Below are 57,671 nucleotides of genomic sequence, written 5' to 3' on the forward strand. Positions count from 1 at the left end.
GATCCCTTCAGAGGCACTCTCGGCAGCAAATCGTAACAGAATAGGCGCAATTTGTGACCTCTGGGACATAAGGCTGCTGGACGCACGCCCCGGGTGCCTACGGTGGCGAAAAATCTCCGCGCCCGGCACTCAGCTTCTCCGGCCGGCGCTCAGCTGCCGCGGTAGGTCGAGAAGCCGAACGGTGCGAACACCAGCGGCACGTGGTGATGCCGCGCCGGATCGGTGACAACAAAAGTGATCACGACCTCCGGGAAAAACGTCGAGCGGGACGCGGTGTCGAACACCAGACGCCATGCTCCAGGCCCGTCCAGAGGGAGATCCCGCACCCGTCCGTCCTCGTCAGTCACCGCGGATGTGACCAGCCGCCACCCGCGGGCGTCGCCGTCGAAGCCGACAATCATCCGTTCCAGTCCAACTGGCACGCCGCCGGCCGGGACCCCGGCGGCGGCGTCGAGCACATGCGTGGAAAGGCTCACCCAGGCATCATGCCCGGGCACGGGGCAACCGGACGGTTACGAACCGCTGATCAGCCGTTGTAGCCGCAACGCGGTGATCTCGGCCTGCTGGCCGGCGGCGACCTGTAGCTCGGTAGCCGGGTCGTTGCCCAGCCGCTCACGCAGCAGGCCCAGGATCTCCTCGGCGCTGCGTCCCGCCGCACGCACCAGGAAGATGTAGCCGAAGCGGTCCTCATACTCCTGGTTGCCCGCGACCAGGGCCGCCTTCAGGTCGAGGCTGGCGTTGTCCACCGCGGCCTGCTCCCGGCGGGGGGCGTCCAGGCCAGCCACCACGGCCCGGCTGGACGTGGTCGGCGCCGGCAGCAGGGCACCGCGTTCACCGATGCGTGGGTGCGCGGTGAACGCCTCCAGCCAGTCGGCCTCGGTGAGCCGCTGCCAGTGATCGCGGGCCGCGTTGAGGAGCGCCTCGAGGGTCGGGTACGGCCGGTTGTCGGTGACCGCGGCCGCCCACTCCTCCGAGCCGCAGCAACCCAGCAGCTCGGCATGGAGCGCCCCCGGGGACAGCGCGTTGAACCAGCGCATGGCCAGCTCCTGGCGTCCCGCCGGAGTCGGGGTGCCGATGAGGCGCAGCCGGGCCAGCCCCCCGTCGGGGATGGCGTCCACCCGCACATGGGTGGCCTCCACCGGCACCTCCAGGTCGAACAGGTGCTGCGTGTTCGGCTGCACCCGCACCTGTGGCAACAGCGGCTGCCACTCGGTGATCGAGGAGATGTCGTCGCTCTGGAACAGCTCCGGGGCGGACGCGGCCCACAGCGCCACGGCCCGGGGCGCGTTGCCGTGGAAGTGGCGGGTGTCGACTTCCGCCCTGATCATCTGGCCTGTGGTGGCGAGCCGGACGACGGCCCAGTCGTGGCCCATTCCCCGTCGGCGGCGGGTCTCCCAGCCCTCCCCCATCACCCGCGCGTCTCCGGACGCGTTGAGGTTGTGCCGGTCGCCGTAATGCATGTCGCTGCACGCCACCACCACCCCGCCGAGGTACGCCGCGGCCAGGTCGGAGGTGACCCGGTCCAGCAGACGGGGGTCCGCGATCACTGTTCCGTGCACGCGGAGCCGCGCCACCCCGCCATCCGGGTGGATGGTGAGCCGCACGTGGGTGACACGGGTGTGGCCAGCCCGTTCGACCGGCAGAACGTTGACCGCGTCCGATCGGACCGGTGTCCGGCGCACCAGCGGCACCCAGCTGACCGACGCCTGGGCGACCTCGGCCGCGGAGGGGTAACCGCCCAGCGTGGCGCCGTGGAGCTCGACCGACTCCGGTGCGTTCCCGGTGAAATGGGTGGTGTCGACGGTCACCGCCCGGACCACACCAGGCGCGCCGAGCCGGACGATCGCCCAGTCCGCGCCGTACGGCTCACGGCGGCGGCGGGTCTCCCAGCCGTCCGTCCACGCGCCCCGCTCGGTGAAGACGCCCGGCCGGGCGGTCGGCGGCTCGGGCAGCAGCATCCGTTCGGCGAGTGCGAAGAACTCGTCGTTGACAACCACCACCGATCCGCCGAACCTGGCGGCGGCAAGGTCGACAAGGTTCGTAAGATCGGGTGCGTCGCTCACTGCTCCTCTTCTCCTGCGGGTCGGGTCCGCTTCTCCTGCGGGTCGGGTCCGCCGCCGGGTGCGCGGGCCGCCGATATTCGGGATGGGCGTACGGAACGCGGGGGTGCGGAACGCGGGTGCGCGATGTGGCTCATCTCGACAGCAGGCGACCGCGCGGCGACCGGTCGCCGTCGGCACGTTCACCGCGCAGGTAGGTTGCACACACCACGCCGTGCAGCGTCCGCCCAGCGTAGGGGGTGAGCGGATGGCGATGGGCCAGCTTCGCGGGATCGACGACAAAGGACCTGTCCGGGTCGATCACGACGAGGTCGGCGTCCGCGCCCGGGACGATCCGGCCCTTGTGCCCCAGGCCGATGAGATCGGCTGGTCCGGTGCACATCCAGCGGGCCAGCTCGGCCAGGTCATGACCGCGGCCGCGGGCCTGGGTCCACACCGCGGCGAGGCCGAGCTGCACCGACGCGATCCCGCCCCACGCCTGCGCGAAGTCGCCTGACGTGATCGCCCTACGCTGTGGCGTGGCGGGTGAGTGGTCGGTCACCACCCCGGCGAACAGGCCCGCGGCGAGGCCCTGCCACAGCGCCTCCCGGTTGCGCTCCCCCCGGATCGGCGGCGCGCACTTGTACAGAGTCGCGCCGTCGGGGATCTCCTCGGCGGTGAACGCCAGATAATGCGGGCAGGTCTCCGCCGTCAGCGCGAGCCCGGCGTCGCGGGCGGCGAGCACGTCATCCAGGGCCGCCGCCGCGGACAGGTGCAGGACGTGCAGGCGGGCCCCGCTCGCGGCCGACAGCGCGGCGAGCCCGGCCACCGCCTCGGTCTCCGCGGCCGGCGGGCGCGAGGCCAACCAGCTCGCGAACGCCCGGCCCGCCACCGGTGGCGCCGCGGCCAGGACCGACGGTGACTCGGCATGGACGACGGTCAACGCGTCGAGCTGGGCGGCACGAGCCACCGCGACGGCGAGGACCTCCATGGGCACATGCGGGAACTCCGCCACCCCCGACGGCGCGAGGAACGCCTTGAAGCCGAACACCCCGGCGTCGTGCAGGGCCGCGATCTCGGTGCGGTCCCGCACGTCAGCGCCGACGATCCCGCCCCAGAAGCCGACGTCGACCGCTATCCGCCCGGCCGCCGCGGCCCGCTTCACCGCGAGTGCCGCGACCGACGTCGTCGGCGGGATGGCGTTCAGCGGCATGTCCACGATCGTGGTAACGCCGCCAGCGGCTGCGGCCCGCGTGGCGCTGGCGAACCCCTCCCACTCGGTGCGCCCGGGTTCGTTGACGTGGACGTGGGTGTCCACGGCCCCGGGCAGCAGGGCGAGGTCTCCAAGATCGGTGACACCCGGTCTGGCCTGGACGGCCTCCAGCCGGGTGACCGCGGTGATCCGGCCGTCGGCGATATGGACGGCGGCTGGGCCGACTCCGTCGGGAGTCACGACCCGTGACGAACAGAGTATCTCGGGACGTTCGGGAAACTCGGGAAGCCCGGGGAGCCCGGGGAGCCCGGCCGGGGGGATGGTCATCCGCCGCCGCCGGCATCCGGGCGGACGAGATCCGCCGGGTGGGCCTGGTCCGGCGGCAGCACCAGGTCCTGCGGCCGGATCGGCACCCGGCGCAGGTCACGCCCGATCGCGGCACGGACCGCCGCCACCACTGCCGGGGTCGCCGAACAGGTCGCAGCCTCCCCCACCCCCTTGACGCCGTAGGGCGCCCCGGGCTGCGCGTGCGTCAACGCCACGAAGTCCAGCGCCGGGACATCGGCGATGGTGGGCAGGACGTAATCATGAAACGTGGGGTTGCGCACCACCCCGCCGTCAACCACGAGCTCCTCCATGAGCGCGAGGCCGAGCCCCTGGGCGGTACCGCCCTCCGCCTGCCCGCGCAGCGCCACCGGGTTGAGCACCATGCCGACGTCCTGGGCGAGCGCCATCGATACCACCCGCACCAGTCCCAGGTCCACGTCGACATCGACGACCGCGCGGTGCGCCGCCACGGCGAAGGCCACATGTACGTCACCCTGGCCGTCCGGGCCCAGCGGCTGGGTGCGCCGGTGGCGGAAGACCTCCACCGCCTCGACCGGCCCGTCCGCGAGCATGTCGGCAAGGGGCATCCGCGCTCCGGCCTCGCTGGCGACGATCTCGCCGTCGGCGAGTGCCAGCATCCGCCTCGGCTCGGCGGCCACCTCGGCGGGCAGGCCGAGCCGCCCGGCCGCTCGGGCCAGCAGCCTCTCGGCCACCGTGACCGCGGCGGCACGCACAGCGCCGCCGCTCATCCACGTCTGGCGGGACGCGCTGGTCGGCCCGGCACTGCCGATGGCGGTGTCCGCCGGGGCGAGCAGCACCTGGTCCACCCCGAGCTCGGTCCGCACGATCTGTCCGGCGATCGTCACGAAGCCCTGGCCGACCTCCGCGCACGCGCTGTGCACGACGGCCCGCGGTGTGCCGTCCGGCCCGAGCTCCAGGCGTACCCGGGCGGTCGAGAAGTCGTCGAAGCCCTCGGAGAACAGCAGGTTCTTGTAGGCCAGCGCGTAGCCGACACCGCGGCGGACCCGGCCCGGGTCGGCCGCGGCCAGCCGTCCGCCCGGCAGGGATGTCACCGGCGTGCGGTCCGACACCGGAGCTGGCAGCGGACGAGCCGCGACTGTCGCGATCGCCTCCCGCAACGGCAACGGATCAGCAACGAGCTGTCCCGTGGGCAGCACATCGCCAGGCTCGAGCGCGTTGCGGCGGCGCAGTTCCAGCGGGTCCATGCCGAGCGCGTCGGCGAGCCGGTCCATCTGCGCCTCGTGCCCGAAGGCGACCTGGGGCACCCCGAAGCCGCGCATGGCTCCGCACGGTGGGTTGTTCGTCCGCACCACCCACCCGTCCACCACGGTATGGGGGACCCGGTAGGGCCCTGACGCGTGCGTCACCGCGTTGGCCAGCACCGCCGGGGACGATGACGCGTACGCTCCGCCATCGAGGAGCACCCGCGCGTGGACGCTGACGAGCTGCCCGCACCGGGACGCGGTGTGGCGGAACCACAGGCGAGCCGGATGCCGGTGCGGATGGCCGAGGAACGACTCGACCCGGTCGTAACGGATCCGCAGCGGCTGCCCGGTGACCCGCGCCAGCAACGCGCCGTGGATCTGCAGGGTGATGTCCTCCCGGCCGCCGAACGCTCCGCCAACCCCGGCGAGGGTGAGCCGCACCCGATCCTCGGGAATGCCCAGGCACGCCGCGATCTGCTCCCGATCGGAGTGCAGCCACTGCGTGGCCACCCGCATGTCGATACCGCCGTCCGCTGTCGGCACCACCAGCGCGGCCTCGCAGCCGAGGAAGGCCTGGTCCTGCATGCCCACCACATAGGAGTCGCTGACCTGGACCGTGCCGTGGGCCGCCGGGTCACCGTGCCGTAGATGGATCTCGCGAAAAATATTGCCGTCAGGGTGCAGCGGATCGCCCCCGCCACCAACGGACACGATCCGCTCTGGATCTGTCACCGCAGGCAGCGGTTCGTAGTCGACGTCGATGGCGGCAAGCGCCCGGACAGCGGCGCGGGCGTCGCGCGCCGCGACCGCGGCAACGGGTTCGCCCTGGTAGCGCACAACGTCACGGGCGAACACCGGCTGGTCCGCGACGATCAGGCCGTAGGTGGCCCGGCCGGGCACGTCCCCGGCGGTCACCACCGCCGCCACGCCCGGAAGACGCCGGGCCGCGGCGGTGTCGATACGGCGGATCCGGGCACGGGGGTGCGGGCTGCGCAGCGTCCGGGCGTGCAGCATGCCCGGCAGGGAGAGATCGCCGGCGTACTGGAACGTCCCGTCGATCTTGTCCGCGCCATCCGGGCGGGGCACCGATCTACCGATGCCCTGACCGGCCGCCGCGTGACCGGTAAACGCCCGCTCACCGGATGAACGTGAGTTCGCCATCAGCCCACCGCCTGTCATCGGTCACCGGCGAGTGTCCTGGATGGACCGGATGGCCGCCATGATCCGTCCGTATCCGGTACACCGGCAGATGTTGCCCGCCAATGCCTCACGGATCTCGTCCTCGTCCGCGTCGGGCCGCCGGGCCAGCAGATCGGTCACCGCGACGACGAACCCTGGTGTGCAAAAGCCGCACTGGACAGCCCCGTGGGCGAGGAAGGCGGCCCGCACCGCTCGGGCCGGGCCACCCGCACCCAGCCCGGCAACGGTCGTGACCACGGCGCCCGCGGCATCCGCCGCGAGCACTGTGCAACTCGCCACCAGCCGGCCGTCCATAAGTACCGAGCATGATCCACATCGGCCTTGTTCGCAGGCGTCCTTGACCGACATCACGCCAAGGTGGTCGCGCAGCACACCCAGCAGGGACTCCGCCAGCCAGGCATCGGCCACCGGCCGCATACCCCCGTCGATGTACAGCTGATAGGACACCCGTCGATCGTTTCCGCAGCCAGCCAACGCCGCCGCGTCACCGTCAACGCCTCCGGCGATGTCGCCGCGGGCGTACCCGTCGTTGTTCATGGCCCGGACCACCCGGCGCTGCCCGGTCCCGCGCTGCCCGGCATTCCGCCCGGCGCCGCGGCCGGCAGACAGCGTCCGACCGCGCGGGCCGCGAGCACCCCGGCCGCGTGCCGGCGGTACGCCGCCGACCCGCCGACGTCATCCGGGAGCGGATCGGGCACGGCCCCGGCGGCCTCGGCCACGAGCTCACCGAACCCGGCCACGACATCCGCGGGGATCATCCCGGTCGACCAGTCGACCCCTTGCCGGACGAACTCCTCAGCGGCGGCCGGCCGCGTCGGCTGGTGTGCGACCCCGCCGATCGCGCAGGTCACCCGCTCGTGCACGCGGTCGACAACCAGCGCGCAGGAGACCAACGCCGCCGACGCGGCCTGCCTGGAACCGATCTTCAGATAGATCTGGGGCCCGCACGGCCGGGGTAGCCGAACGGCTGTGACCAGCTCAGTCGGGGCCAGTCCAGTTGCCAGGAAGGATGCGACATCCACGGTCCGCGCCCCGCGCGCGCTGTTGATCACTATTTCGGCGCCGACCGCGGAAAGAAAGGTCAACAGGTCCCCCCGCGGGTTGGCGGTCCCCAGCGCTCCACCCACCGTGCCCGTGTTGCGGATCTGCGGGGAGCCGACCACCCGTGCCGTCGCCGCCAGCCCCGGCGACAGCGACCAGCCGGTCAGATCGTGGTAGGTGACACCGGCACCAATGATCAACATATTTGCGCTGGCCCCCCGGGAGCGCAGCTCCAGAACCCGGCGCAGGGCGACAAGCCGGCGCGGCTCCCGCTGGCGGGCACGCAGCGCGGGTACCAGGTCAGTGCCGCCGGCGAGGATCTCCGCGTCCCCGTCGGCCAGAATCTCGACGGCTTCGGCAACGGTCAGCGGCCGGTGCAGGCGGGCCCTCCGGGGCGGTGCGGGGTCAGCGCTCTGATCGGTGGCCTGATCGGTGGCCTGATGAGGGACTGCCACAATCATGTGACACACCCGGTCGGGTTTCCCGCGGACAATTCATGATCAACCCATCTTCGGCCCTCGGGGCGCCGCACGGCGGCGAGACCACGAGACAGGGAGACTGACAGGGATGACGATCGGCCGCGCGCAACCCACATGCCCACCGACGATAGAGCCGCGAGGTTACGCGCATGTTCACCATCGGCGACGGGATGTATCTTCGGTGTTTGTGCCCGACCGGGGCCGATGCGAGCGGACAGCGGCTGGCCAGCAATCTATTCACCTGAAATGAACGCTGCCGGCCCGCACCGGCCATATCCGGCACGCCCACAACCCGCTGAAAATTCCGTGAAAAGGGACCACCGTCACTTCGGGTCCATTGATGCCGACTCACCTGAGATTTCCATCACCGTCACCTTGCGTCACGTACGGGATGTGAAGTAAAAACATCAACAGGGTTGACTCGCCATAATCGAAGCATGCGTTTCACCGAACGCAATCTGACCTGTCATCCGCGCCCGTCATCCGACGGCCCCTGCTCCTGGAGGTGGTTGACGTTCCGCAGTTGCTGACAAACACAGATCCCTCTCTTCGACGCGGCTGGCATCCGGTTGCCCTGTCATCCGAGGTCGGCGACGAACCAGTACCGATCCGCCTGCTCGGTGAGCCCTGGGCGATAGCCCGGCTCGACGACCGTGTGGTTGCCTTCGCCGACCGGTGCCCGCATCGCCTGGCACCGCTTTCGGCCGGCCGTGTGGACGGTCCCGAACTTGTCTGCGGCTACCACGGCTGGCGTTTCGTCGCCTCCGGGGAATGCGCGGCCGTACCCGCGCTCGGGCCGGGCGTGCCCGCGCCCAAACGGGCCCGCGCCACCCCTGCCTGGGGTGCCGCCGAACGCCACGGGCTGGTCTGGCTTGCGCCCGAGGAGCCGTTCGCGGACATTATCGACCTGCCGGAAGCCGACGACCACGCCTTCGACTCGGTGTGGCTGGAGGTGGTGCGGACGTCGTCATGCGCCGGCCTGCTCGCCGACAACTTCCTCGACACCGCGCATCTCCCGTTTGTCCACGCTGACACGATCGGCGCGGGCGAGGAGACGGCTGTCCCCCCGTACAAGGTCACTCCTGACGGCAATGGATTCCGGGCGCACCTGAACCAAACCGTCGCCAACCCCGAGGACCCGGGTGTCGCGGCCGGTCTGCGGCCACTGATCCAGCGCCGCCGGTCAACGTACGTGTACAGCCCGCCGTTCCAACTGCGCCTGGTGCTGGAGTATCCCGATGCCGGCGTCACCAACACGATCTTCTTCTGCCTACAGCCAGAGGACACCGGGTCGACCCGCGTCTACACTCGCCTGCTGCGCGACGATCTCAACGGGGACCAGGAGCGCATCGCCGACGCCGCTCGCTTCGAGCAGGCCATCCTGGCTGAGGACATCGCCCTGCAGGAGCGGTTCAGGCTGGACGGTCTGCCGCTGATGCCCGACAGGCACAACGGGGGCGAGGAGGTCAGCATCCGCGCCGACGCCGCCGGGCTCGCGTTGCGACGTGTGCTGACCATGCTCGCTGAACGCGCGCGACGCGGTGCGGCATCCAGGCCAGCCGTCGGCATGCGTTACGCCCGTCGCGCCCCCACGAGTTCCCGCCCCTGACTCGACGCCGCAGTACCCGGGCCGGCGAGACCCTGGAGCCGCGTATCCGGCCGTGTCATCGGACTGCCCGAAAGGCAGCCCGATGATTCCGGCCACAGCGTCGGGAGCGATAAGCGTCAGACCGATGCTCGACGGCGGTCACGGTCACGGCGCGGTTTTCCTCGCCGATTTCATCCAGCACGCGGTAGCTGCCCCGTCGAGCGGACCAGGTGCCTTCATTACAGCGGGAGGAAGAGCCGTTTACCGAGCTGGTGGGGATTGTCCAGAAGCGTGGTTGTAAGGTTCCGTCATGCGCCCCCTGGCCGCCGACTCCGACCTGACCGAGCTCCAGCAGTACGTCGCCGCGATGGAGGACGAACGCGGATTTGCCCATCGCACCGTCATGGAACAGGCTTTGCTGCTCGGAGAGGAAGTCGGCGAACTCTTCAAAGCCATCCGCAAGCGGGCGAAGCTGGGCACCGCCACCGGGTCGCTCGTCGGCACGGTTGACGAGGAACTCGCCGACCTCCTGATCTTCGTGTGCGCCATCGCCAACCGGCTCGACATCAACCTCGCCGACGCCCTCCGCCGCAAGGAAGCGTTCAACGAGACGAGGGCCTGATGGCGCTGGCCACCAGCCACGGCCGCACTCTCGGCGCGGAACTGGCCGCACTTGTCACCGACGCGGAGGAACATGAATGGTGGCGTAACGCCAAGCAGGCCGCCGTCCGGCTGCAAGCCGACCCCGAGCGGTGGGAGGACTATCTGCGCGAGGCCGACGACTGGGATGGCACGGTCACCGATGGTCTTGGCAGTCATGTCTCCGAGTGGCCGGAGTACGCCGAGGAGCGGGCATGACACCAGGCGAGGTTCTCCTCGTCGACCTCGAGCCGGTGACCGGGAACGAACAGGGCGGCCCGCGGCCCGCCGTAGTGATCTCCAATACCGGCTACGACCAACTCGTCGCGGGCCAGCTCCTGGTTGTGTGCCCGATTACGAGCAGGGATCGTGAGCTCGCCCACCATACGCCCGTAACCCGTGCCCCGACCCACCGGCTCAACCGCCCGTCCTGGGTGATGTGTGAACAGCCCAGGACCATCTCATCCCGTCGCGTCAACCGAAGTCTCGGCACGTTGACGCCGGCCGACGTCGATCGTGTCGCCACCGTCGTACACCGGTTGCTCCATCGCGGGTAGCACGCCGAGCCGGGTCGGGCGAACCGGCCGTCACCGTCAGCCTTCGCGGCTACCCGGCGGGCTCGTGGAGCAATGGGATCTGATCATCGTCGATGAGGCCCACCGCATGGGCGCGCGCTACTTCGGCGGCAAGCTGGAGAAGACCAAACGGTTCCAGCTCGGGGAGCTCCTCAGCGAGGCGGAGATCGAGGAGCTGGAAGAAGAGCTACTCGCCGCCGCCAATCGCTACACCGCACGTAGTCTTTGGCCGTTGGCCGCCTTGATAGCCCACCGCAGGTACTATTCGTTACCGCGCGATGGGGAAGTCATAATGCCTCACGTCCTCTTCAACGCCGCCGTTGTTCCGGTAGAAATTGCGCGCCTCAGTATCCGGCGTGTCCGCTTGCACAAAGAGCGTCTTGACCTGTGCAGCCTGACAGTACTGCTTGATATAGGTCAGCAAACGGCCACCGATCCCTTGACGCTGATGCGCCGAAGCAACCGCCATATCGTACATGTACATCTCGCTGTACGCGCCATACACCGAGGGGAGCATATACGCCGTCACAGCACCAATAACCTCGCCCTGCGCTTCGGCCACAAAAAACAGCGCTCGGCCTTCCTCGAGCAGATGACGCAAGTATGCATCATCCAGCACCGGCCCTTCTTCGTCAAAAACATCAAGGTAAAGCCGCCCAACCTGGCGCAACGCGGAAATATCATCAGACCCTAACGTACGGAAATATATATCCATATCCCAAATATAGCACAGATGATCTTACATGCGGGTACGCGGCAACGTAGGGCAACCTCAATGGTTTGGGACTTCGCCGAGAGAAACTCATTTCATCCCGGACCTTGCGAGTTATCACTGGTTCCCTTTCGACCAGGGCTGACGAACTGATCATCTGAGACCGCCCCCCTACATACCTCGCCTGCGCGACAGGACTGTCCTCAACGACGGCATCGTCGACCTGCCGATGATCTGGCAGACCGATGCCTTCGCGCTCGCCGCCGGCTACGACGACTCGGCCGGCCGCTACATCGTGCTGTGGACACCCGAGGACAACGGCCCCGCAGCAGCGGCCACCGACTCGCTGCTCCTCGTGCGTCCCGACATCGCCGTCCAGCAGCGCGACGCGGAGGACCAGGGAGCAGGCCCAGCCAGGCCAGCGGGCCGCAGGCGACCCAGACCATCACCGCCTTCCGCGCCGTCCCGGTGCCGGCTGTCCCAGCGCCCCCGACGTCGGACGCGCCATCGCCAGTCCGAGCATGACGGATGGTAAGCGCACCAACTCCCTTGACACACGTACTCGCACTATCGAAGATAGGTTAGGTTTCCCTAATTGAGCCCATGGTAAGCGTATAATCACTAAGAGACACACATGCTCACTCCATTGACCGGAGGGTCGGCTGTGGTGAAACGTCCGCTGCCCGCGGAGACCGACGTTCAGGACATCGTCGGGATTGGCTTCGGGCCCTCGAACCTCGCGTTGGCGATCGCGGCCAGGGAACACAACGCCCGAGTACCGGCGTCGCAGGCTCTGCGGCTTTCCTTCCTCGAGCGGCAGCCACAGTTCGGCTGGCATCGTGGCATGCTGCTCGATGGTGCCACGATGCAGGTGTCGTACCTGAAGGACCTGGTGACCCTGAGAAATCCCACCAGCGACTTCAGCTATTTGTCGTTCCTCCAGGAGCGCAAGCGGCTTGTGGATTTCATCAATCACAAGACGATGTATCCGCTCCGGCAGGAGTTCCACGATTATCTCGAGTGGGCGGCGCGGCGGCTGGGAGACGTCGTGGAGTACGACACCCACGTCGTCGAACTTCGACCGGTCGTGATCGACGGGGTCGTCGACATGGTGGACGTGGTCAGCCGGCGCGACGGAAATCCCGACGATACCGTGGTGCGCCGTACGCGCAACGTCGTGATAGCCGTCGGCCTGGAACCACGGACTCCCCCCGAAGTCGACCTGGGCGAGCGTATCTGGCACAACCACGACCTCCTCCAGCGCGTCGCCAGTATTCCATCGACACCGCGGAACCGTTTCATCGTCGTCGGAGCGGGACAGAGCGCCGCCGAAGTGACGGAGTTCCTGCACACACGCTATCCGCAGGCGGAAGTCGTCGCGGTCTTCGCCCGTTACGGATACAGCCCGGCGGACAGCAGCTCGTTTGCGAACCAGATATTCGATCCGTCCGCGGTCGACGACTTCTACCTTTCCTCAAGGCCGGTCAAGGACATGTTCAACGCCTATCACCGAGGCACCAACTACTCGGTGGTCGACGAGAATCTGATCGATGAGCTGTATCGCCGGATCTACCAGGAAAAGGTCCACGGAACCGAGCGGCTACGTATCATGCGCGCGTCCCGGATGGTCGATGTCACAACCCTGGCCAACGGTGTCCGTACCCGGATCGAGTTTCTGCCGACCGGCGAACAGAAAACCGTCGACGCCGACATCGTCGTACTCGCCACCGGCTACCGTGCCCGTGATCCCCACCGGATTCTGGGCGGTATGTCTCCGCACTGCCTCGACGACAGCGCCGGGCGTCCGCGCGTCGACCGGGACTACCGCCTGGCGACCTCCGACGACACCACGGTGGGTCTCTACGTGCCCGGTGCCAGCGAGCACACACACGGCATCTCCTCGACCTTGCTGTCCAACGTGGCGGTCCGGGCCGGCGAGATCCTGCGGTCCGTGCTCCGGCGCAACGACGGCCGTTGCTCGCCCAGCGGCGACACCGGGTGTTTCGAGGATTCTCCGGCACTCGCCGCCCATTGACGACGACGGGTTCGTCCGTCCCGTCGAATCTCGATCCTCCGACCACCTTCATACCGAGGAGAAGCCCTGTGCGGGTCGTCATGTTCGGATACCAGACGTGGGGACACCGCACGTTGCAGGCGCTCCTCGATGCTGACCACGAAGTCACCCTCGTCGTCACCCATGAGAAGAACGACCACGCCTATGAAAAAATCTGGGACGACTCGGTTGCCGGCCTTGCCGAAACGAACGGCGTACCGGTGGCGATTCGCAGCCGGCCGGATGACGAGGAGCTGCTGGCCGTCCTCAAGGAGGCCGACCCGGACGTCATCGTCGCCACGAACTGGCGTACCTGGATTCCACCTCGCGTCTTCAACCTGCCGCGGCTGGGAACACTGAATATCCACGACTCGCTGCTGCCGGCCTATGCCGGGTTCTCCCCGTTGATCTGGGCGCTCATCAACGGGGAGAAGAATGTCGGCGTCACCGCGCACATGATGACCGATGTTCTCGACGCCGGTGACATCGTCCTGCAACGGTCCGTACCGGTCGGACCACGCGACACCGCCACCGATCTCTTCCATAGGACGCTGGCCCTGTTCGGCCCCATCACCGTCGACGGTCTGGCGCTCATCGGGTCCGGGCACACTGCATGGACCAGCCAGGACCGGTCACGGGCGAGCTTCTTCCACAAACGGTCCGTCGAGGACAGCCTGATCGACTGGACGTGGGCGCCGGAGGAAATCGAACGCCTGGTCCGAGCGCAGTCCGATCCTTACCCCAACGCCTACACGTTCCGGAATGGTGAACGCATCCGGATCATCTCCGCGGATCTGTCACAGGGCATTTACGGGGGTACCCCGGGAAGGGTTTTCATCCGGGAGGGTGACGGCGTCGTCATCGTCGCGGGTGCGGACGCGCGGCACGGCCGCAATCGCGGTCTGCTGGTACGGAGAATTCGCACGGACGACGGCCGGGAACTACCAGCCGTCGAATACTTCACGACGATGGGTGGCTACCTCAGCCGCCAGCCCTGAGAGCGCGTTTGAGATCGTCATTCCGGCTCGCCGCGCCCAGGCGCCCTCTGGCTGCGTTGTCGGCCAAACCGATACAACTCATCTGGTATCGCTTCGGCCTTCCGCCTTGCCAGGGGGCGCCTGGACGCGGCTCACTGATCGAAAGCCCGATCTCAAACACGCTCTGACAACCGGCGGACCGGCAGGCGGCAGGCACACCCGCTTTTCTGCCGGGCTGACGCACTGACCGGAAGAAAACATTGGATCCAGCCGCGGCATCCCGCGACAGCCCGCGCGACAGCGACAGCCCGCGACAGCGACGGGCTGGGTGCGAGCGACCGGATCGCCCGCACCCAGCCCGGGGGCAGGAACGATCAGCCCGCCGCCACCGCGGCGACCTTCGTGAGCGTGGGCCTGAGCTGGTCGAGCTGCCACGGGATGTTGAGGATGGTCGGGTTGTTCACGGCGCCCGCGGTGAAAGCGTCAACCTCCAGCGCGCGACCGGCGGTGACCGCCGGGATCTGCTGGAACAACCGGTTGGCCGCGAGCTCGTTCCGCAGCTCCTTGCTGGCAAAACCGATCAGCAGGAAATCCGCGTCGAGCGCGCCGATTTTCTCCATGCTCAACGAGCGGTCGACAACGTTCCTGGTGACGTTCGGGGACAGTCTCATACCGAGCTGATCATACAGCTGGATCGAGATTGTCCTGGGATCGTCGATGACCGCAAGGCCGTTCGGTTCATAGTAGAAGCTGTAGCTGAAGGTCTTGTTCGTCAGCCCCGGCAGCTCGGTGACGATGCCACTGATGGACTTCTCGGTTGCGGCGATGGCCTTCTCGGCCTGTGCCGCGCGGCCGACGGCCTTACCGATAACGGTGCTGACCTCCTGCCAGGTCGAGATACCGGCGTCCTTGTCGAAGCCAACCGTTGGAGCAATCTTGCTGAGTCGCTCGTAGTAGTCCGCCAGCCCGTAGAAGTTGGTAGCGAGGATCAGGTCGGGACGCAGGGAGGCGATCTGTTCCAGGTTGAGGTCACCGGTGGTGTCCAACGCGGTGGCTTTCGAAAGATCGATCTTTCCGGCGAGCCAGGGGAAAGCCCCGTCCGGCTTGTACTCGTTCTTGGCATAGGCAATGGGCGTGATGCCCAGTGTCGCAAGAGTGTCTTCTTCATAGCTGAGCGCAATGATGCGCTTCGGCTCCGCCGGGATGGTGGCGGTCCCGAACCTGTGCTGGAGCTTGACGGGAAAGCCGGTGGCGGCCTCATGCGCGCCAGATGACGTCGAGGTGCCACCGCTGTCGCCACCGCTTGCGCAGGCTGTCCCGACCATCAGCACGGCGGCGGCAGCACACGCCGCCACCAGTGTTCGTGCCCTGTTCCGCACCGCTACCTCGACTCTCTTCGCAGATCCCCGGCGCCGGTCGTCCGATCACCGTATGAATTAAGTTAAGTTAACTTTATTTGAATCCGATGAAAAGAATCCGGCCAGGCTCCGGTCCGCGCAAGGACGGACTGAAGGACGGGCGTCAGCGCCGCCCGAGCTGCCCGGCTCTCCACCGCAACGCACCGAGCGCCCACGTCCATGACAGCGCCAGGTCCCGCACCGCGTCCGTCGGCAACCCTCCGGGCCCGGATGTCCACCGGGCGATCAGCTCCGGCCCGTCGGCCCGGTCAACCGCGCGGACTATGACGGACAGCGCGAACGGGTCGGGCCGATCCTCGTTCCAACCGGCGAACAGGGTCTCGTCCTCAGCGGCGACCGCCCAGTCAACCGGCTCCGGCCGCGCCAGCCGGCCCTCGTAGTTGAAGTAGATATCCGGCTGCCGGGCCGTGGCGAGAACCGGGGCCGTGCGCGGGTTCAGGTGGCGCAGCAGGTTGTAGCCGGTACCGCCGTCGGGGATCGCCGCCATCCGGACGCGGGTCGCGCTGACCGCCGCGTCCAGCGCCGAAGCCACGCCCCGCGCGTCGCCGAGACCCGCATCACCCAGACCCGCATCACCGGGACGGGCACCACGGTGGACGGCGAAGCCCGCGGCGCAGGTCTCAAGATCGATAGGATCGTGTTCCAGGCAGATCGGGAAAACCTCGGCGAACCAACCGACGGTCCGGGACAGATCCAGGTCGTCGACGACCTGTTCCTGGCGCCCGTGCCCCTCGACGGCGACGAGCACTCCGGTCGGGTCCCCGCCACACCAGCGTCGACGACAGTCGGCGATCGCCAGCGACAACGCCGTCAGCAGCAGCTCGTCGACGCCTGCGTCGAACGCGGCTGGCACGCTGGACAGCAGCGCTGCGGCGCCCGGCACCGAGACGGTGACCGGTTGCGCGGACGCGACGCCGGCCCGATCGCCGTGGTACGTCGTGCCCGCCGGTCGGGGCAGCGGCCCGCCGCGCGCGAGCAGCTCCGTCCAGAACGGCAGCTGTGCTTCACGCCCGGGGTCCTGGGCTCGTTCGGCCAGCCGCCGGGCCCACCGCCGGTAGGAGGTCGGTACCGGCTCCAGCCGCGGGACAGCGCCGGCGGACAGGGCCGACCAGACCGTCGCCAGGTCCGCCAGCAGTACCCGCCAGGACACCCCGTCGATCACAAGATGGTGGATCAGGACGAGCAGGCGGCCCGGACGCTCGTCACCGGCGTCGAACCACACACAGCGCACCATCACGCCCAGTTCCGGATCCAGCTCCTCGGCCGCGATCCGCGCGTGGAGATCGAAGAAGACGTGGAGGCTGCCGTCGCGGTCCGCCCCGCCGGTCATCGCGTCACTCATCGTGTCGGTCATCACCCCCATCTCCACCCGACAGAGCCACGACCGAACGTCGGCGCTGCCGCGGGGGGCCACCTCGAGGAACCAGGCCGGCCCCCCGTCCGCGCTGGTCACCGCGGCGTCAGCGGGCGCCGGGCCCCCGGCACCGACGCGGATGAGCCGGGACCGCAGCAGGCCGTGCCGATCGGCCACGGCGGCCAGCCCGGCGACCAGCACCGGGATGTCCAGGCCCGCCGGTACCTGAAGGAGAATCGGTGAGGAGAACCCCCGCGGCTCGGTCCCGCTCGCCCGCAACGCGAGCAGCGCGGGCGTGAGCGGAACGAGACCGACGCCGTCGTCGGCAGCCTCCCCCGCGTCACCCGGTTGAGCGGAGCCGTCCGGTTGAGCGGAGCCATCGGGTTGAGTGGCGATGGCCGCGGCGAGCGCGGCGGGCGTCCGATGGCGGAACACCTGGCGTGCTCTGAGCGCCAGCCCCTGCGCGCGGAAGTGACTGACCAGCCGCATCGCGATGATGCTGTCCCCGCCGAAGGCGAAGAAGTCATCGTCGACGCCGACGCGCGCCAGCCCGAGGACAGCCGCGAAGATTTCGCTGATCCGCGCTTCCAGCGGCGTCGCGGGCGGCCGGTCCGACACGTCGGCGGCGAAGTCCGGGGCCGGCAGCGCCGCGCGGTCCAGTTTGCCATTGGGTGTCAGCGGCAGTCGTCCCGCCACCGGCACCACCGCCGCCGGCACCATGTACTCCGGTAGGCGCTCCGCGGTATACGCGCGCACGCCGGCCGGATCCAGCGCGCAGCCGGCCGGCACGGCATAGGCGACGAGACGGCGCACCCCGGGCTGATCCTCCCGGGCGAGCACGGCGGCCTGGCGGACGTCGGGGTGACGCATCAGCACCGCCTGGACCTCGCCCGGCTCGATCCGCCAGCCGCGGATCTTGATCTGGTCGTCCGACCGGCCGAGGAAGGTCAGGACGCCGTCCGCGCGCCAGCGTGCCTGGTCGCCGGTGCGGTACAGGCGGGCGCCGGACCCGCCGAAGGGATCGGCAACGAACCGTTCGGCGGTGAGTCCAGGCCGTCCCCGGTATCCGCGCGCCAGCCCCCGGCCACCGATGTACAGCTCGCCGGCCACGCCCACGCCCACCGGCCGCAGGGCCGCGTCCAGGACGTAGGCGCGGGTGTTCGGGTCGGGGATCCCGATCGGGATGGGACCCTCCCAGCCGGGTTCCGCCGCCCACAGCGTGGAGTTCACCGTCGCCTCGGTCAGCCCGTAGGCGGCGACCACCCGCAGGTCGCGTGACCATCGCCGGACGGTTTCGATCGGCACGGTCTCGGTGCCGACGACCAGAACGGATCCGGCCGGCAGCGCGCAGTCCGGCGGCAGGGCCGCCACCAGTGACGGCGGCAGGATCATGTGTGTCGCGCCGTGGTGGCCGAGGTAGCCGGTCAGCTCCGGGCCGGCGACCCGGCGGCCGGCCGGCACGACGATCGACCGGCCACCGACACACAGTGCCATGCACAGATCCCACACGGCGACGTCGAACCCGACAGAGGCGAACTGCGCCACCCTGGACGTCTCGTCCACGCCGAGCCGGTCCACGGCGGTGGCGACGAGGCTGCCGATGCCCTCGTGTGTGATGACCACGCCCTTCGGGCGTCCGGTCGACCCCGATGTGTAGATCACATACGCGGCGTTGTCGAGCCCCGGGGACAGCTCTGCGCCGGTGCCGTCCGTGCCGGGAGAGGTGCTCGGGTGGGCCGCGAGCTCGATGGCGGTCGCCGGGTCGTCGAGCAGTACCAGTCCCGGCCCGGCACGACGAAGATCATCAACAGCACCGTGATCGTTGCTAATGTCGAGGGCGCCGAGCGCTCCCAGCTCGCCCGTGTGCCCGCTCGTGGACACCAGCAGCCGCGCTCCCGCATCGGAGATCATGTAAGCGACCCGGCCCGGTGGATGCTCAAGGTCAACGGGTAGATAGGCCGCACCGGACTTCATCACCCCAAGCAGTGCGACGACCATCTCGACCGATCTCGGCACCGCGACGGCGACCACGTCCTCGCATCGCACCCCACGTGCCACCAGCAGGTGGGCCAGCCGGTTCGCCCGTGCGTCAAGCTCGGCATAGGTCAGCTCAACGTCCTCACAGACCACCGCGACGGCGGCCGGGGAGCGCCGGACCTGCGCGGCGAACGCCGCCGGCCACGTCAGCTCGACGACGTCACGGGCGCCGCGGTTGAAATCGACCAGTACCGTCGCCCGCTCGGCTTCGTCGAGAACGGGCACGGACCCCACGCGCTGTCCGGGATCGGCGACGACGGCGCCGGCGAGGTGACGCAGGCGGCGTCCGATCCGCTCGACCGTGTCACGGTCGAACAGGTCCGTGCTGTATGCCAGGCTGACGGTCATCCCCACGTCCGCCGGGCGTTCCAGGAAGTCGAAGGAAAGATCGAACTTCGCGGTCGCGGCGCGGACCGGCTCCGGGCGTGCCATGACACCGGGAAGGCCCAGCTCGTCGGCCGCGTCGGAAACGGGCAGATACACCACCATCACCTGGAACAACGGGTGTCGCGACAGCGACCGGGGTGGGTTCACCGCCTCGACGACCCGGTCGAACGGCAGATCCTGATGATCGAACGCCGCAAGGCCGGCCGTCCGGACCCGCGCGAGCACGTCGGTGAAGGCCGGGTCGCCCGACAGGTCGGTCCGCAGCACAAGGGTGTTGAGGAAGAAGCCGACCAGGTCGTCCAGCCGCTCGTCGACACGTCCCGCGATCGGGCTGCCCAGGGCAATGTCGTCCCCGGCACCGGTTCGGTGCAACAGTGTCGCGACGATCGCCTGGAGCACCATGAACACACTGACGTCGTGTGTGCGGGCCACCGCCCGCAGGCCCGCTGCCAGCTCAGGCCCCCACGAGCACTCGACCACGCCGCCGGCGTGGCTCGGCTCCACCGGGCGGGCCCGGTCGGTGGGCAGGGCGATCTCCTCCGGCAGCCCGGCCAGGGCCTGGCGCCAGAACTCGCGCTGGGTGGAGGCCAGGCTGGCCGGGTCGTTGTCATCGCCGAGCAGATCGCGCTGCCAGAGCGTGTAGTCGGCGTACTGCGCCGGCAGTGGTGCCCACCGCGCGGCGGCGCCGGTGATCCGGGCACGGTAGGCGGCGGACAGGTCCCGGGCCAACGGCCGGTCCGAACCCTCGTCGGCGGCGATGTGATGCACCAGGAACTGGACGATGTGCAGCAACGGCCCGATCCGCAGCACGGTCACCCGGACCGGTGGTTCGTGATCGAGCGCGAACGGGTAGGCGGCGGCCCGCGCCAGCCGGTCCGCGAGCCCCGTCCCCGCGCCGTCCGGGCCGGCCGGATCCACATCGAGGATGAGGATGTCGAAGGGAACGCGTACCGCACCCGGGTCGAGGATCTGTTGGAACGGCTCTCCATCCGGCGCGGGGAACACCGTGCGTAGCGCCTCGTGGCGGCCGACGACGTCGTGTACGGCGGCACGCAACGCGTCGAGGTCGAGCGGACCGGTCAGCCGCCAGGTGATCGGGATGTTGTACGTCGGGCTCGGTCCCTCCACCTGCCCGATCACCCACATCCGCCGCTGGGCGAAGGACAGCGGCAGGCGTTCGGGCCGGAGCGCCGCCGCGAACGCCGGCCGGGCCACGCCAGCACCGTGCAGGAGCCCGGCCAGCCGGGCGACGGTCGGCTCGTCGAAGACCGACCGGGGGGAGATCTCGACGCCGAACACCGACCGGATCCTGCTGAGCAGGCGCATCACCAGCAGTGAGTGCCCGCCGAGTGCGAAGAAGTCGTCGTCGACGCCGACTCGCTCGACCCCCAGCACGGCAGCGAACTGTTCCGCCAGCAGGTCCTCGCGGGCGTCACGCGGACCGCGCCCGCCGGCCATGACCGGTGCCTCCGGGGCCGGCAGCGCCGCGCGGTCCAGTTTGCCGTTGGGTGTGCGCGGCAGCTCCGGCAGTGTGACGAACGCCTGGGGCACCATGTGCGCGGGCAGCGTGCGGGCGAGCCGCGCCCTCAGCTCACCCGGATCCGGGTCGGCACCGGCGACCGGAATGATGTAGGCGACCAGCCGGGAGGCTCCCGGGGCGTCCTCGCGGACCACGACCGCGGCGTGCGCGACATCCGGACACTCCCCGAGCACGTTCTCGATCTCCGCGGGCTCGATCCGGAAACCGCGCAGCTTCACCTGGTCGTCGACACGGCCCAGATAGTCCAGGGTGCCGTCGGCGCGGCGCCGGGCACGGTCGCCGGTGCGGTACATGCGGCCACCGGAGGACACGAACGGGTCGGGCACGAACGGGTCGGGCACGAACGGGTCGGGCACGAACCGTGCGGCGGTCAGGCCCGGCCGGCGCAGGTAGCCACGGGCCAGGCCCGCACCCGCGAGGTACAGCTCGCCGGGGACGCCGACGGGCAGCGGATCCAGCGCGGCGCCCAGCACGTACGCGCGGGTGTTGGCGATCGGCGCCGCCCGGTCCTGTCCGCCCGCGCTGTGCCATCCGTAGGCGTCCACGGTGTACTCGGTCGGCCCATACAGGTCGTGCGTGATCATCTCCGGCAGCGCACGCAGCCGCTCCCACAGGGCCGGTGGCATGGCCTCCCCGCCGACCGCGAGCACGCCCGGCCGGTAGCCGCCGGGCTCGAGGAAGCCCTGATGGCTCAGCTCCCGCAGGTAGGTCGGGGTGACGTCGAGGAAATCGATCCGCTCCCGCGCGAGGTAGGACGCCAACGCCGCGGGGTCGCGCATCGTGGATTCGTCGACAACGTGCACCTCGTGCCCGGCGAGCAGCCAGAGCAACGGCTCCCACGATCCGTCGAAGCTGAACGACGCCGCGTGGACGGCGCGCAGGACGGTGCGGCCGGCGGCGGTCCGGGCCGGGCCGATGATGTCCGCGGCATGCGACGTGAACAGGTTCACCAGCCCCTGGTGCGTGCCGACCACGGCCTTGGGGACACCGGTGGAACCGGAGGTGTAGATGACGTAGGCGGCGTTGCCGGGCTCGAGGCCGTCGCCGGTGGCCGGCGCGGTGGCCGGGCCGGCCGCCAGTTCCGCGGTGGTCCGCGGATCATCAATGATGACTGTCTCGATACCGGACGAGGACAGCCGCGCGGCGATGTCGGTGGTGGTGACCAGAGCGACGGGTGCGGCGTCGGTCAGCAGGAAAGCCAGCCGGTCCGCCGGGTAGCTGTCGTCGATCGGCAGGTAGCTCGCGCCCGCGGCCATGACGCCGAGGATCGCGGGGACCATCCAGGCCCGGGGCAGCGCCAGGGCGATCACGGACTCACGGCCCGCGCCGTGGCGTGCGAGCAGGTGGGCGAACCGGTTCACCTGATCCAAGAGCTCACCGAACGTTACCTGCTGTCCGCCGGTGACCAGCGCGACACGGTCCGGATGGTCGGCTGCCACCCGCGCGAACAGTGTCGGCACTGTGACCCGCGGCACCGGCCGCTCGGCCCCGCTCGCCGCCGCGAGCGCCGCGGCCCGTTCGTCCGGGCTGAGCACCGCCAGCCGGCTGACCGGACGGTCCGGGTGACGCGAGATCTCCGCCAGCAGATCGACCAGCCGGTCGGCCAGCCGCCGCGCGGCCGCGGGATCCATGACGTCGGTGGCGTACTCCAGCAGCAGCGTGATGTGGTTGCGCGCGCTTCGGTCGACGAAGGTGACGTCGAGATCGAACTTGACCGTGCCGACCGCCGGGGCCAGCCATCGGGCCGGCAGGCCAAGCAGCGTCCGATCGTCGTCGGCGAGGTGGTGGTAGCCCGTCATCACCTGGAACAACGGGTTGCGGCCGGCCGAGCGGCGCGGGTTGTGGGCGGCGACCACCTGCTCGAACGGGACGTCCTGGTGGTCGAACGCGGCGAGGTCGGTCTCCCGCGTCCGTTCCAGCAGCTCGGCGAAGGCCGGATCGCCGGACAGGTCCGAACGCAGGACGAGGGTGTTGACGAAGAATCCGACGAGGCCGTCGAGCGCCTCATCCGTGCGGCCCGCGATGGGCACCCCGAGGGGGATGTCGTCCCCGGCTCCGAGGCGGTGCAGCAGCGTCGCGATCGACGCATGGGCCAGCATGGACATGCTCGTCGCGGTCCGTGTGCACAGGGCGCGCAGTGCGGTGGCGGTCGCGGCGGGCAGCTCGCGGGTCTCCCGCCCGCCCGCGCCGTCGCGCACCGGCGGACGCGGGCGGTCCAGGGGCAGCGGGATCTCCTCGGGCAGGTCCCGCAGGGCTCGCGACCAGAAGCTGAGCTGCCGGGCGGCGAGGCTGTCCGGGTCCGCGGGCGTCCCCAGCAGATCACGCTGCCAGGCAGTGAAGTCGGCGTACTGGACCGGCAGCGGCTCCCACCCTGGCGCCGCCCCCGCCCTGCGTGCGCTGTACGCGGCATCGAGGTCGAGCAGGAACGGGCGGTCGGACCATTCGTCGGTGGCGATGTGGTGCAGGACGATCGTGAGTACCGACTCGGCGGGGTTGAGCTGGAAGACCGTCATGCGCAGCGGCGGGTCGGCCCCCAGGTCGAACGGCTCCGCGACCGCGGCGGCCACCCGCTCGGCAAGCTCGGCGGGCGCGCACTCGACACGTGCGACCTGCGGCCGGGCCGCCGCGGGGTCGAGGATCCGCTGATAGCCCTCGCCCTCGTGCTCGTCCACGACCGTCCGCAGGACCTCATGGCGATCCGACACGTCTGCCGCGGCCAGCCGCAGCGCTTCAATGTCGATCTCGCCGTACAACTTGATCACCAGTGGATAGTTGTAGGCGTCGGTGCCGTCCGCGAACCGGTCGACCAGCCACAGCCGGCGCTGCGCCGGTGACAGCGCAATCCGCTCCGGGCGCGTCGCGGGAGCGAGCGGCGGTCGGGCCGGCGCCGCGGCGCCCTCGGCGCGCACAGCGAGCGCGGCGACGGTCGGCGCCTCGAACAGGTCGCGAATGGCCAGGTCTGTGCCGAGCGCACCGCGGGCCCGGCTGATCAGTCGGGTGGCGAGCAGCGAATGGCCGCCAAGCGCGAAGAAGTCGTCCGTGACCCCTACCTCGGGCAGGCCCAGCACATCCGCGAACAACATGCGCAGCGTCTCCTCCGTCGGGGACGACGGCGGGCGGCCCGTTGTCCGGGCCACCGTCGGCTCGGCCGGTGGCAGGGCCGCGACGTCGAGCTTGCCGTTGGCGGTCCGCGGGATCTCCGCCATGATCACGAACGCGGCCGGGACCATGTAACTGGGCAGGACGGCGCCCAGATCGCGGCGCAGCCGGGCAACGAGAGCCGCGCCTTCCCGGGCGGCCGTCGGATCATTGGCAAGCGCCGTGCCCGCCGCGCCCCCCGGCTGGTCGTGCGGCTGGTCATCGGGCAGGTAGACGTCGGTCCGCGGCCCCGGGCCGACGTCGGACGCCCGGACGAACACCGCGTCGAACAGGCCGGGGTCTGCCGCGCAGAGGGTGATGTGCGGTTCGTATCCGAGCCGCTCGGCCAGGACGTACAGGTCCTCAGGATCGACGCCGCGGCCGGTCCGGGGGCCCGGTCCCCCGGCGTATCCATCCGACAGCGCCCGGGTGGCGAGCAGTTCGCCCGCGACCCGCGCGTCGGGAATGCGTACGACCCGCAGCAGCGCGGGACGGCCGGACTCCAGCTGGGCGGCCAGGTCCTCCTGATCGATGATCTGCTGGCCCCAGCGCAGGGCCGGCGCCGCGGCCAGCGATACCCACCCGGTCGACCGCGGGCGTATCACGACGTCGAACCGGTGGCGGGTGAGCTCGTTGTGGAACCGGGCCCGCTTGACCCGGATGGACACAGCCGCCTCGGCGGTGTCCGCGAATGCGGTGAAGAACTCCGGCGCCAGGACGAGCTCCTTCTCCAGGCGCAGCCGCCGCTCGACGGCTGCCGCCAGCCGTGCCGGCTCCACGCCGTCGCCGTCGGCGCGGGCGAGCTCGACAGCGGTGTGGAACGCGCGCAGCCGGCCCAGGTTGCGGACGTCACCGACGAACACCGCTCCGCCCGGGGCGAGCAGGCCGAGCGCGCCGTTGAGCACCGAGCGCAGGTAGTCCGCGCTCGGGAAGTACTGCACCACCGAGTTGATCACGATGGTGTCGAAGAAGCCCTCCGGCAGGCCGTCGGTGACGTGCGCCGGCTGGCACCGCAGCTCGACGTTTGCGAACCGGTCGGGGCCGCCCGCCAGCTCGGCGCGCAGCTTCTCGATGACCGGCGCGGCGAAGTCCGTCCCCCAGTAACTCACGGCCCGCGGCCCGAGCTGCCCGAGCAGCAGCCCGGTCCCGACACCGATCTCCAGTATTCGCCGGGGTGCCAGCTCACGGATCCGTTCGACGGTCGCGGCGCGCCACTCCCGCATGTGCTCGTGCGCGATGGGCGCGCCGTCATAGCTGGAGTCCCAGCCGGCAAAGTCCTCGGTCAGCACGGCGGTGGGGATCTCGCTGTACTCGTCGGTGTAGACCTGCCGCCATTCAGCCACCTGTTCGGCCTCGGCCGTGGCCCGGTCCGTCGCCGGCACCTCGGCGGGCACGACGTAGGCGACGAGTGTGCGTGACCCCGGCACGGCGGCGTCCGCAACGGCGATCACCGCTGCCTGGCTGACGCCGAGGTGCCGGTCGAGCGCCGAAGTGATCTCTGCGGGTTCGACGCGGTGGCCGCGGACCTTCACCTGTTCGTCGGTACGCCCCAGGAAGTCGACGTTCCCGTCGGAGTCACGCCGGGTGACGATGTCCCCGGTGCGGTACATGCGGCCGCCCGGCGTGCACGGGTCGGCGACGAACCGGGAGGCGGTCAGGCCGGACCGGCCGAGGTATCCGCGGGCCAGGCCGTCCCCGGCGATGTACAACTCGCCCGGGAACCCGTCGGGAACCGGCCGCAACCAACGGTCCAGAACGTAGGCCCGGGTGTTGCGGATCGGGCGTCCCACTGTCGGGGCCGCGCTGTCGGCCGTGCTCGCGCCCAGCGTGTTGATGGTGTATTCGGTCGGGCCGTAGAGGTTGTACCCGGCGGTGTCCTCGGTGTCGCGCAACCGGTTCCACACCGCCTCCGACACCGCTTCGCCGCCGAGCATCACCAGTGCCGGACGGTTCCCGGCGCCGTCTCCGCCGCGGTCGAGCAGCCCGAGCTCGAACAGGTGGTGGGCATAGGTCGGGGTCACATTGACGACGTCGATGCGCTGCGTGTCGCAATAGGCGACCAGCGCCTCCGCGTCGCGGCGCAGGTTCTCATCACAGATGTGGACCTCGTGGCCCTCGACAAGCCACAGCAGCTCCTCCCACGACATGTCGAAGGCGAACGAGACGGTGTGCGCGATCCGCAGCCGCCGGCCGCCCGCCGCCGCGACGGCCGGACCGAAGATTGCTTCCTGGTGGTTGAGCCACATGTTCGTCAGCCCCCGGTACGGGGTGACGACTCCCTTCGGGCGCCCGGTCGAGCCCGATGTGTAGATCACGTATGCCGGGTGGTCGAGCCGGCCGGCACGATCACGCGCGAAGCCTGCGAGCTCGGCGTCGCGGAGCTCGCCCGCGTCCAGCCGTGCCAGTGCCCCGACGGCCGCGGGGTCGTCGAGCAGCAGCCGCGGCACCGACGCGATGCCGTTCTGGCCGTCCCGCGCCACGTCGGCGGGGACGCTGCCCGGCTCCGCGGGCACCGGAACATCGGCGTCGAGATACCTGGCCGCCGCGAGCGTGGCGACCAGCAGACAGGCCCGCGCATCGACGATCATGTCAGTCAGCCGTCGGGCCGGATGGTCCAGCTCCAGCGGGAGGTAGGCCGCCCCCGTGCGCAGTACCGCGAACAGCGCCACGACCATGTCGACCGAGCGCCCGAGCGCCAGCGCCACCACGGTCTCCGGTCCGGCGCCGTGGGCGAGCAGCAGCCGCGCCAGCCCGTTCACCCGGCTGTCGAGCTCGGCATAACTGACCCGTTCGGCGCCGAAGACCAGCGCTGTGACATCCGGCGTCCGCGCGGCCTGCGCCGCCAGCAGGTCGGCGACGGACTCACCGCCGACCGGCAGCGCCGGGGCCGAGCAGCTGGCCAGGATCTGGGCGCGCTCTTCGGGCAACAGCACATCGAGGGAGCCCACCGGGGCGGACACGTCGGCCGCCAGCAGATCGAGGAGCCCGGCAAACCGCCGGAGCAGCCCCCCGGCCACAGCGGCCCGCACCACATCGGCGCGATACTCCAGGCGCAGCGTGATCCGCGCACCGGGGAACAACACGAACGTCAACGGGTAATGGGTGTGGTCCAGGCTCGTTCCACCGGTGATCCCGTACTCGGCACTGCTGCGCTCCGTCGCGACCTCGTCGATGAAGTTCTGCAGCACGTACAGGGTGTCGAACAGCAACGGATGCCCGCTGGCCCGCTGGATGTCGCCGAGCCCCAGGTACTCGTGTTCCATCAGATCGACACGGTCGGCCTGCACCCGCCGCAGCAGTTCCACGATCGGCTCATGCGGATCCAGGCGCACCCGCACCGGCACCGTGTTCAGGAACAGCCCGATGACCTCGTCGATACCCTCGATGTCGGTTGGACGGCCCGCCACGGTCGTCCCGAACACGACGTCGTCGCTGTCCACCGCGCTCCCCAGCACCAGCGCGAGCGCCACGTTGAAGATGGTGTTCAGCGTGATGCCGTGCCGCCGCGACAGCTCTCGCACCGCCCGCGCCGTGGCGTCCGGCAGCTCGGTGGTCAGCCGCGCCGGGGCGATGGGTGCCAGTCCGCGGGCCGCGGGCACCACCAGGGTCGGTCCCTCCAGATCAGCCAGCCGCGTGCGCCAGGCCTCGGCGGCCGCGGCGGTGTCCTGCCGCCCGAGCCAGCGCAGAAAATCCCGATAGGACGCGGCCGGGACGCCTGTCCCCCCGTCACCGTCATGCTGGTAGAGACCCAGGAGCTGGTCGATCACCAGCGCTCCGGACCACCCGTCCCACAGCAGTACCTGCCGGTTGATGACCAGGCGGTCGCGACCGCCGCCGAGGCGCAGCAGGGTCAGCCGCCACAGCGGCGGGCTCGCGACGTCGAACGGACGCCGCCGGTCCTCGGCCATCAGCCGCTCGGCACGCTCGGCGCGCTCGGGCTCGTCCCACCCGGTCAGGTCGATCTCCTCCAGCGGCGCGGGGAGAGACGCGGCGATGAACTGCACGGGTCCGGGCAGCCCGTCGCCGAGGAAGCCGGCGCGTAGCGCCGGATTGCGAGCCATGAACTCCTCGCACGCGCGGCGTAGCCGGCCAGCATCGAAACGATGATCAAAATCCAGGGCGAACTGGGCGGTGTAGGCGTCGCTCGTACGGTCGTAGGCCGAGTGGAAGAACAGCCCCTCCTGCAGCGGCGACAACGGCCAGATGTCCTCGACCGGCGCCGGGCTCACCCGCTCGATCCGGTCGATGTCAGCCTGGGAGAGGCTGACGAGTTCAAGATCCGAGGGCGCCAGCCCGCGACCGGAGGCGCTTGCCCGGCCCGGTGCCGGTGCCGGTGCGGGTGCGGTCAGCTCGCGCAGCGCGTCCACCCAGCCGTCGACGATCATCGCGGTGTCGGCCGCGGTGAGTCCCGTGGAGAGACAGGTGAAGGTCGCGCGGAGCGTCGGGCCCGCCAGCGTCTCCACACAGACCGCGTCGACGGTCAGCGCATATCCCACGCCCATGGCGGGATCCGGATCGGCGGCAAGCGCGTCGGACTCACCCGCCAGGCCCCAGGCGGCCGGTGCGTCGGCACCGAACCGGCCGAGATAGTTGAACAGCACCTCCGCACGCTCAGCCGCGGCGAAGACCGGGGCCGTGTGGGCGTTCGCGTACCGCAGCATCCCGTAGCCGATGCCGCCGTCGGGCACCGCCCGCAGCCGTTCGGTCACTTCGGCCAGTGCTCCACGCGCGTCCGGGCACGCGGGCAGCCGAACGGGCGCGATCGTGGTGAACCAGCCAACCGTGCGGGACAGGTCGACACCGGCGATGATCTCCTCGCGTCCGTGCCGTTCCAGGTCGACGAGCAGATCGGCCGAACCGTCCCAGCCACGGTGGTCCCGCCATGCCGACACGGCGGTCCGCAGCGCCGCCAGCAGCACGTCGGTGATGTCGGCCCGCGCGGCGGCGGGCACCCGGGTCAGCAGCGGTGCCGTGAGGGAAACCGGCAGCTCGACGACGTGACGGGCGGTGTCCGCGACGGTGCCGACCGCGGCGATCCCCGCGCCTGCTGCCGTGCCCGCCGGTACCAGGCCGGTCGGCACAGTGCCGCTCGGGCCGCCGTGCGCGTCGCGGTCCGGGCCGTCACCGTCCGGGCCGCTGTGCGCGTCGCCCACGAGCCGTCCGCCCGGCGCGAGCGTCGCCGTCCAGTGCTCCAGTTCGCTCAGGCGCCGGAGATCCTGTGCCTGCTCGGCGAAGAAACGGGCAAATGCCCGCAGCGAGGTACCTGCCCGGTCCAGCCTCGCCGGCCGGCCGGCCGTGCACGCCGACCAGGCGGCATCGAGATCCGCCAGGATGATCCGCCAGGACACCCCGTCGACCACCAGGTGGTGCGCAACCAGGAGCAGCCGGCCCGGTTGTGTCCTGCCCGCGTCGAGCCACACCGCCCGCAGCATCGTGCCGGCGTCGGGGTCGAGGCTGCCCGCGGCCGCGGCGGACTCCACCGCGACGACCGCCCGGAGCGCCGGGTTGTCCAATCCGGCGACGTCGACCCGGCTCAGGAGATCAGCGGCCGGAACGGAGCCGGGAGCCGTGGTTTCCAGCAGCCACAGTGCGGGGGCTGCGCGGCGCAGCCGCGCGCGTAGACCGTCATGGTGGTCCAGCACCACCTGCAGGGCGGCCCGCAGCGAGCCGAGGTCCACCCCGGCGGGCGCCTGGACCAGGAACGCCTGGTTGAACCGCGCGATCGGCCCGCCCCACTCGGCCAGGTGCCGGACGATCGGCAGGGGGACGAAGACCCCGACGCCGTCGGGGTCTTCGTCCGCACCCGCGTACGCCCCGGTGCCGCCGCCATCCTCACCGGCCGCGGCACCCGATGCGTCGGGATGCGTCGCGTCGGGATGCGCGGCGGCGAGCGCGGCCGGTGTGCGGTGGGTGAACACCTCACGCGGGGTGAGCGTGAGCTGTTCCCGCCGGGCCCGGTTGACGAGCTGGATGGCGATGATGCTGTCCCCGCCGAGGGCGAAGAAGTCATCGTCCACGCCGGCCTGTTCCAGGCCGAGGACCGCGGCGAACAGCGCGCACAGGGTACGTTCGCGGTCTGTGCGCCCAGCCGTTGTGCGGACCACCGCATCGATGTCCGGGGCGGGCAGCGCCGAGCGGTCGAGCTTTCCGTTGCGTGTCAGCGCAAACGCGTCCAGCGCCACGAACGCCGCGGGGACCATGAACTCCGGCAGGGCCGCGGCGACGTGCCCGCGCAGGCTCTCGCCGTCGATCCGCAGCCCGGGGCGGGCGACGGCGTAAGCGACGAGCCGCCGGTGACCGGGCCGGTCCTCCCGGGCGAGGACCACCGCGCGCTCCACCGTCGGATGGGCCTCGAGCACCGCCTGGATCTCGCCGGGCTCGATCCGGAACCCACGGATCTTGACCTGGTCGTCGGCCCGGCCGAGGTACTCCAGGCCACCGTCGGCGGACCAGCGCGCACGATCACCTGTGCGGTACATCCGCGTGCCGGGGCCACCGAAGGGGTCGGCGACGAACCGCCGCGCGGTCAGCGCCGGGCGTCGCAGATAGCCGCGAGCGAGCTGGCCGCCGCTGACATACAGCTCCCCCGCGATACCGGCGGGTACCGGCATGAGGTGCTGATCGAGGATCCGGGCCCGCAGGCCCGGGATGGGCGCACCGATCGCGCCACCGCGGGCCGTGGTGGCGATGGTCCGGTCCAGCCGCAGGTAGGTGACATGCACGGTGGTCTCGGTGATGCCGTACATGTTGACCAGCGTGGGAGCGTCGTCGCGATGCCGGGCGTACCACGCGGGCAGCCGGCCGAGATCCAGCGCCTCACCACCGAAGATCACATACCTGAGCGCCAGCTCGGAAGGATCACGCCCGCCGTCACGGTCGGCCTCGAGCAGCTGCCCGAAGGCGGACGGCGTCTGGCTGAGGACCGTCACCGCCTCACGTCGCAGCAGCTCCAGAAACGCCTCCGGGGACCGGGAGACGTCGTGGCCGACGACGACGAGCCGGCCCCCGTGCAGCAGGGGGCCCCACAGCTCCCACACGGAGAAGTCGAAGGATGCCGAGTGGAACATCGTCCACACGTCGGTCCTACCGAAGCCGAACCACGCCCGGGTATGGGCGAACAGCCGGGTCACGGCCTCATGCGGGACCACGACGCCCTTGGGCTGGCCGGTGGATCCGGAGGTGTAGATGACGTAGGCGGGATGGCCGGGCAGCGCTCGTCCCGGTGGCGGCCGCTCCGGCGACTCCCGCGCCAACGCGGCCAGGACGAGCGGGTCGTCCACCGCTATCAGCGGCGCCCCGGCGCGGGCCGGAAGCGCGGGACGCCCACCGGCCGCGGTCAGCACGCACACCGGCGCGGCGTCCCGCAGCATGAACTCGAGGCGGTCCGGCGGGTAGGTGACGTCCAACGGCAGGTAGGCACCGCCGGCTTTCTGCACCGCCAGCAACGCGACGACCAGATCGATCGAGCGCGCGAGCGCGACGGCGACGATCGATTCGGGGACGACCCCACGCCCGGCCAGCAGACCGGCGAGCCGGTTCGCGCGGGCATCGAGCTCCGCGTAGGTGATCTCGCTGTCGCCACACCGGACGGCGGCCGCATCCGGCGCGCGGCGCGCCTGGGCCTCGAACAGCTCCGGCAGGGTCGCGACCGGCTCGGCAGCGGTCGGTATCCCTCGCGGTATCCCCTGCTCACCGCTGCCGGATTCCCCGGCCGCACAGACACCGGCGCCCGCTGGCAACGCTGCCCGTTCGGCCTGGGCCATCGCGTCCAGCCGGCCTACCGGGCTCTCCGGGCCGGCCGCGATGGCCCCGAGCAGAACAAGAAATCGATCCGCGAGCGTGACGACGGTGTCGCGATCCAGCAGATCCGGGAAGTAACGCAGTGTGAGACGCATGCGCTCGCCGGGGATCACCCGGACCGTGAGCGGGTAGTGGGTGGCGTCGAAGCCGTCCAGCCCGGCCAGCCGCAGCCCGGTCGCCCGCGGCAGCAGGGTGGACCGGTCGAAGGGGTAGGACTCCAGCACGAGGAGCGTGTCGAACAGCTCCCCGCCGCCAGCGGCTTCCTGGATGTCGCCGAGGCCCAGGTAATGATGGTCGAACAGGGCGTTCTGCTCGGCTCGCAGCCGGCGCAGGAGGTCGGCAACGGTCTGCGCCGGATCGAGGACGACACGGACGGGGATCGTGGTGATGAACATCCCGATCATGTCCTGCGCACCGGCGAGATCCGGCGGCCGACCAGCGACGGTGGTGCCGAACACCACGTCGTTGCGGCCGGCCGCACGGCCGAGCAGAACCCCCCAGGCGGCCTGCAGCAGCGTGTTGAGGGTGCTCCCGTGCTCGCGGGCGAAGCCCGTCAACCGCGAGGTCAGCGCGGCCTGGGCGCAGCGTTCGACGGCTTCCGGTGGCGCACCGCCGGGCGCGTCGTTGCGCTGCCCCGTGCGCTGGCCGGACGGACGGGCGGCGCCACGGGCGAGCAGGGTCGGTTCGGTGACGCCCTGGAGCGCCCGTGCCCACGCCGCCCGCGCGGTCTGCCTGTCCTGTCCGGTGAGCCACCGTAGGTAATCGGTGTAGGGCCGTGCTGGTGAGGGCAGGCCCGCGAACCCGGCTGTCCCCTCGCGGCCCGGGGCGGCCTGCCCGTACCGGGCGAACAGCTCGCGCAGCAGCAGCGGCAGGGACCAGCCGTCGAGCACGATGTGGTGCGAGCAGACCGCGAGCCGGTAGGCCTCGGGACCGGTCCGGACCAGCAGGAACCGGACGAGAGGCGGCCTGGACAGGTCGAAGCGCGCCAGCCGGTCCGCGCTGGCGAGCCGCTCGGCCTCAGCCAGCCGCTCAGCGGGCGGCCATCCCGCAAGGTCGGCCTCGGTCCACTCCGGGTCGACCGCCGGCAGGACCACCTGGACGGGGAGGTCCCCGTCGGGCACGAATGCCGTCCGCAGATTCTCGTGCCGGTCGAACAGCGTGCGCGCCGCGGCCCGCAGCCCCGCGGTGTCCAGCGGGCCGTCGAGATCGACGATGAGCTGCAGGACGTAGACGTCCGCCGTATCGGCGGTCTCGCCGTCGTAGAGCGCGTGAAAGAGCAGTCCGGACTGCAACGGTGACAGCGGCCAGACATCGGTCAGCCCCGGGTGGCGCAGCCGCCAGCGGTCGAGGTCGTCAGGGCTCGCGTCGACGAGTGCGTACGCATCCGCATCGCGGGCCCCCTCCCCCTCCGCGTCCGCGGTCGCGGTTTCCGCCTCGGTGGTGGCCGCCGTCCCGAACCTGGCCAGCCCGGCCGCGGTCGGGTGTTCGAAGACATGCCGCAACGCGCAGGTCAGACCAGCCGCTCGCGCCCGTGCCACCAGCTGGAAAGCGAGGATGCTGTCCCCGCCGAGATGAAAGAACGAGTCGTCGGCGCCGACCCGATCGAGCCCGAGAACGTCGGCGAACAGGCCGCACAGCACGCTCTCGGCCGACGTGACGGGCATCCGCGAGCCGGTGGCTACCCCGAGGTCGGGTGCGGGCAGCCCACGCCGGTCGAGCTTCCCGTTCGGTGTCGTCGGCAGCGCCGGCAGCGACACGAACGCCGCGGGCACCATGTGGTCGGGAAGCGAGCGGGCGAGGTGTCCGCGCAGGTCCGCGATATCGGGTGCGGTGCCGTCGGCAGGCACCAGATAGGCGGCCAGGCGCGGCCCGGACGCGCCCCCGTCCCACGCCACTACGGCACAGCGCGCGACTGCGGGGTGCTGACCGAGAACCGCTTCGATCTCCCCCGGCTCGATCCGGAAACCGCGCACCTTGACCTGCTCGTCCACGCGGCCGAGGACCTCCAGTTCAGCGCTCCCGGAGTCCCCTGGGACGTTCCACCGCGCCAGGTCGCCGGTGCGGTAGAGCCGCCCACCATGATCGAACGGATCCGCGACGAACCGGGACGCGGTCAACGCCGGCCGGCCGAGGTACCCGTCGGCCACCCCGGCACCGGCGATGTACAGCTCGCCGGTGCCGCCGGGAGCGACGGGCATCATCGCGGCATCCAGCACGTAGACGCGGGTGGCGCGGATCGGCCGCCCGATGGCCGGTCGACCGGCACCGGCCAGGACGGGGCTGGTAGTCGACCAGATGGTGGTCTCGGTCGGGCCGTACATGTTCACGACCTGCTCGGCGCGCGCGGTGAGCACGGCGGCAAGCTCGCGCGACAGCGGTTCGCCGCCGGTGAGCACCCGCACCCCGGGGAACGCGGCCTCGCTCGCGTCGACGATCGACCGCCACCGGGACGGGGTCGCCTGCGCGAGGGTGACCTCGCCGGCCGTGAGCAGGGCGGCGAGCCGGGCCGGGTCACGGGCCTCGTCCTGGTCCGCCAGGCGCACGGCGGCACCGGTGGTCAGCGGTGTGAGTAGTTCCAGGGCGGCGATGTCGAAGGAGAGTGTGGTCAGTGCCAGCACCCGGTCGTCCGGCGCGATGCCGAGCAGCTCAACCATGCAGCTGAGGAAGTTCGTGAGCGCGCCATGCGGGACGATCACGGCCTTGGGGCGTCCGGTCGACCCGGATGTGTAGATCACATAGGCGGTGGACGCGGGATCGAGGGCGGGCAGCGTCACCCCGCCGGGTGCCATCTCGCCGGCTGCCGCTTCACCGGGCCTTGAGCCGCCCGGGGCGGCATCGAGAACGATCGTCCCGACCTCGTCCGGGATCGGCAGGGCGGGGAGCAGCGCACGGGTGGTCACGATCAACGCCGGTCGGGCGTCAGCGAGCATGAAACCGATACGGTCGGCCGGGTAGCCGGGGTCGATCGGCAGGTAGGCCGCGCCGGCACGGTTCACCCCGGCCAACGCCACGATCATGTCGATGGTACGCGGGACGGCCAGGGCGACCACCTGACCGGGGCGGATGCCCCGGGCGAGCAGACTGCGCGCGAACGCCTCGGCCCGGCCAGCCAGCTCCCGGTAGCTCACCGCGGTGCCAGCGGCCACGACAGCCGTCCGGTCAGGGGCCCGGCTGGCCTGTCGGAGGAACAACTCGGTCCAGCTGGTGGCCGGGCCCGGTTCATCGGTGTCGTTCCACTCCACCAGCAGCCGGTGGCGTTCAGCGTCGGAGAGCAGCTCGAGCGCGCCGATCGGCCGGTCCGGCTCGTCGAGTGCCCCCCGCAGGAAGCGTTCGAGATGGCGCAGGATGCCCGCGGCGGATGACGCGGACAGCACCGCTGTCAGGAATGTCGCCTCCAGCTCGAGCCCGTCGTCCGCCAGTTCGGCGACGACGCTCAACGGGAGCTGCGCGCTGCCGTTGTGCAGGGGACGGCGTTCGCTGTGCAGCGCACCGGTGTCCAGGTGCGCGGCGGCCGGGGCCCGTACGGCGAACATCGTGGTGAAGACGCTGGCCACGCCGTCGACCCGAGGCGGGTTGATCTCCCGGACAATGTCTTCGATGTCGACGTCCTGGTGCGCGAAGGCGCCTCGGCAGATTTCGCGGATCCGGACAAGGAGAGCGACGAAGGAATCCGACGACCGCGGCTGTACCCGCAGGCAGATGGTGTTACCGAAGTAGCCGATCAGACGGTCGGCGCCGGCGCCGTCCCGGTTGACCACCGGCGATCCCAGCACGAAGTCGGTCGACCCGGTGTAGCGGTGTATCAGCCCGCTGAAGGCGGCCAGCAGCACCATGAAGGGAGTCGCGCTGTGGGCGGCGGCGAGCGCTCGGATGCGCGGGACGAGTCCCGGCGCGAAGCGGCAGGTGACCTGGCCGCCGGCATCCGCGGCAGGGGCCACAGAGGTATCACCGACCGTGCCGGCTTGCGCCGTCACCTGTCCGTCCGGCACGTCGCGCGACAGCCCGTCGGGCAGCCGCACCGGATCGGGCAGCGGAGTCAGCCGCTGCCGCCAGAACGCGACGCCATCGGTGGGGATGGCGGCGTCACACGCGGCGGCGGTCGTATGCGCGGCGGTGGTGTCCCGTCCGGGTGCCAGGTCGAGGTACTGCGCGGCGTCCTCATCGCGCGTTACGTGCGCGCTCCCCGCGGCTCGGCGCCCATAGTGCGCGAGGAGCTCCTGGAAGAACACCTCCCAGGCACCGTCGTCCCAGGCGATGTGGTGGGCAACGAGAACGAGTGTGTGCCGGTCGGTGGCCCGGCGGATCAGAGCCACCCGCAACGGTGATTCGGACGCGAGGTCGAAGACGTGCCGGGACTCCTGCCGCGCGATCTCCGCCACCAGCGCGTCGCGGGCGGCGGCAGGCTCTCCGGATACGTCCCGGCTCGTCCATATCGGGGTGAGGCCGGAGTGGATGACCTGCTCCGGACGACCGTCCGCGGCCACGCGGTAGGTGGTGCGCAGGATTTCGTGCCGTCCCGCGACGGCTGACAGCGCTTCGCGCAGGCCGGCACCATCCAGCTGGCCCGTCACCTCGAACGCCGCGCAGATGTTGTAGGCGACGCTGTGGGGGTCGAGCTGTTGGAGGAACCACATCCGCAGCTGGCCCGGGCTGAGTGGGTACCCGTGGCCCGGGATCCGGCGCGGGCGGACGGGTTCGGCCGGCACCTGGTGGGAGGCGAGCCGCTCCGCCGTCAACCGACGTCGCAACAACTCGCGCTTACGCTCCTGGGACTCGGGGCTCGCCACGATGTCCACCACCTCCGGGTCTGCTACCTGATACAAGATCTTTTATGGGCCGCGTCGCGCGGTCCCGGCGATGGCCGGGCCACGGCGAGCCCGCCGACCGGTCCAGAGCCGGTCATCCGCCCAGCTGCCGACGCAGATCCCGTTTGTCGATCTTTCCGACGGCGGTGAGCGGGAATGCCTCGACGACGGCGAGCCGGTCGGGCCACATGAACCGGGCCAGGCCACGCTCATGGAGGTAAATTTTGATCATTTTGAGCGTCACGGTCGCGCCCGGTGTGAGGACGACCGCCGCGCAGACGCTCTCGCCGACGTCCTCGTCCGGCATCCCGACCACGGCGGCCTGGGCGATCGCCGGATGGGTGAGCAGATGTTCCGCCAGCTCATCCGCGGAGATGTTCTCCCCGCCCCGGTTGATCACGTCCTTGACCCGGCCCACCACCACGAGATGGCCGGTCGGCAGCTGCCGTACGAGATCACCGGTCCGGTAGAACCCGTCCGGGGTGAACGCGGCCGCGTTGTAGGCGGCGGCCCGGTAATAGCCCCGAATCGTGTACGGACCGCGGGTCCACAGCTCCCCCACCTCGCCGGGCTCGACGTCAGCACCCGAGCGGTCCACAACGCGGACCTCGTCGGCGGGAGAGAGCGGCCGGCCCTGCGTGGTAAGAATCAGCTCCTCAGGATCGTCCGGCCGGGTGTAGTTGAGCAGGCCCTCCGCCATCCCGAAAACCTGCTGCAACCTGCCGCCCAGCGCGGGCGTGACCCGCCGGGCGAGGTCCGCGTCGAGCTTCGCCCCGCCTACCTGCACAAGCCGCAGGCTGGAGATGTCCGGCTGCTCCCACTCGGCCGCCTGCACCCACAGCCGGACCAGCGGTGGCACCAGAGCCGTCACTGTCACCCGCTCACCGGCGATCAGCCCGAACGCGACGTCCGGACTCGGCGACGTCGCCATCACCACCGTCCCGCCGACACCGAAGATGCCGAGAATGCCGGGACAGGCCAGCGGGAAGTTGTGCGCGGCGGGCAGCGACACCAGATAGACGTCCTCGGCGGTCAGGCCGCACAGCTGTGCGCTGGCCCGAGCGTTGTAGGCGTAGTCCCGGTGGGTGCGCGGGATGAGTTTGGGCTTCCCGGTCGTGCCACCGGAGATGAGCAGCACAGCCACCCCGGCCGGATCGGGTGCCCCCGCGGTGGCGGTTCCGGCCAGTTCGCTTCCGGCCGGAACGGATCCAGCGGCGGCGGACGAGGGAGCGCGGGACGCGGGATTGTCCGACGATCCCTCGGCGGCCCGGCTGGCCGCGCCGCGGGTCGACAACGCGTCCAGCGCGGTGAAAGGCCCCGGCACGCCCGCGACCAGGACGTGCCGCAGCGACGGCACGACGTCGACGAGTTCTCGGGCGAGCGTGCGGTGGTCAAACCCCTCGTGCTGGTCGGGGATGGCATAGGCCACCGCCGCCGAGAGCCGCGCGAAGTGCTCGATCTCGACACGGCGATGCGCCGGCAGTGCCAGCACTCCGACAGCGCCGAGGCGCAACAACGCGAACAGCACGGTCACGAACTCGATGCGGTTGGGCAGGTGCACGATGACCCGGTCGCCGGGACCGATCCCGAGCGTGGCGATGCCTGCCGCGAGATCGTCCACAGCGCGGTCCAGCTCGGCATAGCTGATCCGCTCGGTGGCGGCTACCAGAGCCGTTGCGGCACCGAACCGGCGGGCCGACTCCCTCAGCAGGTCACCGAGGGTCTCCTCCCGCCAGTACCCCTCGTCGCCGAACCGGCGCGCGAGCTCCGCCGGCCACGCCACCCACTCCTCGTCGAGGGATACCGGTGCCGTGTCCGGGGCGGTCACCGTCCTGCCCCGGTGCGGTCGACGCCGGCACCGGTGCCGTCCAAACCGGCAGCGCACGAACCGGTGCCGTCCGCCACCGTGACGCTCATGACACCCGTCGCAGGCTCAGCGGCACTCGTCCGACCGGTGTCCGGCTCGTCGAGACGTGCCGCGACCTCGTCGTCCGAAAGGGCCGCGATCTCCAGGACGATGGCGGCGACACGCTCCAACCGTCCGAGTGCCGTCTCCGCCTGGCGCATCCGCTCGGCGAGCCCCGCGACCGTCGGCGCGCCGAACAGCGTCCGTACCGAGACGTCCACCGTGTCCAGCTCCTGGCGCAGGCGGGCGACCAGCGCGGTGGCGAGGACGGAATCACCACCCAGCGCGAAGAAGTCGTCGCTGACACCGAACTCCGGTGCGTCACCGCCGGGCACGGCGAGCAGCTCCTGCCACGTCTTCATGACCACCCGTTCCAGGTCTGTCCGTGGCGGGGTCCGCGCGGCCGCGGGCGCGCCTGCGGCCCGCTCCAGCAGCGCGCCCACGCTCGCACGGTCGATCTTTCCGTTGGCGGTGAGGGGCAGCCGCTCCAACGTGACGACCCGATCCGGCACCATGTGCGGGGGCAGCACCGTACGGAGACGGTCGCGGATCGCCCTGGCCTCGACCGACGCCTGCGATGCTCCGCCGGGCACGACGCCGACGCCGAGCGCCGGCCCCCGCCCGGGAACACCGCTGATCAGCACGGCCACCCCCGCGCTGATGCCCGGTACCGCCGCAAGCGCGGCCTCGACCTCACCGAGCTCGATCCGGAATCCACGGATCTTGACCTGGTCGTCCCGGCGACCGAGAAACTCGACGCTGCCGTCCGGCAGGTAGCGGGCCAGGTCACCGGTGCGATACCAGCGCGCGCCCGCGAACTCCACGAAACGGTCGGCGGTGCGATCCGGGTCGCCGAGGTAGCCACGGGCGACGCCGTCTCCACCGATCCACAGCTCACCCGCGACGTGGTCCGGGCAGTCACGGTCACGGATGTCGACCACACGCAGCCGCACGTTGCGCAACGGCGTGCCGTAGGGCACCGAGCGCCAGTGCGCCGGCACCGGGCCGCCGCCCACCACCTCGCAGACCGTTGAGTGGATGGCCGTTTCGGTGGTACCGCCGAGCCCGAGGAACCGGCATCCCGCAGCCGCGGCTGCCAGCCTGCCGGGCAGATCGACGCCGACCCGGTCGCCACCGAGCAGGACGGCCCGGAGGCTGTCGCCCAGCTCCGTTCCCACGTCGAGGATCATGTCCAGTACGGTGGGGACGCAGTTGAGCACCGTCACGCGGTGGTCACGGATCAGCTCGGCCCAGCGCCGCGCCTCCCGGCGGGACTCCTCGTCCACCATGACAACCGCGCCGCCGACGGACAACGGGGCGAACAGATCGAACACGGAGAGGTCGAAATCGAGCGCGGATACCGCGAGCGTCCGGTCATCCGCGCCGAGAGCAAGCCGCTCGACCAGGTCGTCGATGGTGTTCATCACGGCGCGATGCCCGACCTCGACGCCCTTGGGCTGACCTGTTGAACCGGATGTGAACAGCACATATGCGGGTTCGTCCAGGCGGCCTGGCCCGTCCGCCGCCGCCAGCACGGGAGCCTCGATCGCGGCGGCCCGCAGCGCCTCGGCCAGGCAGATCCGCACAACTCCTTCATGACTCTCGTGGCCCTCGTGGCCCTCGTGGCCCGCATGCGCGCTGCCGCCGGACGACCCGACGATCATCACAGTGAAACCGGCGCTGGCGGTGATCCTGCGCACCCGCGCGAGCGGTTGATCTGCTCCTATCGGGACGTATGTCGCGCCGGCGGCGAGCACACCCAGCACCGCGGTCACCTGGTCCGGCCCCTTGGGCAGGCTGACACCGACCAGATCGCCCGGATGCACGCCACAGCGGGCGAGCGCACCCGCGACCCGCAGCGCCCGCCCGGCGAGCTCCCCGTACGAGAGCACGCCGCGGCGCCCGGCGGCCTCCTGGTCATCCGCCTCACTGTCAGCGGCCTCACGGTCAGCGGCCTCACGGCGGGGCCGGGCGCGGCCGGGTATCGCGGCCGCGTCCCACAACAGAGCGGGTGCGTCGGGTCCGCGCGCCGCGTGCGCGAAGAAGCCCTCGTGCAGCAGCCGCCGCGATCGTGGCCCGGCGGTGTCGCCGACCGCTCGGCGGACGTCGCGGACCGAGTCCCCGACCAGTCCATCCACGGGGATGTCCCACGTCACGCCGCCGTCCGCGAGGCCTCGCACCAACCGCTCGAACGCATCGAACATCGCGTCCACCACGCCAGGAGCGAATGCGCCGTCCCGGCTGTCCCAGTTGACGAGCAGGCCGCCGTCGAGCTCGGTGACCTGGGCGTCCAGCAGTACCTGCGGCCCCTGCGAAATGATCCACACCGGGTCGCCGAAGTGCCGGCGGACCGCCGGGCCGAACAGCTCACCGAGATTGAGCGCGCTGGTGAAGACCACCGGGGCGAGCATCTGCTCGCCCGTGCGGCGGGTCAGCTCCCGCAGCACCTCGACACCAGAGTACTCGGCGTGGGCCGCGTCGGCGTGCAGGCGCGCCTGCACGCGCCGGACGCGGCTGGTGAAGTCGAGGCTGTCGGAAAGGTCGACCTCAAGCAACACCGAGCTGGTGAAGTCACCGACGACCTGGTTGACATCGGGATGGGCCTGCTCACGGTCGAACAACGGGACGTTGAGGACGAACCGCGGTTGTGCGCTCCATCCCCCGAGAACCTCGGCGAACGCGGTCGCCACAGCCATCGCGGGGGTGACTCCCCGGCTGTGGGCGGCCCGGCCCAGCGCCTGTCGCGCCGCGGGCGTCAGCATGAAGTGCCGGCGGGAGACGCGGGCCTGGCCGCCGCTGGCGGGGCGCCCCGCCGCCCGCGGAAGATCCGGAGCGCCGGGCATGCCCGGCAGCCGGTCCTGCCACCATTGGGCGGCGCGGCGGGCGGCTTCGCGGCGGGCGGGCACCCGGGCCGTCCGATACTGGCGGTAGCCGTAGCCCAGGACGGGCTGCTCCTCGTCGGGGTGCTCGTAGAGCCAGGCGAGATCGGTGAGCAGGATCCGATAGCTGACCGCGTCAGCGGCCACCATGTCGACGTCGATGTGCAGCCGGGTACGGCCGCCGGGCAGCAGGCTCAGCGCCGTCGAGAACACCTCGCCATGCTCGATGTCGAGGACCTGGTGCGACAGCTGGTCGCGTAGCGCTTCGAGCCGACGCGTCGCTTCCTCGTCGCCGAGCCCGCGCAGATCGTGCACGCTCAGGCCGCGCCAACCGGACATCGCCTCGATGACCTGCCGGCCGTTGTCGGTGATCCGCACCCGCAGCATGTCGTGGCGGGCCACGAGCCGCTCGACGGCGATCCGCAGCCGGTCCGGCGCCACTTCGGCGCCGTCGAACTCGGTGTAGAGGTGAGCCGCGACGCCACCGAGCGGCTGACCGGCGCCCCGGCCGACCCAGTAGGCGTGCTGCATGAGCGCGAGGGGGAACTCGGCGTCCTGGTCCGGCTGCTGGTCCGGCTGCTGGGCCGCCACCGGGCCGGCGGGCGTCGGGCCGGGCCCGACATGGGTGGAGCCGACACGGGTGGACAGCAGTGTGAACCAGCCGTCGATCGTCGGGTTCTCCGCAAGCTCGCCGAAGCTCACCTCGATACCGGCGCGCCGCCATTGGCCCACCGTCCGCATGAGCGCGATGGATTCCAGCCCGAGCTCGAACAGGTTCGTCTCGTCGCCGATCTCGCCGGGATCCTCTTCGAGGAGCTCCGCCACGGTCAGGCGTAGCTGTTGAAGGTCCCGGATCATGCCGGTCTCCGAGAACGCGGCGGTCTCGCGCGAACCGGCCGGGACGAGGAAACGGCTGACGCTGCGCAGCTTCTCGCGGGTCTCCTCCAGCTCGCGGTCGGGATCGGACTGCTCGACGATCCCGGCGCCCGCGCGCAGCCAGGTATGCCCATCCCGCTGGAACACCGTGCGTAGTGCCAGGGCCGCGTCGAGCGCTCCGTCGGAATCCACGGTGACCACCGCGCCGCTGTAGAGGCCGCGCGGCTCGCGCTCGAACCGCGCGATCGCGGCGCAGGCGGCGGTTTTCGGCACCCCGGACGCGGTGATGGAAGGAAACACCGCGGCCAGCGCGTCCCAGGCATCACGCCCGGCCGCGAGACGGCCACTGACCCGGGAGGCGAGGTGCTGGACGCTCCCGCGTTCCACCACCTGCATGAACTCGTCGACGACCAGCGAGCCGTCCCGACACACCCCGCGCATCTCGTGCTGGCATGCCTGGACGGAAACAGCGTGCTCGTAGATCTCCTTGGGGTCCCCGAGCAGCACGTCGCGCAGCCGGCGGTCGGCCGACGCGTTACCACACAGCGCTCTGGTACCTGCCAGCGGCTGAGTCGAGACCGAACCGTCCGCCAGGACCTCGGCCACGGTCTCGGGGCTGAAGCCCGCCGCCCGCAGGCCGCCCAGGTCCAGCAGGAAGGATCGCGCCGGTGTGTTGCCGCGCCGGCCGGCCTCGTACGTCGCCACCATGTCGATGTCGCCGTCAACCGGCACGACGCGGGAAAGAATCACCTTGCGCAACCGCGCGGCCCGGATGTCCGCGATCGCCGCCGCGACCACCTGCCGATACTCCTCGCCGCCCCGCTCGCGGTCGGCTGCCGGTCCGGGAACTCCCCTCGGCGTCGGTCGCGGCCCGCTCACGGCGCGGGCGAGATCGGAAAGATCGGATTCCTCGGCGGCGCGCAGCACGGCGCCGCCCGCGGACAGCCGTACCTCCCGCTCCGGGACGATCAGATGCAGGAGCGGGCCGTCACCCGCGAGGTGAGCAAGCCCGTGCAGCAGGTAGCTGAGCTCGAACCCGGCCCACCCGTAGGCACGCCATCCCTCGATGGCGAGGGAGGCGAGGATCCGGGCGACTCCTCGGAGGGGATCCTCTCGGGTCGGCGCCACCCGCCACGTCTCCCCTTCCCGGTACCGGATCTCGTCCCGATACAGGATGATCTCCGCCAGCGCGCCGGAGGCGCATGACCATTGCCCGCCACGCTCGTAGACGACGAAGGGACTCACGGACCCGCGGGCAAACTCCGTTGCTGCCACCAGGGGCTCGTTGCTGATCGGCACCGACCGCAGGTGGTAGCCCGGGAACGGGGTCACCGGGAGACGGAGGAGACGGCGGGATCCGCGGAGACGGGACGCTCGCGAGCGTCCCGCTCCATCCGTGCGATCAGGCTCGCGGGACGCAGGTCCGTCCAGTTCGCCTCGATGTAGTCGAGGCAGGACTGACGGGAGCCGGCCCCGTGCACGACCCGCCAGCCAGCGGGGACGGTCGCGAAGGTCGGCCACAGCGAGTGCTGGCCCTCGGAGTTCACCAGCGCGTAGAAGGTGCCGTTCTCGTCATCGAAGGGATTCGTCGACATGAAATGCCGTCTCCTCAGATCGTGTCGGCACGGAAGATAGCCGAACTTAGGTAAGGTTAAACTAATAAATACTTCGTGTCACCTGCCGCCGAAGCCCGCCTGGGCGCGGGCCAGCCGGCAGCACGGGCCAGCCGGCGCTGCGGTGCTCCCGCGGCAGTCAGACAAGCTCGCCCGCCGCCAGGCGTACAACCCGCGGCAGCCGCTCGATGGTGGCCGCGCGGTGGGCGATGACGATGAGCGTCCGTCCCGCCCGCAGCCGCTCCACCGCCGTCTCCAGGCGTCGCGCGACATCCGGATCCAGATCCGCGGTGGCCTCGTCCAGCAGCAGCACGGGAGGATTGACGAGCGCCGCCCGCAACAGCCCGACGATCTGGCGTTCGCCGGCCGACAGCCGCTCGCCCCGCGATCCGATGTCGGCGTCCAGACCACCGGGAATGCCGGCTACCCAGTCGCTCAGGCCGAGCTGCTCCACGGCCCGCTCCATCGCCGCCCGCGGCGGCTCGCCGGGTGTCAACGCGAGATTCTCCGCGAGAGTCCCAGTGATCATATGGACCTGCTGCGGGATGAGCACGATGCGCTGGCGCACCTGTTCCGCGGGGACGGTGCGCAGATCGACATCGCCGAACCGGACGGCCCCCTCGTCCGGTTCGTAGAGACCGCTCAGCACCTTCGCGAGGGTGGTCTTGCCCGAACCGGTGGCGCCGACCATCCCGGACCGATCACCGACGGGGAATCCGACCGAAACACCCCGCAGGACCTCTTGACCGGGGAGATAGCCGAAGCGCAGCCCGTCCGCGACCAGGTCGGCGCGTGCCGGCAACGTCACGCCGGTCTCGGGCCGGGCACCCGGCTCGGGCCGGGTCACGTCCAGCAGGTCCGTCAGCCGCGCGAGCCCCACCCTGACCGTCTGGAGCTCGCCGGCCAGCCGCGACAGCCCCAGCAGTCCCTCGAACAGGTTGCGGGTCGCGATGACGAAGACCACGATCGTGCCGACACCGACGTGGCCCGCGCGGACCAGCCACACGCTCAACAGCAGCAGCGCCGCGGTCGCCATTCCTTCGAGCAGGCTGAACAGCTCCAGCCGGTTCTGGACAGCCACCGCCCGGTTGGACGCCCGCAGCAGTTCGCCGTTGTCCCGGCGGAACCGGTTCACCCACTCGTCCGCCCGCCCGGCCACGACCAGCGCCTCGCTGGCCGCCAGCGCCTCGGTGAAGGTCGCGGTCATCGTCGCGTCCGCCGCGGCCTGCCGGCCGAACACCACCGGGGCGCCCCGGTTGAACCAGCGGATGACCGCGAACGCGGCCGGCAGGAAGAGCAGCACCAGGATCGACGCCAACATCCACGAGTAGGCGACCAGGACCGCCGCCGTGAGCATGATTGTGAGGCCCAGGCCGAGCAGGTTGGGCAGCTGGTCGCGAACGAACAGCGCGAGGTCGGCGATCTCACCTGTGGCCCGGCGGAGCAGGTCGCCGGTCCGGTGCGTCTCGACGAACCGCAGCGGAGCGGCCGCGAGCCGCTCGACCGCGAGGTCACGCAGGTCGCGCACGACCCGTTCGCCCGCCCGCGTCAGCAGCAGCTCCGACCAGCGCAGCAGCAGGAGACGGGCGACGACCAGCAGGATGAGGACACCGACCGCGGCCGCCAGGCCGGCACGGTCATGATTGATCACCGCGTCGACGCCACGGCCGATCACAGGTGCGACCGCGACCACGGCCCCGGTGCTCGCGACGGTGGCCAGCAGGGCGGCCGCGAGGATCCGTCGATAGGGACGCAACCGCGGCAGGAAACGCCGGAACGCCTTGCGGACGTCAGGATCCTCAGCCAGCATCCGGGCCTCAGCCACGATGCCCTCCCGTACCGGCCAAGCGACTCTCACCAGGCCCGCCAGGCCCGCCAGGCCCGCCAGACCCGGCGGGCCCGCTGGTAACGGCCGCGGGCGCCGGTTCCAGCGTCACCACCCGGTCGGCCGCGGCCAGCACCGCCGGCCGGTGCGAGATCACGACCAAGGTCGTACCGGGTGCCCAGGCCCGCAGCCTCTCGAGGATCATCGCCTCGGTCACGGCGTCGACCGCCGAGGTCACATCGTCGAGGACGAGAACGTCCGGGCCGCCGAGCAGCCCACGTGCCAGCGCCAGCCGTTGGCCCTGCCCACCGGACAGGGTGCTGCCCCGCTCGCCCACCACCGTGTCGTACCGGTCGGGCAGGCCCATCACGAAGTCGTCGATGGCGGCGACGCGACAGGCGGCCCGCAGCCCGTCCACGCTGATGTCGCGGCCGAGCCGCAGGTTGTCCGCGATCGTGCCGGACAGCACCAGCGGACGCTGCGGGACGAGACCGATCCTGGACAGGACATGGGAGTGGGCCGCCAGCCGCAGGTCCACCCCCCCGAAGCTGACCAGGCCTTCGTCGGGGTCGTCCAGCCTGCACAACAGCCGCGCCAGCGTGGTCTTGCCGCAGCCTGTCGGTCCGGTCACGGCGACGAACTCGCCCGGCTCGGCCCATAGGTCCACCGGTCCCAGCAGCCGGCGCCCGTCGCGGCGGACCACGAGGCTGCCGGCATGCAACGTCCCACGGGTGGGAAGCGTGACGGCATCGGCGGGATCGTCGACGATCCCCGGCGTATCCAGCACCTCGGCGATCCGGTTCACCGCGACCCGCGCCTGGCCCCGGCCCGCCATCAGGTCGACGGCGATGGCGATCGCCAGCGTCAGCGTGGTCATCCATGAGATGAAGGCGACCAGGCCACCGACGGTGAGGCCGCCGTTCAGCGCCGCGGTGCCACCGACGCCCAGCCCCGCCGCGATCGCGAACCGTGGGACCGCCGGCGGCACGGCGGACCACAGCGCCGAGATCCGGGCCACCCGGAGTGTGTGGGTCGTGACCTCCCGGCTTGCCGCGTGATGACGACGGACGAGGACCTGCTCACCGCCGATCCCGCGGACCGCCGCGCTCGCCGCGAGGAGGTCCTCCACGGCGTCGGCGCGGGTGCCGTGCGCGTCGGACAGCAGTTCGTTGGCCGCCTCGTAACGGCCCGGGAAAAAAGCGTTGGCTAGCCCGACCAGCGGAATGGTGATCACGCCGATCACCAGCAGCAGCGGGTCGAGCAGCCCGATCGCGGGCAACACCACGACCACCGTCACGATCACTCGGACCCACAGGGCGAGGCTCTGTATCCACCGGCGGATCATCTCGACGTCCCTGGTCACGCGCATGACGAGATCACCGCGCCCGAACCGGGCCAGCCCAGGGCGGTCCACGGTCGCCACCCGCGCCACCAGCTCACCGCGCAGCGAGTGCGCGATCCGGTTCGCCGCCAGGCCGGACCACCATTGACCGCCCATCCCGCCGAGCAGGAACGCGACGGCGACGAGCGAGACAAGAGCGGACCACAGCACCGTGCGGCGCACCGACAGTGGCGTGACGCCCTGGTCGAGGGCACGCTGGATGCACCACGGAAGCGCGAGCATCGCCAGCTGCTGCGTCAGGGTGGCGGCCCCTCCCAGTGCCAGCACCCCGCGATGCGCACGCGCCTGGGACCACAGCAAACGATCGCCCGCAGACCTGCTCACCGAGCACCGCCCCAACCGGTCCTGGCCCGCTTCGCCCGGGCCGATCGAACGCTCTACAGCCGGATATCTCGAATAAGGGAAACTTTACTTAAGTAAAATTGGCAATGTCAACCATGTCCGGACGCGCCGCGGGCTCATCCCGCGGCCGCGCCGGCCTGGGACTGTATTTCCCGCCTTGCCGTACCGGGCTCCGCTGCGGGCGGGCGCCGCCGCCGTGGCACCACCAGTGGCGTGCCGGTCTCCGGATCGCTGATCACCCGGCACGCGAGCCCGAAGACCCGCTCGACCAGGTCCGCGGTGACGACGTCGGCCGGCGGGCCCTCGGCGACGATCCGCCCGTCACTCATCGCGACCAGATGGGTCGCGTACCGGGCGGCCTGGTTGAGGTCATGCAGCACCGCGACCAACGTGTGGCCGTGGTTCTCGTGCAGGTCCGCGCACAGGTCGAGCACCTCGACCTGGTGGGCGATGTCGAGGAAGGTGGTCGGCTCGTCCAACAACAGGATGGGCGTCTGCTGGGCAAGCACCATGGCCAGCCACACCCGCTGCCGCTGGCCGCCGGACAGCTCGTCGACGAGCCGCTCGGACAGATCCATGATGCGGGTGCACCGCATGGCCTCGACCACCACCGTCTCATCCGTCCTCGACCACTGCCGCAGCAGGCCCTGATGGGGATAGCGGCCGCGCGCCACCAGATCCGCCACAGTGATCCCGCCCGGGGCTGTCGAGGCCTGCGGCAGCAGGCCGAGCCGGCGCGCGACCTCCTTCGACGGATACGACGACAGGAGCGCGCCGTCGAGATAGACGGCGCCGTCCCGGGGACGCAGCATCCTGGCCAGAGCACGTAGCAGTGTCGACTTCCCGCAGGCGTTGGGCCCCACGATCACCGTGAAGGAGCCGTCCGGGATCGCGATCCCGAGCTCGCGCGCCACGACCCGCTGATCGTAGGCAAGCGTCAGGTTCGCCGCGGCCAGGCGGGTCATCACACGCTCCTCGTCGTCACAATGCCGTCACAATCGGGGATGCCGCTGTCCTATCGGTGGTGCGGTCCTATCGGTGGTGCGGTCGGGTCGCGGGTTCTCCGGGGCGCGGCGGCAGTCAGCCCCGGCTCCGTCGGCGAGCCAGCAGCACAGCGAGATAGAGCCCGCCGACGGCGCTCGTCCCCACCCCCACCGGAAGCTGGGTGGGCGCGAAGAGCCGTTGCGCCGCCAGATCGCTCGACGCCACCAGCAACGCACCCGCCAACGCCGTCGACAGCAACGCCGGTGCCGATGACCGGGTCAGTCCGCGCGCGAGCGGAGGCGCGGCCAACGCGACAAAACCGACCGGCCCCGCCGCCGCCGTGGCACACGCGGCCAGCACCGCCCCCGCCCCGATGAGTACCAGCCGGCTGCGCTCGACCCGGACACCAAGCGCCTTCGCGGTGTCGCCGCCCATCTCCAGGAACGCGAGTCCGCGACCGTGGTAGAGGCTGACCGGCAGCGCGGCCGCGATCGCGAGGCCCAACGGCCGGAACTGCTCCCAGCTTCGCCTGTTGAGGCTCCCGAGCAGCCAGATCTGCGCGGTGACGGCATCCGCCAGAGCCGCCCGGGTGATCAGATACGAATTGACCGATACCAGCATCGCGCTGACACCGATCCCGATCAGGACGAGCCGCACCCCCGCCACCCCACGCCGGAACGACAGCGCGTAGACGACCACGGCGGTCACGACTCCGCCGATCACCGCGCCGACTGACGTCTCATCCGCGTTCCCGTGCATGACGAGGATGACGACGACGGCACCCGTCGCCGATCCCGTGGTGAAACCGATGATGTCCGGGCTGCCCAGCGGATTGCCCGACAGGCTCTGGAAAATCGCGCCGCTGACTCCCAGCGCCGCGCCCACGAGCAGGCCGGTCAGCAGCCGTGGGAGGCGCAGCGTGGTGACGATGAAATCGGTGGCAGGCGTTCCCCTGCCGATCAGGCTGTCGATCACCTCGCCGACCGGGACAGGAAAGTCACCGGTGGTCATGGTCGCTACGCCGACACCGATGATGGCGAGCAGCAGCGCGGCGCACACCACCGTCGATCGGGGATCCACCCGCACCGACAGGCGATCACCGTGGCCGCGCAGGATCGTTCCACGGACCACCTTCGGATGCGACGCTGCCGGGTGTGCCGCTGGTGTCCCAGGCGCGCCCTCGCCTGCATCCGTGCCTGCATCCGTGCCCGTGCCCGTGCCTGCGTCCGTGCCGACCGCACGCGGCACCGGTGCGCGGCTCACAGCTGAGCCAGGCGTCGACGGCGGCACAGCGCGATGAACACCGGAGCGCCGATGAAAGCGGTGACGATGCCGGCCTCCAGTTCGCCAGGCGCAATGATCACACGTCCCACCGCGTCTGCGCCGATCAGCAGAATCGGCGCGAGCACCATCGAGTACGACAGCACCCAGCGCTGGTCGGGACCGCCGATCATGCGTGCGACATGCGGCACGGTCAGGCCCACGAAAGCGATCGGCCCCGCAGCGGCGGTGGCCGCCCCGCACAGCAAGGTGATCGCGAGCGCGCCCAGTGCCCGGGTACGGCCGACGCCGGCACCCAGCCCACGTCCGGCGTCCTCGCCGAGCGCGAGCGCGTTCAACGGATGGGCCAGGCCGAGCGCAAGGATGATCCCGACGACGATGAACGGTGCCAGTGCGGTGAGCTGGGCCGATCCCCGGCCGGTCAGCGATCCGACCTCCCAGAACCGAAGCTGGTCGAAAGTACGGGGATCCAGCAGGACGACGGCATACGTGAACGCGCCCAGCACGGCGCTGGTCGCCGCTCCGGCGAGTACCAGCTGCTCGGGCCTGACCGCGCCGCGTCCGGTCGAGCCGAGCAGGTAGACGAGTACGGAGATCGCACCGGCGCCCGCGAACGCGAACCAGACGTAACCCGCCGGCCCGGCTATCCCCAGGTAGGAGATTGCGACGACGACCGACGCGGAGGCACCCAGGTTCACGCCGAGCAGACCGGGGTCAGCCAGCGCGTTGCGGGTCAGCGCCTGTGTCAGCGCCCCCGCCGTGCCCAGCGCCGCACCCACCAGCAGGCCGAGAACGGTCCGCGGAATTCGTAGATCATGGACGACGACGGCGGCAGCGGATCCGTCGTTGTGCCACAGCGCATGCCAGACCTCGGTGAACGGAAAATGGTTGGCCCCGACCCAGATGCTGGCCAGCGCCACGGCAGCAAGCACGCAGACCGCGAAGATCAAGCCCAATGCCCGCAGCAGCTGCGTGCGCGGCCAGATCGCCTGCCGGGTCAGGGCCAGGGCCAGGACATCGCCATCCGTAACGCCGACGGCCTCGCGGGCTCCGCGCGTGGACACGAGCTCCTCACCCAGCGCGCGCAACGACGTACCCCCGATTCCCGCGTCGCGTTAGAGGCTCCGGCAATAGGACTGCCCGGCTCGCGCCGCCCGGTCGATCCTCGATCGCGCGGACAGCGCCCAGTTAGGTCAGGTTAACTTTCAATGTCAGCTAACCGGTTACCCGGAAGGAAGTCCAGACCCAATACCACCGAGCCACTTTCGATCACACCGATTGGGAGGGTTTGAGGTGGTCGAGGATGACTTCGGGATGCGCGAACGGGAGATCAGTTGACCTTGTCCGGATTCCCGCTGCCAGCGCACCCGGCAACAGGGGCATTGATCAAGGAGCAGGGCTGGGGCGCGTGCATCGCAAGGCTGCGGGACATCATCATGATCATAACGATGCGGGCCATGGCTTCGTGCCGTTCGGGCCGGGTCTCGCGGTCGTGGACGTAGCGCCGACGCCCGTTGATCCACCCGAAGGTCCTCCCGACCGGCTACGGCGTGTTGTAGCGGCGGTGACGGCACGGACCCCGCCGATCCACCAGCGGACAGCTCCTCCGTGTTCGTTGATCCGTAGTCGTGGTGGATGTGTCATCACCAGCCTCCCTGGGGGCTGCGCCCTATCCGTATCGCCTATCCGCGTCGGACGGACGAGGAGGATGGCGGGGTGACGGTGATACGTGTCCGGCGAGGCTCCGAGGGGCCGATGCGCGCGGCTGTCAAGCGATTAAACCTTGATCGACATCCAGAACCTCTGACACGCCGACAAACCGGGGAGGTTCTGGCAAAGATCGATATCCCCGCGACCTGCGCAAACGTAAACGATCAATCTTTTGGATCAGTTTATCCACAGCCCCCGTCAGGAGGTTCTGGAAGGATCTTGCAAACCCGCAGCTCAGACCCCCCAGGATCGGTGGTACTGTCGCAGAGCAGGAACTTTCCGAGTCGGATTGAAACCGGAGTACCTTGGTGTACTCGGCGAGCATTTCGTCGTCGCAGAGCAGGAACTTTCCGAGTCGGATTGAAACCTGAAAGTCGCGAGCATCTCTGCCGCCGCAACTGTCGCAGAGCAGGAACTTTCCGAGTCGGATTGAAACCTGAAAGTCGCGAGCATCTCTGCCGCCGCAACTGTCGCAGAGCAGGAACTTTCCGAGTCGGATTGAAACTGCCTTGTAGCCGAGGAGCGCGAATAGCGCAGCGGGTCGCAGAGCAGGAACTTTCCGAGTCGGATTGAAACTATAACTCCCTGCCATACCTAGCAGAGATTCATAGTGTCGCAGAGCAGGAACTTTCCGAGTCGGATTGAAACTCCATATGTAGCGTCCGAGCGTGTACTCGGCGTGTCGCAGGGCAGGAACTTTCCGAGTCGGATTGGCCTCATCCGACACTGCCGGTGATCTACATGGGGCAGTGGATAGGCCTTGCGACTCCGGTCCGTGACCGGCACGCGATCCATGATCGGCGCGTGTTTGTCGTTGTGTACGGTTTTCACCCGAATCGGCGTGCCTAACAACAAACATGCGCCGATCATGATGATAATAAATGCTGGCCAGCCGTATTTTTCCTGCTGCCAGGCCACGTATTGTCACATGAGCGACGATCAAGCAGATCGTAGCGCGGGAAACGACTGTGAAGAATGAAGATCGATGCTACGAAAATGGCTAGCCGTCGGCAGTAGGTCACATGGTGCGAGATGTCCCGAAGCGGGTGTCCCGTGGGCTGTCCATGAAGAATCCGCCGGGGACGTCGGCGGGGCGCCATCCGCTGCTGGGGAGCCAGCGCATGTCCGAAGCGCACCCGCGGCATGGCTGGCAAGCGGCGGATCGGTCACCTGGCAGTGCGAGTCCGCCGAGCCCCGCGGTTACCCGGGCGGCAGTGCACCCCGCGAGCGAGGCGGTGTTCATTCCCTGGTGAGATAGGTGCGCCAGTCTGCGACTCTCAGCCGCAGACCAGCCAGGTACTCGGGGGTCACGCCGTAGGCGGCGAAGTCGTCGCGGTCGTCGAGTCGGCCGATCAGCCCGAGCATCACGGCGTTAATGTCCAGGAAGTCGCGGGCGGCGGCACGGTTGCACAGTGCGTCGATCTTGCTGGCCATGACGTCGTCCGGGTGAAGTACTGGCCCGATATCCATCTGGACCGGCGGCTGGAACCGCCAGTTGGCGACCAGTTCGACGCGGTGAAGCTCGCCGGGCCGGTTCGGGTCCGTCACGTGGAGACGCGCCATCAGAGCGGTTCGCATCTCGGCCTGGACCTCGAGGCCGTCGGCCCGGCCAGCGCGAACCCGCACGGCCCGCCGACCTCGAGTCCGATAGCCGCCAGCCGCTGGTGGATCGGCGGGGTCCGCGCCGTCACCGTCGCTACACCGCGGACCAGTGCCCGGTGGTCAGTTCGGGAAACCGTGCCTCCCAGCGGCTACGCACCTGCGGTGGCAGCACGAGTTCCCGCCAGAGCCGCACGAGGGTGCGCCCGTCCAGCCACCGCGAAAGGCGCGCCTTCTTCGACGCCTCACGCAGAACGGTCTCAATACATTCGCACGAGCCGGCCCGGATGTCCCAGATCGTAGCGACCCGAACCCGACCAATCCAACCACCGGTCCAGGACAACCACACCGGCTGTCGGACCGTGAAGGTCGCCAAGGGAGTCGGCGACCGCTCCTCGGTGCCGCCGTGGTGCACGCCCAGGCGCGCGCCACGGCGCGGGTCGCACCGGTGGTGGCCGTCAGCCCCGTCTGCGCCCGTCGGGTCGGCCGGGTTCACGCATGCAGAAGGCCACGGGGACGATCGCGACGGCGATCCCCCGTGCGGTGCGGCGTGGGCACCCCGCGGGCACCAGTAACGGCGAAACCGGCGGGGCGGTAACGGCCAATGGCCAATGGCCAACGGCGTTCAGCCTGGTCAGGGGCCTGCCCGCTCGGAACAGACCCCTGACAATCAGGTGGACATTCACAATCCTTACTCAAACCCACGCCGGTCGAGCGAAGCTCGGCACTCGGGGGGGATCGGGGGTTGTCTCCCCGGAAACAATCGCGGCCCGCCGGGAAGCCGAACAAAGTTCGGCGACCACGGCAGACCAGCTCGTGGACCTAACGCACCACAACAAAAACCGGATGATCTTTATCAAGAGCCCCGAGATCACCATCCGACCGGTCGCCAAACGGGGCCTGACCAGGGACGACGTTCAGTGACCGCCGGGACAGGAACATCATCCGTCGGATCGAACGAACGTGCCGAGGGTCTGGCGGGTCCAAGGGTTCTGGATGCTCCGGTCCGGATGGTTACCGTGATCGTCGGGATCGTCGTCGCGCTCACGTTCTGTTTCGGCTCCGGCAACGTTCTCTGCCCTCGGCCTACGACTGGGGGTGCCCGTGTGGGTGGCCTGAGCCAGCTCAGAGACTCCCGCGCCAAGGCGGAAACCCGGGCTGCGCGCTGGACGCGATCCTATGTGGCGCGCAGCCCGGCGCGGCGAAGGGTGTCACGGGGCTCGGTCGTGCGCCAGGGTCTCTGATGTCGTGTCTGACCAACGCCGCCGAGGCGCCAGCCGCAATTCCGCCGAAGCCCTGGCACCCCGGCGACGCTGCCCGGGAAAGACATGCCGTAGACCGCTGTGGATATCGATGCCACCCGGTGAGAGAGTCAGGAGTAGAGTCAGCAATGTGCTGCGGCATGTGCGTGGAACCCATTACGTAATGCCCCTGCGGGAGGGTGGCTCCCTGCCAGGTCTGGTCGAAGCCGACGACGACGGCATATACGTCGTCAAGTTTCGCGGGGCGGGGCAGGGAAGCGCGGCTCTGGTCGCCGAGATCGTGGTCGGGGAGTTGGGCCGGCGGCTCGGTATCCGGGTACCCGATCTGGTCGTTCTCACCGTCGATCCGGAGATTGCGCGGCGGGAGCCGGACCAGGAGGTGCAGGAGCTGCTACGGGCGAGCGCAGGAGACAATCTCGGAATGGATTTCCTCCCCGGGTCCATAAGCTACGACGGCGCCAGTTGGCAACCACCGGCCGAAGAGGCCGCGAGAATCTTCTGGCTGGACGCACTGACCGCGAACGTGGACCGGAGCTGGTCCAATCCGAATCTCCTGGTCTGGCATCGTGCACTGTGGGCCATCGATCACGGGGCTGCCCTGGTCTTCCAGCATTCCTGGCCGCCGGTGAGCACCTGGGCGGCGCGCCGCTACGACCTGTCGGAGCACGCGCTGACGGTCCTCGTCAAGGATCTCTCGCCGGAGGCGCTCGAACAGCTCGACTCCGAGCTCGCGACTGTGATCACTCGCGACCTGCTCGCGGAGGTGACGGCATTGGTCCCCGATTCCTGGTTGCTGGGCATGAACTCCGTCCAGCCGGGCGAAGCCGATGCCGCCGCCCTGCGGGAACGGTATGTGGAGTACCTGCTCGCGCGTCGTGCCGGCGACCGCGGCTGGTGGCCTGGCGCGGAGAGGTGATCGCTGTGCCGGAATCATGTTTCGCATTTGACTATGCCCTGCTGCTCGCTGTCCCAAGGGTCGACCGGGGCGAGCGGATAAACGTCGGTGTACTGCTCTATAGTCCTGCCGCGGACTTTCTGGCCGCAGCGATCCATGTTGATACCGAACGACTCAGAGCGCTGGACTCCAATGCCGACGTGGAGCTGATCCAGGCAGCGCTGAATTTCATCCAGATGGTGTGTGCCGGTGATCCCGCCGCCGGCCCGGCCGCCACAAGATCGGCGCGGGCACGCTTCGGCTGGCTCACCGCGCCGCGCAGCACAGTCGTTCAGCCCGGCGCCGTGCATGGCGGTATCACGGCCAAGCCGGCGGTAGAGCTGGACCGGCTGATGGACCGCATGGTCCGATGAACGGGCTCTGACCGCGGATCGACCGCACCCTGCCACGGACGGTCGGCGGTGTTCTGCTTCGGAGGCCGAGGGAACTGGTCTGCGCCCAGGGGCCTCTCGGGCGGGCCGCGGATTCGTCGACCCGGCGAATCCGCGGCCCGCCTGGCCAACACGCCCGATCGTCCGCTCTCAGGGCCCGCCGCGCCGGGCGGGTAGCAGACAGAGCACGGCGGCGAGCGCACCCACGATCCACCACAGGGTCTTGACGAATCCGGAGACGAATACCTCCGCGCGCACCGTGGCCAAGGCGTTCGTCGGGCTCCCACGATCGGTGACGCTCACCCGCCCACCGCAATCAGCGGGAACAAGACTGAGGTCAGGCTGGTGGATATCGCACCGACCCAGTTCAGCCATCAGCCGATTCACCTCGCCGGAAGAATGCTCCTGGCTGACCAGGGCCTGCCGGATCTGCGACGTCACCCGGTCGGGTCGGGCCGGCTCACCGGTGGCGAGGGCGGAGAAGAACAGCCCACCGATCAGTGCGGCACCCACACCGTGCCCACAAGGATCGCGGAAGGTTCGATGGATGATGCCGGGAGGAGTGTCGTGCCTGGTCAGGGGCCTGTTCCGAGCGGACAGACCCCTGACGATCATGTGGAGGTGGCGGGAATCGAACCCGCGTCCTCCGGCACCGCAACAGGACTTCTCCGGGCGCAGCCTGCTACTTGTTTCTCAGCCCCACCAATCACACAGGCATGTCAGTGTGGGCTCAGTCACTGTGAGATGTCCCATCTGACCCCGTGACCGGGTCAGGCAGTGATCCTCCTAGCGACGCCAGGCCCTGAGCCGGAGGAACTCCCAGGCTGACGGCTCCTTATATCCCCTCAGGCAGCGAGGCTGTAAGGGGATGGAGCAGACTGCGACTTGTTGGCAGTTATTTCTTTGAGCGGATCGTTAACGAGATAACCGCTCATCCTCGGCCCGCTTCCCCTGCCTCGACATCCGGAGTCGAAGCCGGTCACCCCCGCGTTCTGTTGATGTTGATGTTCTGTCGGTGTTGACTGTGGTCCATTTCCAGCGCTTGCCGATCGTGCGGAGGACCGCCCGAATGACCGCCCACGCCACCCAACACCGGCTGCGCACCCCATCTTCCCATGGAGTCCCGGTCGTCTGCCACCCGGGTCTGACGGACAGCGCCCCGGTGTGACGGACGGCGACCGGCACAGCATGGGCGGTGCGCCGTCTACCCCGGCAGGGTCAATCCTCCCGCCCCTTGGCCCGGCGGCCCAGCGCTCGGGAGACCTCGCGGGAGGCGTCCCGCTCGGCGAGCGCGTGCCGCTTGTCGTAGGTCTTGCGCCCGCGGGCGAGAGCGACCTCCACCTTTGCCCGGCCGTCCTTGAAGTAGATGGACAGCGGGACGATGGTCAGGCCGCCCTCCTTCGTCTTGCCGACCAGCTTAGCGATCTCATCACGATGCAGCAGGAGCTTACGGCGCCGACGCGGGGTGTGGTTCGTCCACGTGCCCTCGGTGTACTCAGGGATGTGCACACCGTGCAGCCACGCTTCCCCGTCGTTGATCTGGGCGAAGGCGTCCACCAGTGACGCACGGCCCGCCCGCAGCGACTTCACCTCGGTGCCCTGGAGCACCAGCCCGGCCTCGATGGTGTCGAGAATCGTGTAGTCGTGCCGGGCCCGCCGGTTCTGTGCGACCAGCTTCCTACCGGTCTCCTTTGGCACTTCTGGTGTCCCTCTTCCTCGCAAGCCCCATACACGTTCACGTCCCAGGCAGGTCCCAGCCAGGTCCGGCAGGTCCCAGGCATGCCCCAGACAGATGCCGCCGAACGGGCCGGGATATGGACCTCGGCCACGCGCGCGGCAACGTCACACTGCCGCCGGCTCTCCAGATTACGCCGGCCGCCGGGCAGGCCGGAACGGACGGGTCAGACCCGCAGGTATCGTCGCAGCGCCACCGCAGCCAAGATCGCGGATGTCACGGTGCCGATCAGGAGAACAGCGACGGCAACGGCCCACACCGCATCCCAGCCGAAGAGCGGGAAGATCGCCTGCCGGGCAAACTTATGATCAACAAAATAGACCTTGCACAGGATCAATATCACCACCGCGAACATCCCGCCGAGCATGCCCGTAACCGCGCTC

30 protein-coding genes, 1 other RNA gene, 1 pseudogene and 1 CRISPR repeat array (1 of these 33 running past the window's edge) are annotated in these 57,671 nt (G+C 70.1%); of the genes and pseudogenes, 9 read left to right on the forward strand and 23 right to left on the reverse strand.

Annotated features, from left to right (window positions below):
* Positions 1-149: 149 nt before the first annotated feature.
* From uraH to MJ797_RS06405, 6 genes are all read right to left on the reverse strand, one after another.
* Positions 150-476 (reverse strand): hydroxyisourate hydrolase, encoded by a 327-nt coding sequence (gene uraH / locus MJ797_RS06380; protein WP_239332769.1) that lies wholly within the window; start codon positions 474-476, stop codon positions 150-152.
* Positions 477-512: 36 nt separating this feature from the next.
* Complete coding sequence (locus MJ797_RS06385) at positions 513-2,063, reverse strand: allantoicase (protein ID WP_239332771.1); 1,551 nt, start codon at positions 2,061-2,063, stop codon at positions 513-515.
* A 130-nt stretch (positions 2,064-2,193) separates the two neighbouring features.
* A complete protein-coding gene (gene allB, locus MJ797_RS06390; protein WP_239332773.1) occupies positions 2,194-3,579 on the reverse strand; it encodes an allantoinase AllB in 1,386 nt (461 codons plus the stop codon).
* Positions 3,576-5,966 carry a xanthine dehydrogenase subunit D gene (gene pucD / locus MJ797_RS06395; RefSeq protein ID WP_239332774.1) on the reverse strand — a complete coding sequence of 797 codons (2,391 nt, stop codon included), beginning with the start codon at positions 5,964-5,966 and terminating at the stop codon, positions 3,576-3,578. Before pucD ends, allB begins: the two co-directional genes overlap by 4 nt.
* A 21-nt stretch (positions 5,967-5,987) precedes the next feature.
* Positions 5,988-6,542 (reverse strand): (2Fe-2S)-binding protein, encoded by a 555-nt coding sequence (locus MJ797_RS06400; protein ID WP_374581579.1) that lies wholly within the window; start codon positions 6,540-6,542, stop codon positions 5,988-5,990.
* Positions 6,539-7,507, reverse strand: coding sequence for a xanthine dehydrogenase family protein subunit M (locus tag MJ797_RS06405; protein ID WP_239332775.1), 969 nt, complete (start codon positions 7,505-7,507; stop codon positions 6,539-6,541). The genes MJ797_RS06400 and MJ797_RS06405 overlap by 4 nt, the downstream gene beginning before the upstream one ends.
* Positions 7,508-8,048: 541 nt before the next feature.
* Here MJ797_RS06405 and MJ797_RS06410 point away from each other — a divergent pair.
* The 4 genes from MJ797_RS06410 (at position 8,049) to MJ797_RS06425 (ending at position 10,309) form a co-directional block, all read left to right on the forward strand.
* On the forward strand, positions 8,049-9,134 hold the full coding sequence (locus tag MJ797_RS06410) for an aromatic ring-hydroxylating dioxygenase subunit alpha (RefSeq protein ID WP_239332776.1): 1,086 nt from the start codon (positions 8,049-8,051) through the stop codon (positions 9,132-9,134).
* 289 nt (positions 9,135-9,423) lie between these two features.
* Complete coding sequence (locus tag MJ797_RS06415) at positions 9,424-9,735, forward strand: MazG nucleotide pyrophosphohydrolase domain-containing protein (RefSeq protein WP_239332777.1); 312 nt, start codon at positions 9,424-9,426, stop codon at positions 9,733-9,735.
* Positions 9,735-9,971, forward strand: coding sequence for a hypothetical protein (locus MJ797_RS06420; protein ID WP_239332779.1), 237 nt, complete (start codon positions 9,735-9,737; stop codon positions 9,969-9,971). The genes MJ797_RS06415 and MJ797_RS06420 overlap by 1 nt, the downstream gene beginning before the upstream one ends.
* The gene (locus MJ797_RS06425) at positions 9,968-10,309 is read left to right on the forward strand and encodes a type II toxin-antitoxin system PemK/MazF family toxin (RefSeq protein ID WP_239332781.1); all 342 of its coding nucleotides are present in this window, start codon (positions 9,968-9,970) and stop codon (positions 10,307-10,309) included. Before MJ797_RS06420 ends, MJ797_RS06425 begins: the two co-directional genes overlap by 4 nt.
* Before the next feature lie 286 nt (positions 10,310-10,595).
* On the opposite strand, the gene MJ797_RS27415 is transcribed toward MJ797_RS06425, so the two are convergent.
* Positions 10,596-11,042: an N-acetyltransferase family protein gene (locus MJ797_RS27415; RefSeq protein ID WP_374581606.1), complete on the reverse strand. Its 447-nt coding sequence runs from the start codon at positions 11,040-11,042 to the stop codon at positions 10,596-10,598.
* Positions 11,043-11,208: 166 nt separating this feature from the next.
* Between MJ797_RS27415 and MJ797_RS27420 the strand changes: the two are divergent.
* From MJ797_RS27420 to MJ797_RS06445, 3 genes and pseudogenes are all read left to right on the forward strand, one after another.
* A pseudogene (locus MJ797_RS27420) lies at positions 11,209-11,433 on the forward strand (hypothetical protein); the annotation flags it as partial.
* A 240-nt stretch (positions 11,434-11,673) separates the two neighbouring features.
* Positions 11,674-13,074, forward strand: coding sequence for a lysine N(6)-hydroxylase/L-ornithine N(5)-oxygenase family protein (locus MJ797_RS06440; RefSeq protein ID WP_239332787.1), 1,401 nt, complete (start codon positions 11,674-11,676; stop codon positions 13,072-13,074).
* 68 nt (positions 13,075-13,142) lie between these two features.
* Entirely contained in the window at positions 13,143-14,090 is a 948-nt protein-coding gene (locus MJ797_RS06445; RefSeq protein WP_239332789.1) for a methionyl-tRNA formyltransferase, read from the forward strand.
* Between the two features lie 353 nt (positions 14,091-14,443).
* Here MJ797_RS06445 and MJ797_RS06450 read toward each other — a convergent pair whose 3' ends face one another.
* The 12 genes from MJ797_RS06450 to MJ797_RS06505 form a co-directional block, all read right to left on the reverse strand.
* Positions 14,444-15,448, reverse strand: a complete 1,005-nt coding sequence (locus tag MJ797_RS06450) for an ABC transporter substrate-binding protein (RefSeq protein WP_239332791.1) — start codon at positions 15,446-15,448, stop codon at positions 14,444-14,446.
* Positions 15,449-15,590: 142 nt separating this feature from the next.
* Positions 15,591-36,530, reverse strand: coding sequence for a non-ribosomal peptide synthetase (locus MJ797_RS06455; RefSeq protein WP_305039686.1), 20,940 nt, complete (start codon positions 36,528-36,530; stop codon positions 15,591-15,593).
* A gap of 112 nt (positions 36,531-36,642) precedes the next feature.
* The gene (locus MJ797_RS06460; protein WP_239332793.1) at positions 36,643-38,376 is read right to left on the reverse strand and encodes a (2,3-dihydroxybenzoyl)adenylate synthase; all 1,734 of its coding nucleotides are present in this window, start codon (positions 38,374-38,376) and stop codon (positions 36,643-36,645) included.
* Entirely contained in the window at positions 38,373-43,484 is a 5,112-nt protein-coding gene (locus MJ797_RS06465) for a salicylate synthase (protein ID WP_239332795.1), read from the reverse strand. Before MJ797_RS06465 ends, MJ797_RS06460 begins: the two co-directional genes overlap by 4 nt.
* A 53-nt stretch (positions 43,485-43,537) precedes the next feature.
* Positions 43,538-43,804 carry an MbtH family protein gene (locus MJ797_RS06470; RefSeq protein WP_239332797.1) on the reverse strand — a complete coding sequence of 89 codons (267 nt, stop codon included), beginning with the start codon at positions 43,802-43,804 and terminating at the stop codon, positions 43,538-43,540.
* Between the two features lie 157 nt (positions 43,805-43,961).
* Positions 43,962-45,647 carry an ABC transporter ATP-binding protein gene (locus MJ797_RS06475; protein WP_239332799.1) on the reverse strand — a complete coding sequence of 562 codons (1,686 nt, stop codon included), beginning with the start codon at positions 45,645-45,647 and terminating at the stop codon, positions 43,962-43,964.
* Positions 45,640-47,373 carry an ABC transporter ATP-binding protein gene (locus tag MJ797_RS06480; RefSeq protein ID WP_239332801.1) on the reverse strand — a complete coding sequence of 578 codons (1,734 nt, stop codon included), beginning with the start codon at positions 47,371-47,373 and terminating at the stop codon, positions 45,640-45,642. Before MJ797_RS06480 ends, MJ797_RS06475 begins: the two co-directional genes overlap by 8 nt.
* Positions 47,374-47,507: 134 nt before the next feature.
* Positions 47,508-48,356: an ABC transporter ATP-binding protein gene (locus tag MJ797_RS06485; RefSeq protein ID WP_239332803.1), complete on the reverse strand. Its 849-nt coding sequence runs from the start codon at positions 48,354-48,356 to the stop codon at positions 47,508-47,510.
* A gap of 115 nt (positions 48,357-48,471) precedes the next feature.
* The gene (locus MJ797_RS06490; RefSeq protein ID WP_239332805.1) at positions 48,472-49,506 is read right to left on the reverse strand and encodes an iron chelate uptake ABC transporter family permease subunit; all 1,035 of its coding nucleotides are present in this window, start codon (positions 49,504-49,506) and stop codon (positions 48,472-48,474) included.
* Between the two features lie 128 nt (positions 49,507-49,634).
* On the reverse strand, positions 49,635-50,669 hold the full coding sequence (locus tag MJ797_RS06495; protein ID WP_374581608.1) for a FecCD family ABC transporter permease: 1,035 nt from the start codon (positions 50,667-50,669) through the stop codon (positions 49,635-49,637).
* A gap of 957 nt (positions 50,670-51,626) precedes the next feature.
* A CRISPR array of direct repeats spans positions 51,627-52,083; the repeat unit is 36 nt; unit sequence GTCGCAGAGCAGGAACTTTCCGAGTCGGATTGAAAC.
* 522 nt (positions 52,084-52,605) lie between these two features.
* A complete protein-coding gene (locus MJ797_RS06500) occupies positions 52,606-52,992 on the reverse strand; it encodes a hypothetical protein (RefSeq protein ID WP_239332809.1) in 387 nt (128 codons plus the stop codon).
* Between the two features lie 70 nt (positions 52,993-53,062).
* The gene (locus tag MJ797_RS06505) at positions 53,063-53,461 is read right to left on the reverse strand and encodes a hypothetical protein (protein WP_239332811.1); all 399 of its coding nucleotides are present in this window, start codon (positions 53,459-53,461) and stop codon (positions 53,063-53,065) included.
* 929 nt (positions 53,462-54,390) lie between these two features.
* Between MJ797_RS06505 and MJ797_RS06510 the strand changes: the two genes are divergently transcribed.
* Both MJ797_RS06510 and MJ797_RS06515 read left to right on the forward strand, forming a co-directional pair.
* Positions 54,391-55,143, forward strand: coding sequence for a HipA family kinase (locus tag MJ797_RS06510; RefSeq protein ID WP_239332813.1), 753 nt, complete (start codon positions 54,391-54,393; stop codon positions 55,141-55,143).
* Positions 55,144-55,148: 5 nt separating this feature from the next.
* Positions 55,149-55,535 (forward strand): DUF3037 domain-containing protein, encoded by a 387-nt coding sequence (locus tag MJ797_RS06515; RefSeq protein ID WP_239332815.1) that lies wholly within the window; start codon positions 55,149-55,151, stop codon positions 55,533-55,535.
* Between the two features lie 168 nt (positions 55,536-55,703).
* Here MJ797_RS06515 and MJ797_RS06520 read toward each other — a convergent pair whose 3' ends face one another.
* From MJ797_RS06520 to ftsX, 4 genes are all read right to left on the reverse strand, one after another.
* On the reverse strand, positions 55,704-56,066 hold the full coding sequence (locus MJ797_RS06520; protein ID WP_239332817.1) for a hypothetical protein: 363 nt from the start codon (positions 56,064-56,066) through the stop codon (positions 55,704-55,706).
* 100 nt (positions 56,067-56,166) lie between these two features.
* Positions 56,167-56,540, reverse strand: a transfer-messenger RNA (tmRNA) gene (gene ssrA / locus MJ797_RS06525).
* Between the two features lie 231 nt (positions 56,541-56,771).
* The gene (gene smpB, locus MJ797_RS06530; protein WP_239311139.1) at positions 56,772-57,251 is read right to left on the reverse strand and encodes an SsrA-binding protein SmpB; all 480 of its coding nucleotides are present in this window, start codon (positions 57,249-57,251) and stop codon (positions 56,772-56,774) included.
* 203 nt (positions 57,252-57,454) lie between these two features.
* Positions 57,455-57,671, reverse strand: partial view of a permease-like cell division protein FtsX gene (ftsX, locus tag MJ797_RS06535; RefSeq protein WP_239332819.1) — the 3' portion only. 668 nt of this gene lie beyond the right edge of the window; only the last 217 of its 885 coding nucleotides appear in the window; the start codon falls outside the window, past its right edge — the gene reads right to left on this strand; the stop codon is at positions 57,455-57,457.

This window comes from Protofrankia sp. CiP3 (assembly GCF_917627345.1).
Lineage (GTDB): Bacteria > Actinomycetota > Actinomycetes > Frankiales > Frankiaceae > Protofrankia.

What these genes read in the sequence shown, in the direction of transcription:
- allB (WP_239332773.1), bottom strand. Translation starts at nt 3,579, where the DNA reads ATGACCATCCCCCCGGCCGGGCTCCCCGGGCTCCCCGGGCTTCCCGAG.
- pucD (WP_239332774.1), bottom strand. Translation starts at nt 5,966, where the DNA reads ATGGCGAACTCACGTTCATCCGGTGAGCGGGCGTTTACCGGTCACGCG.
- MJ797_RS06400 (WP_374581579.1), bottom strand. Translation starts at nt 6,542, where the DNA reads ATGAACAACGACGGGTACGCCCGCGGCGACATCGCCGGAGGCGTTGAC.
- MJ797_RS06405 (WP_239332775.1), bottom strand. Translation starts at nt 7,507, where the DNA reads ATGATTGTGGCAGTCCCTCATCAGGCCACCGATCAGGCCACCGATCAG.
- MJ797_RS06415 (WP_239332777.1), top strand. Translation starts at nt 9,424, where the DNA reads ATGCGCCCCCTGGCCGCCGACTCCGACCTGACCGAGCTCCAGCAGTAC.
- MJ797_RS06420 (WP_239332779.1), top strand. Translation starts at nt 9,735, where the DNA reads ATGGCGCTGGCCACCAGCCACGGCCGCACTCTCGGCGCGGAACTGGCC.
- MJ797_RS06425 (WP_239332781.1), top strand. Translation starts at nt 9,968, where the DNA reads ATGACACCAGGCGAGGTTCTCCTCGTCGACCTCGAGCCGGTGACCGGG.
- MJ797_RS27415 (WP_374581606.1), bottom strand. Translation starts at nt 11,042, where the DNA reads ATGGATATATATTTCCGTACGTTAGGGTCTGATGATATTTCCGCGTTG.
- MJ797_RS06440 (WP_239332787.1), top strand. Translation starts at nt 11,674, where the DNA reads ATGCTCACTCCATTGACCGGAGGGTCGGCTGTGGTGAAACGTCCGCTG.
- MJ797_RS06470 (WP_239332797.1), bottom strand. Translation starts at nt 43,804, where the DNA reads ATGTCGACGAATCCCTTCGATGACGAGAACGGCACCTTCTACGCGCTG.
- MJ797_RS06485 (WP_239332803.1), bottom strand. Translation starts at nt 48,356, where the DNA reads ATGACCCGCCTGGCCGCGGCGAACCTGACGCTTGCCTACGATCAGCGG.
- MJ797_RS06510 (WP_239332813.1), top strand. Translation starts at nt 54,391, where the DNA reads ATGCCCCTGCGGGAGGGTGGCTCCCTGCCAGGTCTGGTCGAAGCCGAC.